This is a genomic window from Agromyces sp. NPDC055520, from assembly GCF_053619715.1.
Map to the genome: position 1 here is coordinate 1 of NZ_JBSHJY010000017.1, position 57013 is coordinate 57013.

The window sequence follows — 57013 nt, forward strand, 5'->3', positions numbered from 1 at the left end:
CATGTCGCAGCGACAACTCAGGCGAAGAGCGCCTCGACCGGTCCGCGGGCGAAGTAGATGAGGAACCCGGCCGCGACGATCCAGAGCAGCGGGCTGATCTCACGGGCCTTGCCCGACAGCGAGCGCACGACGACCCAGGCGATGAAGCCCGCGCCGATGCCGTTGGCGATCGAGTAGGTGAGCGGCATGACGGTGACCGCGAGGAACACCGGCAGCAGCACCGAGAAGTCGGAGAAGTCGATGTGCTTGATCTGCGCCATCATGAGCGCACCGACGATCACGAGGGCGGCCGAGGCGACCTCGGTCGGCACGATCGAGACGAGCGGCGTGAAGAACATCGCGACGAGGAAGAGCAGGCCCGTGACGATGTTCGCGAGGCCCGTGCGTGCGCCCTCGCCGATGCCGGCGCCCGATTCGATGAAGACCGTGTTCGACGACGCCGAGGCGTAACCGCCCGCGACGGCGCCGACGCCCTCGACGATGAGCGCCGACTTCAGCCGCGGGAAGTCGCCCTTCGCGTCGGAGAGGTTCGCCTCTTTCGAGAGGCCCGTCATCGTGCCCATCGCATCGAAGAAGTTCGTGAAGACGAGGGTGAAGACGAGCATGACGGCGGCGAGCACGCCGATGCGCTCGAAGCTGCCGAACGAGACCTGGCCGACGAGCGAGAGGTCGGGCACGCCAACGATCGAGCCGGTGAGCTCGGGCACCGAGAGGCTCCAGCCGCCCGGATTGAACTCGTCGCCGGCGAACATCGGCCCGAGGTTCCAGATCGCCTCGACGACGACCGCGAGCACGGTGCCCGAGACGAGGCCGATGAGGATTCCGCCCTTCACCTTGCGCGCGACGAGGATGCCCGTCAGCAGCAGGGTGAAGATGAACACGATGGTCGGCACGGTCGCGACCGAACCGGCGACGCCGAGACCGACGGGCGGCGACGACGCACCCGTCGCGGTCACGAATCCGGCGTTCACGAAGCCGATGAAGGCGATGAAGAGGCCGATGCCGACGGTGATGGCGAGCTTCAGCTGAATCGGCACGGCGTCGAAGATGAGACGGCGCAGGCCTGTCGCGGCGAGCAGCACGATGATGAGGCCGTTGACGACCACGAGGCCCATCGCCTCGGGCCAGGTGACCTGGCCGACGACCGAGACCGCGAGGAACGAGTTGATGCCGAGGCCCGCGGCGAAGCCGAAGGGCAGGCGCGCGACGAGGCCGAAGAGGATCGTCATGACGCCGGCGGTCAGGCCCGTGACCGCCGAGACCTGGGCGAACCCGAGCTGGTCGCCGTCGACGTCGACGCCCGACGACAGGATGATCGGGTTGAGGATCACGATGTAGGCCATCGTCACGAAGGTGACGATGCCGCCGCGCACCTCGTTCGAGACGGTCGAGCCGCGCTTCGTGATCTCGAAGAAGCGATCGACGGGATGCCGCGGCCGCTCGCTCTGCGGGGCCGCCTCGGGCGTCGCGTCGGAAGCAGGTTCGGGCGCGGTGTCGGGGGTCGTTTCAGTGGTCATCCGGGAACCTTCGATGAGGGACGCGTCTGCGACGCGACGGGTGGACTGAAGCTGCTCAGGTGAACAGCTTGATGATGTGCTCGCCCACGATCAGGTAGAGACCGAAGATCACGGCCAGGCCGCTGACGACGAAGCACGTCACCGCCGCGAAGAACGCGAGGCGCTTCTGCCTCTCGCTCAACGGGCTCTTCTTGGCCGCCTTGGCCGCCCGCTTCTCAGCCTGGCGGATCTCGGCGGGCGTCACCACGGTGATCGCGTCGGTGAACTCGGCGGGCGTCACGATGGGCGAGCGGCCCGAGAGCGTGAGCAGCCTGACGCCGAGCGAGTATGCGGAGACGACGACGACGGTGCCGATCATCGCGGTGACGAAGACGAGGAGGAACGCGCCCATGTCGATCACGAGGCCACCTTCTTCTTCGGCTTCGGATTGCGCTTGATCTTCACCGCACGGCCCGAGTGGGCGACCTCGCTCACCACGTTGTGGTGGGAGACCTCGTTGCGGCGCGACCAGAGGAAGATGCCGGCGATGACGCCGACGCCGACGACCGTGTCGATGATGATGCCGACGACGCCGAGGTGGGCCACGACCGCGGCGAGGGCGCCGACGCCGCCGGCCGCGGGCAGCGTGAGCAGCCAGCCGACGCCGATGCGGCCGGCGGTGCGCCAGCGCACCTTCGAGCCGCGGCGCCCGATGCCCGAGCCGATGACCGAGCCCGAGGCGACCTGCGTCGTCGAGAGCGCGAAGCCGACGTGACTCGAGGCGAGGATGGTCGCGGCGGTCGCGGTCTCAGCCGCGAAGCCCTGCGCCGGCTTCACGTCGGTGAGGCCGGTGCCGAGGGTCTTGATGATGCGCCAGCCGCCCATGTACGTGCCGAGGGCGATCGCGATGGCGCACGTGACGATGACCCAGAGCTGCACCTCGGCGCCGGCGGGCTGGAGGCCCGCCGCGACGAGGGTGAGCGTGATGACGCCCATCGTCTTCTGCGCGTCGTTGGTGCCGTGGGCGAGGGCGACGAGCGAGGAGGAGAAGATCTGCGCGTGACGGAACCGGTCGCGTCCGTCGGGCTTGCCGTCGTAACGACGGGTGATCGCGTAGGCGAGCTTGGTCGCGGTGTAGGCGATGAGCCCGGCCGTGAGCGGTGCGAGGAGCGCCGGCAGGATGACCTTGGACAGCACGACCGAGAAGTCGATCGCACCGACGCCGAAGCCGACGAGCGCCGCGCCGATCAGGCCGCCGAACAGCGCGTGGCTCGACGACGACGGCAGGCCGAGCAGCCACGTGATCATGTTCCACACGATCGCGCCGATGAGGCCCGCGAAGATGAGCTCGGGCGTGATGAGCACGCCGCCGTCGCCCTCTTTGATGATGCCGCCCGAGATGGTCTTGGCCACCTCGGTCGAGAGGAACGCGCCGACGAGGTTGAGGATCGCGGCGAGGCCGACGGCGACCTTGGGCTTCAGCGCACCCGTGGCGATGGGCGTGGCCATCGCGTTGGCGGTGTCGTGGAACCCGTTGGTGAAGTCGAAGAACAGCGCCAGTGCGATGACCAGCACGACGATGAGGGTGAGATCCACCGGCGCCTTTCGTACGTGAATACAGCCTCTGAGAGCACCCACGCCCCGGGAGGGATTTCACCAGATGTTCAGGGGGAGTGCGTTGCGGAAACGAGTCGGCCGTGCACCCATCGATACTACGTGACGGAACCCGCCTCCTCCACCACCGTAGCGAGGTCGACGCCGAACACGAAGGTGCGCCGCACCGAGCCTCCGGCGAGCACTTCGGGCAGCCAGCGACTCGCGTCGTCCCACATCTCGTCGAGCGGGATCTCGCGCACGTCGAACCACTCGGGGTCGAGCTCGTCCGACGGCACGGGCTCGCCCGCCCACCGGCGGCACACGAAGACGTTCGACTCCTGACTCCAGGCCGGCTTGTGCGGAAAGAGATAGCTCAGGATGCCGCGTGGCTCGAGGTCGTCGGCGGCCACGACGAGGCCCGACTCCTCGAAGATCTCGCGCACCGCGGCATCCGTCGCCGACTCGCCCGGTTCGAGCTTGCCGCCGGGCGCCACGAAGTAGCCCGTGCCGAGGCCGTGCTTCTTGCGCCCCAGGAGCACCTCGACGCGCCCTCCGTGCTCGCGCAGGAGGTAGCAGACGCACACCTGGGGCAGCGGCATCCAGCGGCCTCGCTTCCGGTCCCTGAGCTCGTCGAAGGGTCAGCCGAAGAGGATCTTCGCCTCGTCGTACCGCGACTGCGGCACCCGGTTGAGGCTGCCGACCGCCTCGGCGATCGAGACGGTGTGGATGTCGGTGCCCCGGAGCGTGACCATCGAACCCCACGCCTCGTCGTAGGCGGCGTCGACGGCGGCCATGCCGAGTCGGGTCGCGAGCACGCGGTCGTACGCCGAGGGCGCGCCGCCGCGCTGGATGTGGCCGAGCACGGTGGCGCGCGACTCGATGCCGGTGCGCTCCTCGATCATGGGGGCGAGCTGCTCCGAGATGCCGCCGAGTCGCGGGCGGTTGAAGGCGTCGAGGCCCTTGTGCGAGTGCGCCTCGTTCATGCCCGGCAGCGTGAAGCCCTCGGCGACGACGACGAGCGGTGCGCGCCCGCGGTCGCGCACCGACTCGACCCACTCGCAGATCTGCTCGATCGACTGCGGCTGCTCGGGGATGAGGATCGCGTGCGCGCCGCCGGCCATGCCGGAGTGCAGGGCGATCCAGCCGACGTGGCGGCCCATGACCTCGAGCACCATGCAGCGGCCGTGCGAGTCGGCCGTCGTGCGCAGGCGGTCGATCGCCTCGGTGGCGATCTCGACGGCGGTGTCGAAGCCGAAGGAGTAGTCGGTCGCGGCGAGGTCGTTGTCGATCGTCTTCGGCACGCCGATGACATTGATGCCGCCCTCGTCGTGCAGGCGTCGGGCGGCGGTCAGGGTGCCCTCGCCGCCGATCGCGATGATCGCGTCGATGCCCTGCTCGTCGAGCATGCGCTGGATGTTCTCGGGGCCGCCGCCCTCGCCCTCGAAGGGGTTGGTGCGGCTCGAGCCGAGGATCGTGCCGCCCTGCTTGGCGAGGCCGCGCACGTCGTGGCGCGTGATCGGTACGATGTCGGCCTCGACGACGCCCTTCCATCCCCAGCGGAACCCGACGAACTCGGTGTCGTGCGAGATGACGCCCTTCAGCACGGCTCCGCGGATGACCGAGTTGAGGCCGGGGCAGTCGCCGCCCGATGTCAGGATGCCGATCTTCATGCTCGTGGGACTCCTTGTTGCTCGCTGAGACGCAGTGCTCTGGGTTTCGTCGCCGGAGCCGCTTCATCGGGGCGCGACACCGGGAAGTCTAGCGAACCTCGACTTCCCGTTCGGACGCCGGCGGGCGGCGCCGCGCCCCGCCTACAGCGCGCCGTCGAGCGCCTGCCGCAGCAGGTGCTGCAGCGCGTCCATCTGCACGGAGTCGGCCGAGCCGGGCTCGACATCGCTGCCGTCGAGCGCACGCGCGGCGAGCCCCTGCTTCGAGTCGATGAGCTCGGCGATGCGCGCGTCGATCGTGTGCGCGGCGATGATGCGCCACGCGGTGACGGGCTCGTCTTGACCGATGCGGTGCACGCGGTCGATCGCCTGCGTCTGCTCGGCGGCCGTCCAGCTGAGCTCGGCGAGCACGACGTTCGATGCGGCCTGCAGGTTCACGCCGACGCCCGCCGCGGTGAGCGAGCAGACGGCGACGGCGACCTCGGGATCGTTGTTGAACGCGTCGATCGCGGCCTGGCGTGCCAGCGCGGTCTGGTCGCCGCGGAGCGATACGGTGCGCAGCTCTCGCGCGGCGAAGGCGGCCTCGGCCTGGTCCATCACGTCGATGTGCTTCGCGAAGAACACGACCTTGCCGACCGAGCGGGCGAGCTGGGCGGCGTAGTCGGCGGCGAGGCCTGCCTTCGCCTGACCGATTCGGCGCACCATCGTGAAGACGTTCTCGCCCGACTTCGTCGCCTTCGACTCTTCGAGTTCGGCGCTCGCGACGGCCCGGATGAACTGGTCGCGCTGGTCTTCGTCGAGGTCGCCCACGCGCAGGTGGCGCGCTTCGACGAGTGCCCGGAAGCGCCCGGCGAGTCGGTTGCCGAGCTCGCGCTCGGCGGCGCGCACCGAACGGCCGATTTCGTCGTCGAGCTCGACGGGCAGGTCGGCGATGCGCTTGGCCGGCAGGTCGGCCGCGACATCCACTTTGCGGCGGCGCACGATGCCGAGGTCGATCACGGCGCGTCGTGCGGCACTGTAGAAGCCGGGCTCAGCGGGCGTGAGCCCCGTCTCTTCGAGCTTGCCGAGCAGTTCGGGCGAGGGCTTGTCGCCCTCGATCCAGCCGAGGAACTTCCAGATCGCACGGAAGTCGTCGACGTCGTTGATGAGCGGCGTGCCCGTGAGGGCGAGCAGCAGGGGGTCACCGCCCGGCGCGGCACGACGGATGCGGTCGGCCAGGGCGAGCACGTTCTTCGAGCGCTGCGACGCCAGGTTCTTGATGAAGTGCGCCTCGTCGACGACCATGCCCTTGAAGCCGAGGGTCGACAGCCACGCCATGTGCCGGTCGAGCACGTCGTAGTTGACGACGACGACGTCGGCGAAGGCATCGAGGGTGTCGCCGTCGCCGTGGATGACGGTCGCGCGGCGATGCGGGGTCCACCGCTCGACCTCGCGCGCCCAGTTCATCTTCACGACGTTCGGCACCACCGCGAGCAGCGGGTAGGCACCCGAGACGGATGCTGCGAGCACCGACTGCGCCGTCTTGCCGAGGCCCGGCTCGTCGGCGAGCAGGAACGTGCGGTGGCCTTGGCGGGCGCTCTCGATGAAGCGCGCCTGGTGCTTCATGAGTTCGAGGCCGCGCGGCGAGAGCCGGTCGACCTTCGGCGCCTCGGGCAGCTCCATCGAGGCGGCCTGACCGCCCGAGCCCACCTCGAACGACTTGAACAGCGGACCGAGCAGCTCCCAGTTGGCGAGCCGGCGCACGGGCACGACGGGTGCGGACTGCTTCGAGAAATCGGGCGGCAGGAACGGGTTCGCGAGCTGCCGCGAGCGGACCGACGCCGGGATCACCTGGTTCTCGCTGAGCACCGGTGCAGCTGCGACCACGGGTTCACGGGTGATGATGAGCTCGTCGGGCGAGAGCTCGGCACCCGACTCGAGCAGCCAGTCGCGGCGGAACCGCTGCGCGACCGTCGAGATCGAGGCGTCGGGCTCGAGCAGCGCGATGAGACTCGTGTCGCGGGCCGCGGTCTTCGCGAGGATCTGGGCAATGCCGTCGAGTCGCTTGAGCAGCTCGGCGCGCGCGGCATCCGTCACCTCGGCGTCGGCCTTGACCCGTGCGCGCTCTTCGCGCATGAGCAGGGCGATCACCTGGAACTTCGTGCGATTCGTCGGGCCGAGCTTGCCCTTCTGCGCCTTCTGCTCCACCTCGCGCACCTTGCGCGCGAGAATGGGGATGATCGGTGCGTCGTCGTCGCGCGACCGCGTCCGCGTCCGCTGCCTCGTCTGGGCCAATGGTCCTCCAGTGTCTGGGCCGAATCCGGCACCCCCCTCGGCATCGAAGATGCTCGAGGCCGCTCGGCGGCACCGAACCGGTCGGTGACCGCGATACGCGAATCCCGAACCGAGCAGCGCGCGAACTCGGGTACGTCGACACCCACTCGTCGACACCCAGCTCGCGCGGTCGGACGTAGAACGGATTCGCCGTGCGCAGGGCCAGTCTAGCGCCAACCCCGTGCAAGTTCGGCGCGACAGGCCTACCCTTGCCTCATGGACGGTCTCGCAGGTGCGGGCGACGGCGTCTCGCCCGATGACGACTTCACGGTGTCGCAAGACACGGAGTTCGACGAACCGGGCGACGCGGCCGACGACGACGAGCGGGCGATCGACGACAGCCTCGACGACGAGCTACCCGGCGTCGACGCCGAACGTCATGTCGACCTCGCCGACGAACGCGACGCTCCGGCCGCGGAGTGACGACCGCGCGGTGACGACCGTGCGGTGACGACGCGGTGTCGACCGCGCCGTGCCGACCGCGCGTTGAACCGCGCGGTGCGCGCGGTTCGACGCGGCGGATCAGACCCCGCCGCCTCCTCCCCCGCCGCCTCCGCCGCCCGAGGATCCGCCGCCGCTCGAGCCGCCCGACGAAGAACTGCCGCTCGATCCCGACCACGAGGCGCTCGAGGCCGAGGAGAACGACGAGATGCCGGCAGCGAACAGGCCGGCGTTGAACCCGTCGCGCCCGGAGTACCAGTACGGTTCGGTGCCGAGCTGTTCGTGCAGCGCCGAGAGCACCTTGCCCCACTCGCGCTCGAGGCCGAACAGCACGGCATACGGCAGCAGCCGCTCGTTGAGCTTCAACACCGTGACCGGGTCGAGGGCGACGGCCGAGACCGCGGGCGCCGCGGCATCCGTCGTCGAAGGCACCGCGGTCGGCACCGCGGGTCGCTGCACCCGGAGCGCGCCGCTCGGACTCTGCAGCACTCGCAGCCGATCGGCCTCGGCGAGACGGATGTACAGGCGCAGCCCCTCGAGGTGGTCGCGGATCGCACGGCCCTGCTCGGTGAGCGGGCGCACGCCGACGACGACGACGAGCGTCAAGACGGCCGCGATGATCGCGACCATGAAGCACACGGCCGGCCAGACACCGCCCATCTGATCGTCGAGGGCGACGATGCCGAGCACGAGCGAGATCGCCGCGGCGATCACGGCGGCGACGGCCAGCAGCACGCGGAGTCCGGTGCCGGGGCTCCAGCGCAGCCCCTGCGACATGACCTCCTTCGCCACTCCCGAGCGCAGTGCCAGGAGCTGCCGACCGAGGCGCACGTCTTGCGCGAGCTCTCGCCGCTCACCCGGGTGCGGGCGGTCGAAGAGCGCTGCGACGACGGACCGGGCGTCGGCGTCGCCGGGGCCGCCGGCACCGACGAACTCGACGGCGTACTTCTTCGCGCCCGATTCGACGATGCGAAGCTCGCCCGCGACCGCGCGCTCGAGGATCGTCGCCGTGACGCCCTTCTCGGGTGCGCCGACGAGCTCGGCCGCGACCAGCGTCGACACTCCCGCGGGCGGCTCGTACTCGGCGATGATCGTGCCGCGCCCCGGATGATTGCGCCAGCGGGTGCTGCGCAGGAACACGGCCGCCGCGGCGACGAGCGCGGCGAGCCCGGCGGCGATGGCGCCCGCGATCGCCGCGGGCGACGAACCGAACGCCTCGTCGCGCGGCACGAAGGTGCCTTCGGCGAACGCCACGGCGAGGGTGAGGTTCTCGTAGGGGCCGAGGTCGAGTGCCTCGGCCGTGATGACGGTCGGCTGCTGCTGCCCCTGCTCGAGCGAGTCGCACGGGGTGTTCGAACCGCCGTAGCCCCGATAGCAGGCCGCCTCGCCCGTGAGCGCGCCCGCGACGTCGTCGCTCAGGTGCAGCTCGGCGCTCACCCTGCCGAAGGGCTGCGCCCACCCAGTGCCGTTCACGTCCCAGTAGAACTCGTCGACGTTCGCGTCGTCGGGCTGCAGCGTGACGTTGTGCTGGCGGTAGCCGATGACGTAGCTCTGCTCGCCGTGCACGTAGTCGTCGGCGCGGATCGTGATGAAGACGAACTCCTCGTCGTCGTCATCGTCGCTCTCTTCGACCTCGAACGGGCGAGGCGTGCCGGCGGCGTCGGTCACCGTGATCTGCTCGATGTCGGTGGGATGCCCGCGGTACGAGCTCGGGATCGCACGACGGATGCCGCGGTTCTGATCGAACTCGGGGAACCGGGCGACGATCGTCTCGGTCGTGTCGAGCACCGAGTGGCCGCCCTCGTCGCGCGAGAGCTCGTAGACGGCGTCGAACGAGTCGAAGGTGAAGTCGTCGACGCCGGTCTCGCCGACGGCCGCGGCCGGCAATGCGCCGGCGAGCGCGAGGGCTGCGGCGAGCACACCGGCGACGACGGATGCGGTTCGGGATGGGCGCATGCCCCTACGCTAGCGGGCCTCGGCGCTCGGGCACGGGTTCTCGGGCGCTCTCGAGCGCCCACCCGTCACGCGCGACGCAGGCGCAGGCTGTTGAGCACCACGAACACGCTCGAGAACGCCATCGCGGCCCCCGCGATCATCGGATTCAGGAACCCCGCCGCCGCGAGCGGGATCGCCGCCACGTTGTAGGCGAACGCCCAGAACAGGTTGCCCTTGATCGTGCCGAGCGTCGCCCGGGCGAGCGAGATCGCATCGGCGATCGCGCCCGGCTCGTCGCGCGTGAGCGCGAGGTCGCTCGCCGACGCCGCGGCATCGGTTCCGCCGCCCATCGCGATGCCGAGATCGGCAGCGGCGAGGGCCGCCGCGTCGTTCACGCCGTCGCCGACCATCGCGACGCGGTGGCCGCCCGCTTGCTCGCGACGCACGATCTCGAGCTTTCCCTCGGGGCTGACCCCCGCGTGCACCTCGTCGATGCCGAGGACCGCGGCGACCCGGGCCGCCGGCCGCTCGGCGTCGCCCGTCACGAGCGCCGGGCGCAGCCCGAGGCCGCGGAGGCGGTCGACCGCCTCGCGGGCGCCGTCGCGCACGCGGTCGCCGACTTCGATGAGCGCCTGCACCTCGCCCGCCCGGCCGACCGCCACGAGCGTGTCGTCGGATGCCGCGGCGCGGGCCTCGAGGGCGGGCGACCACGCGTACCCGAGCCCGACCACGAAGGCCGGCCTGCCCACCGCGATGTCGACGCCGTCGACCGTGCCCGTCACCCCGAGGCCCGCATGGGCCCGGAACCCGGTCACGTGTGCGGCGCGCCACGCCGAGCCCGAGGCATCCGCCCCCTCGACGATCGCGCGGGCGATCGGGTGCTCGGAGCCGTGCTCGAGTGCCGCGGCGAGGTCGAGCGCGACCGCGCCGGCCGACCCTGCGGGTCCGTCGGCGGTGGTCACGCCCGTGAGGCTCATGCGGCCGGTCGTCAGTGTGCCGGTCTTGTCGAGCAGGATCGTGTCGACGTCGCCGGCGCGATCGAGCGCCTCGGGGCCGGTGATGAGGATGCCGCGTTCGGCGCCGCGCCCGGTGCCGACGAGGATCGCGACCGGCGTGGCGAGGCCGAGGGCGCACGGGCAGGCGATGACGAGCACCGCGACCGCGGCCGTGATCGCCTGGTCGACGGGGCTGCCGGTCGCGATCCACACGATCGCCGTCACGAGGGCGATGGCGATCACGATGGGCACGAACACCGCCGAGATGCGGTCGGCGAGGCGCTGCGCCTTGGACTTGCCGAGCTGCGCGTCTTCCACGAGACGGGCGATCTGGGCGAGCCTCGTGTCGGCGCCGACGCGCTCGGCCGCGACGACGAGGCTGCCGCCGTGCACGATCGTCGCGGCCGTGACCGTGCTGCCGGCGGCGACGTCGACGGGGGCGGGCTCGCCGGTCAGCATGCTCTCGTCGACACCGGCCTCGCCGCGCACGACGACGCCGTCGGCCGCCACCCGCTCGCCCGGCCGTACGACGAACAGGTCGCCGGGGCGCAGCGCCGCGATCGGCACGCGTTCTTCGCGTTCGCCGACCGCGCCGCCGTGGTCGGCGCGCAGCACCGACACCTCGCGCGGCGCGAGTTCGAGCAGGGTGCGCAGCGACTGACCCGCGCGCCGCTTCGACCGCGCCTCGAGCACGCGACCGAGCAGCAGGATCGTGATGACACCCGCCGCGACCTCGAGGTAGATGTCGCCGCCGGGCGTGCCGCGCACGCCGAAGCTCCACTCGTGGGTCATGCCCGGCATGCCGGCGTGCCCGAAGAAGAGCGACCACAGCGACCACGCGAAGGCGGTGAGCGTGCCGAGCGAGACGAGGGTGTCCATCGTGAGGGCGCCGTGACGCAGGTTCACCGCGGCCGCGCGGTGGAACGGCCAGCCGCCCCACACCACGACCGGCGCGGCGAGCACGAGCGAGAACCACTGCCAGTTGGTGAACTGCAGCGCGGGCACCATGGCCAGCACGACGACCGGCACGGTCAGCACGGCCGAGACCACGAAACGCATGAACAGCGGGTCGGATGCCGCGGCGCCCGCGCCCCCCGAGGTCGGGCGAGCCTCCTCCCCCGCCTCCCCCGAACCGCTCGGCTCGCTCGCCCCGCCCGACACCGCGGCGGAACTGCGATCCGACACCCCGTGGACCGGCAGCTGAAGCGCGGCGTGGCGGGTCGCAGATCCGCTGACGGGCGCGGGTGCGGGCGGCGACGCGAGGGGCGCGGGCGGCGCCGGAGGCACGTGGGCGGTGTAGCCGGCCTGACGCACGGCCTCGACGAGATCGTCGATCGAGGTCGACGCCGGGAACCGCACGCGCGCCTTCTCGGTCGCGAGATTCACCTCGGCCTCGACGCCGTCGAGGCGCCCGAGGCGCTTCTCGACCCGTGAGACGCAACTCGCGCACGTCATGCCCTCGATGCCGAGGTCGATCGTGCGGGTGTCGTCCTGCAGGGTCATGCGTGTCTCCTTGGTCGAATTCCGATCCCAACAGTACCCCCTAGGGGTATCTGGTGCAAACGGGGTATCCTGTTCACGTGATCGAGGACATCAAGAAGCGCGCACTGCACCGCACGAAGATCATCGAGGGCCAATTGCGCGGCATCGAGAAGATGATCGAGAACGACGACTACTGCGTCGACATCATCACGCTCTCGCTCGCCGTGCAGAAGTCGCTCGGCTCGCTCAACAAGCTTCTCGTCGAGAACCACCTGCGCACGCACGTGACCGAGATGTACGACGCCGGAGGCGAGCAGCGCGAGGCAGCCGTGGCCGAACTCGTGCGCATCTTCGAGCTCTCGAACAACAGGGGGTAGGCGAGCGGATGCCGCGCATCGAGCCGGTCACGGGCGACATCACCGTGCAGCAGGTCGAGTCCGAGCGGGAACCCGACCCGCAGACCGCGCTCATCACGTGCCGGGCGCGGTCACCGCGAGCCAGTCGTCGAGCTCGCTCGGCTCGTCGGTGATGATGCCGTCGACGCCGAGCGCGCTCACCTCCTCCCAGTGCTCGTGGCTGTTGAGCGTGTAGCAGAGCACGGCGACGCCGATCTCGTGCAGCGCGACGAGGGCGTCGGGCTGCGCGGTGACCGAGGTCACGGTGGTGCCGAACCCGATGACTCCGAGCCGCTCGGCCATCGGCACCGGGTTCGCCGGGAGCTCCCTGATCAGCAGGATGCGGGGAATCGTCGGCGCGACCCGCTGCAGAGCGAATAGGGTCTCCAGGCTGAAGCTCTGCAGCACCACCCGACCCCGCAGGCCGTGCTGCTCGATGAGTCCGGTCACGGCGCGGATGCCGTCGTCGCCCCAGTCGGCCTTCAGCTCGATCAGCGCCCGCGCGTCGCGGCGTTCGGCGAGCGCCTCGAGAAACTCGTCGAGCGTCGGGATCGGAGTGCCGGCGAACTCCGCGCCGTACCAGGCGCCGGCATCGATCCGGCCGACGGTGTCGGCGTCGAGTTCGCCGATCGACCACGGGTCGCCGGTGATGCGTTCGAGCGTGGTGTCGTGGAAGAGCACGGGCACGCCGTCGCTCGTGAGCTGCACGTCGGTCTCGACGAACGCGAGCTCGTCCATCGCCAGTTCCAGCGAGGGCATCGTGTTCTCGGGGGCCGCGGCGCGATCGCCGCGATGCCCGACCGTGAACGCCGGTTCCCCGGGCTCGCGCAGGGCGCCGAAGACGTCGATCGCGTAGACGGTCGGCGGCACCTGCGCGAAGAGGAGGAGGCCGGAGAGCACCGCGACGGCGAGGCTCGCCAGGCCGATTCGCGCTGCTCGGGGTGGCGGGGTGAGGGGGTGGTACACGGGTTCGGGCCTTTCCACCGCTCGCGCGCCGTTGCGCGATCGGTGCAGGTCACTCTAGCAACACCGTTACCGTTTCGTTACCTCCCGAATGCGGGTCGTACGTGGCGCTCACACGATCGGGAGGTGCGGATACTCCGCCGATCGACCCTGGAACTCGAGGATGGCGGGGTTGCGGATGCGGCCGCCCGCGATCTCTGTCGCTCGATCGATCGTCTCCGACGCCGCCCAGGAGTCAGGACCCTCCATCACCGTTCGCAGGAACGGCATGAGCGCCTCGCTGATCTCCCACGTGGACGAATTCCACAGGTATGACGGGCTGTGATCGACGGCGTAGTAGTTCGTCGACTCCCCCACGGTGAACATGGGGTCCGAGAACGACGTGGGGCGGGCCCACTCGAACCCCATGCCGGCGTCGACCGACACGTCGACGATGAGGCTGCCCGGCCGGAAGATGCCGAGGTCCGCGGTGCGCAGGTAGGTGAGCGGCGAGTTCGGATCCTGCAGCGTGCAGTTCACCACGATGTCGCGCTCGGCGAGGAACGGGGCGAGCGCGACCGGCCCGTCGTCGGTGTTGACCGTGCTCTCGAACGGCGCCTCGGGGTTGTGCTCGAACTGGATGATGTCCACCGAGGGGATCGGCGACCCCACGGCCGCGGTCTCGCGATTCGTGAGCACCCGCACATCGTGGATGCCGTGTGCGTTCAACGCCGTCACGGCCCCCCTCGCGGTCGCCCCGAACCCGATGACGACCGCGCTCAGACGCCGTCCGTAGTCACCGGTCGACCCGCACAGCTGCAGCGCGTGGAGCACCGAGCAGTACCCGGCGAGTTCGTTGTTCTTGTGGAACACGTGCAGACCGAAGCCGCCGCTCTCGGTCCAGTGATTCATGGCCTCCCACGCGATGAGCGTGAGCCGCTTGTCGATGGCGAACTGGGTCATCTCCCGGTCCTGCACGCAATGCGGCCAGCCCCAGAGCACCTGGCCGTCGCGCAGGTCCTCGAGATCCGCGGCCTGCGGCTTCGGCAGCAGCACGATGTCGCACTGGGCGATGATCTCTCCGCGGGTGCCGAAGGCGCCGACGAACGGGGCCAGGGCCGCGTCGGACATGCCGAAGCGCTCACCGTAGCCGTGCTCGAGCATCATGCGCTCGCGAAGGTCGCCATCGATGCGTTCCAGGTGCGATGGATGCAGCGGCAACCGTCGCTCGTCGGGCTTCCGCGAGTGCGCGAGCACTCCGAGCCGCAGCAGTTGAGAGGTCGAGTCGGCCATGGCGGATGTCCTGTCTCCCGCCGGTGCACAGCACTCGACGGATTCGCTCAGAGGAATCCGCGATGAACTGGTCGCCGTCGAATCACCGGCCGCACGTGCGGCGGCCTGCTTCCGAGGCTACGCCATGCCGACGTGATCGGCGCGGCCGAGCCCGCCGGGCACGCTCACGCCCGCTCGTTGCCCCGACGGTAGTTGCCGCTCGCCCGCGCCAGCAGGTGCTGCACCTGCGTCTCGTCGGCGCGCTGCAGCGAGGCCACGAGACGTGCGGCATCGCGCCCGCCGACGGTCATCACCGCCCGACCGCCGCGCGAGACGATCACGCCGCCCTGCTTCGTGATGCGGTACTCGAAGGGGTCGGTCGCGAGTCGGCCCTGCTCGTCCGATGCACCGCCCCGTCCGGACACCTCGCTCCTATCGCAGGCTCTTCGTGTGCCAGACCGTCTTGGTCTCGGTGAACGCCGCGATGCGGCCGAGCGCGGGCGCCGCGGCATCCGCACCGGATTCAGGGCGCAGCACCCGCTTCAACGTGTCGGCCGCGTCGACCTCGAGCGAGATCCAGTCGAGGCCGCCGGCGCCCACGAGGTCGATCGCGTTGACGTCGGCGTGGCTCGCGAGCCACGGCGCGATCTCGGCGGGCGAGCCGGTGAGCACGTTGACGACGCCCTTGGGCACATCGCTCGTCGCGAGCACCTCGGCGAGGCTGATCGCCGACAGCGGGAACCGCTGGCTCGCGACCGCGACGACCGCGTTGCCGGCCACGAGCGCCGGTGCGACGGCAGAGACGAAGCCGAGCAGCGAGGTGTCCTGCGGCACGATGATCGCGACGACGCCGGTCGGTTCGGGCACCGAGATGTTGAAGTACGGGCCCGCGACCGGGTTCGCGTTGCCGGTGACCTGGGCGAACTTGTCCGCCCAGCCCGCGTACCAGACCCAGCGGTCGATGGCCTCGTCGACCTGAGCGGATGCCGCGGCGCGCGTGACCCCCTCGGCCTCCTCGATCTCGGCGACGAACTGCGCACGGCGCCCCTCGAGCAGCTCCGCGATGCGGTAGAGCACCTGACCGCGGTTGTACGCGGTGGCGCCCGACCAGCCCGCGACCGACGAGCGCGCGGCGACGACCGCATCGCGGGCGTCTTTGCGGGAGGCCAGCGCGGCGTTCGCGAGGAACGAGCCGTCGGCGGCGAGCACCTCGTAGGTGCGGCCCGACTCGCTGCGCGGGAACGCTCCCCCGATGTAGAGCTTGTAGGTCTTCGGCACGGCGAGGCGGCTCATCGCTTCGATCCCTTCGTGGCGGTCTTGGGCGTTCGAACCTTCGGTGATCGAGTAGGCCGCGAAGCAGCCGTATCGAGATCACCCTTCGCAGTGTCTGAGGTCTCGATACGGCGCTGCGCGCCCCCTCGACCACCGGTGATCGACGCCTGCCCGATCGGGGCGGGTGCGAGGTAGGCGGCGAGGCCGTGGCGGCCGCCCTCGCGGCCGTAGCCCGACTCCTTGTAGCCGCCGAACGGCGACGAGGGGTCGAATCGATTGAAGGTGTTCGCCCAGATCACGCCGGCGCGCAGCTGGTCCGCGACCGCGAGGATGCGGCTGCCCTTGTCGGTCCAGATGCCCGCCGAGAGTCCGTAGGGCGTGTTGTTGGCCTTCGCGATCGCCTCGGCCGGGGTGCGGAACGTGAGCACCGACAGCACCGGTCCGAAGATCTCCTCGCGGGCGATGCGGCTCGAGGTCTGCACGCCCGTGAAGATCGTCGGCGCGAACCAGAAGCCGTTCTCGGGGATGTCGCAGGGCGCGGTCCAGCGCTCGGCGCCCTCGGCCACGCCGATGTCGGAGAGGGTGCGGATGCGCTCGAGCTGTTCCTTCGAGTTGATCGCACCGATGTCGGTGTTCTTGTCGAGCGGGTCGCCGAGGCGCAGCGTCGAGAGGCGCAGCTTCAGTCGCTCGACGACCTCGTCGTGGATGTTCTCCTGCACGAGCAGTCGTGAACCGGCGCAGCAGACGTGTCCCTGGTTGAAGAAGATGCCGTTGACGATGCCCTCGATGGCCTGGTCGATGGGCGCGTCGTCGAAGACGATGTTCGCGGCCTTGCCGCCGAGCTCGAGCGTCACCTTCTTGTCGGTGCCGGCGACCTGCTTGGCGATCGCGCGGCCGACGCCGGTCGATCCGGTGAAGGCGACCTTGTCGACGCCCTCGTGCGAGACGAGCGCGGCGCCGGTGTCGCCCGCGCCCGTGATGATGTTCACGACGCCGGCGGGCAGCTCGGCCTGCTGCAGGATCTCGGCGAAGATGAGGGCTGTGAGCGGTGTCGTCTCGGCGGGCTTCAGCACCACCGTGTTGCCTGCGGCGAGCGCCGGGGCGATCTTCCACGCGAGCATGAGCAGCGGGAAGTTCCACGGGATGACCTGCGCGGCGACGCCGAGCGAACGGGGATTCGCACCGAGGCCCGCGTGATCGAGCTTGTCGGCCCAGCCCGCGTAGTAGAAGAACCAGGCGGCGACGAGGGGCACATCGACGTCGCGCGACTCCTTGATGGGCTTGCCGTTGTCGAGCGACTCGGCGACGGCGAGCTCGCGCGCCCGCTCCTGCACGAGTCGGGCGATGCGGAAGAGGTACTTGCCGCGGTCGCGCCCGCTCATCTTCGACCAGGTGCGGTCGTAGGCGCGGCGGGCGGCCGCCACTGCGGCGTCGACGTCGTCGGCGTTCGCATTGGCGATCATCGCGATGCGCTCTTCGGTCGCCGGGCTGATGGTCTGGAAGGGCTCGCCGCGGCCGTCGACGAACTCGCCGTCGATGAAGAGGCCGTAGCTGTCGCGGAGCGAGAGGATCGCGCGCGACTCGGGGGCTGGTGCGTAGTCGAGGAAGCTCATGGTGCGGAACCTTTCGGTTCGAGGATCATTCGGATGTGGGTGGTTCGGTGATCGAGTAGGCCCACCAGGGCCGCATCGCCAGGACGGTATCGAACAGTCAGTCGATCGTCACGTAGTCGGCGCCCGAGTAGTGCCCGGTCGCGATCTTCTGCCGCTGCAGCAGCACGTCGTTCAAGAGGCTCGAGGCGCCGAAGCGGAAGAGGTGGGGCTGCAGCCAGTCTTCGCCGACGGTCTCGGCGACCGTCACGAGGTACTTGATGGCGTCTTTCGACGCGCGGATGCCGCCGGCCGGCTTCACGCCGATGCGCTGGCCCGTCGCGAGGTGCCAGTCGCGCACGACCTCGAGCATGAGCAGCGTGACGGGCAGCGTCGCCGCGGGCGCCACCTTGCCGGTGGAGGTCTTGATGAAGTCGCCGCCCGCGAGGATCGAGAGCCACGATGCGCGGCGCACGTTGTCGTAGGTGACGAGTTCGCCGGTCTCGAGGATCACCTTGAGGCTCGCGCTCGTGCCGTCGGGCCGGGCGCAGGCCGCCTTCACAGCCGCGATCTGGTCGAAGACGAGGCCGTAGCGCCCTGCGAGGAACGCGCCGCGGTCGATGACCATGTCGATCTCGTCGGCCCCCGCTGCGACGGCCTCGGCGGTGTCGGCGAGCTTGATGTCGAGCGAGGCGCGCCCGCTCGGGAACGCCGTGGCCACGGCGGCGACCGCGATCAGGCCGTCGTCGGGGTCGCCGTGGGCGCCGCCGAGCGCCTCGACCGCGTAGGGCACCATGTCGCCGTACACGCAGACCGCCGCGACGCGGGGCGTGGTGGCGTCGGACGGGTCGGGACTGACGGCCTTCGCCACGAGCGATCGCACCTTGCCGGGGGTGTCGGCGCCCTCGAGGGTCGTGAGGTCGATGAGCGAGATGATGCGGTCGAGCGCCCACTTCTTGGAGCTCGTCTTGATCGAACGGGTGCCGAGCGCCGCGGCGCGTTGCTCGAGGCCGACGGCATCGACGCCGGCGATGCCGTGCAGGTATCGGCGCAGGGTCGCATCATCGGGCTCGCCGCCGAGCACGGCGACGGCCCGCTCGCGGGCGGTGACGAGTGAGGTGCCTGACATGAGAGAAGACCTGGCTTTCGTGAGTGGTGCGGTGACGACGGGAGCTGGTGCTCGGCGTCAGCCGTCGAGCAGGTGGATGGCGGTGGCCTCGTCGGTGACGAGCACCGAGCAGAGCCGGCTGCGCACGACCGCATCGGCGACGGCGTGCTTGCCCGGCCCCGAGACGACGGCGATCGCGAGCTGGGCACGGCGCAGCTCGTCGAGCGTGAGCCCCACGGTGCGGGCGTCGAGCGCCGGGTCGACGATGTTGCCGTCGGAGTCGATGTAGCGACCCACGACGTCGCCGACGGCGCCCTTCTGCACGAGCAGGTCGACGTCGGGCGCCGAGAGGTACCCGCTCTCGACGTGCACCGAGGAGTGGTCGGCCGCGCCGGCGCTGAACAGGTAGGCGTCGGCAGAGCGCGCGAGTTCGATGACGCCGGCGACGACCCGGTCGGACTCGATCGCCTCCTTCGTCTCGAGCCGTTCGAGGATCGCGGGGCTGGGCAGCAGCGTGGCACTGCCACCGCCCTTCTGGGCGATGCCGACGGCGGTCGCCGCCGCAGTGCCTGGCCGGCGGTTGAGGCTCACGCCGCCGTTGATCTGCACGACGTTGACGCCCGTGGCCCAGCCCTGGCGCAGGTGCTGCGAGATCTCGAAGAGGGTGCGCCCCCAGCTGACGCCGAGCGTGCGCGGCACGGGCCGCAGCGCGGTGAGGTAGTCGGCGGCGGCCTGCGCGGTGCGCGCCTGCAGCTCTTCGGGCGAGGTCACGCCGGCCGTCGAGACGACGATCGCGTCGTCGAGGCCGCGCTCGTCGCGCAGGCGCCGCTCGATCGGCAGGCGCCTGGCCCGCGGATGCAGGATCTCGATGCGGATGAACCCGCGCTGCTTCGCCTGTGCGAGGAGCCGGCCGACCTTCCACCGGGTCAGGCGCAGTGCCTGCCCGATCTCGTCTTGGGTCTTGTTCTCCTCGTAGTAGAGCTCGGCAGCCCTGATCGAGAGCAATTCGTCGATCTCGTCCATGCGCCTCCCCGGTCACCCTCCAGCGTAGGCAGCCGAGTGCGCATCGGCAACACTCGCAGGTCGACGTGCTCAGATGAGCAGAAGGCCGACGGATGCCGCGCGCGCAAGCACCCGTCAGGCGCCTCGCTCGTCTTCGAGGTAGCGCGCACGTGCGACGACCCCACCGCCGACTGCGGCGGGCACCGCCGAGGCGAGCAGGAAGACCAGCGGCCAGGTCCATCCGCCCGTCCACTGGTGCAGCAGCCCGACGACGAGCGGACCGATCGCGACGATCAGGTACCCGCCCGACTGCACGAAACCCGAAAGCGCGACCGCGCCCGCATGCGTTCGCGTGCGCAGGTTGATGAGCACGAGTGCGAGCGGGAAGAGCAGCGGGCCGATGCCGGCCAGGGCCACCCAGAGCCAGGTCGCCCAGGTGGGCACGAGCAGCAGGCCGAGGTAGCCCGCCACGAGGGTCGCCACCGCGACGGCGACGAGCAGCCCGACCTTGCCGTAGCGCGCGGCGATGAGCGGCACGAGGAGCCCGGCCGGCAGACCCATGGCCGCGTAGAGCGAGAGCAGCGCGCCGGCCTGGGCGGGTGAGACGCCCGCGATGTCGCGCAGGATCGTCGGCAGCCAGGCGAACGCCGCGTACGCGTTGAACCCCGACACGGCGAAGACGATCGTGAGCGACCAGGCGAGCGGGGAGCGGAGCGAATACCGGAGCAGCCCGGGATCGGCCTCTTCGGGCAGCACCTCGGGGGCGCGGCGCTTCGGGTGCAGCAGCATCGCGATCCACGGCACGAGCGAGACCGCCGCGACGAAGGCCCACTCGCCGAGCGAGACCCGCCAGCCCGCGGCATCCGCCACCGGCACGGCGACGAGCGGCGGCACGAACGTGCTGATCGACATCGCGGTCACGTAGATCGTCGTGAGAAGGCCGATGCGGTCGGGGAAGTAGCGCTTCACGAGCGGCGGCAGCAGCACGTTGCCGACGCCGATCGCCGCGAACGTCACGGCCGAGGCGGCGACGAGCCACAGCGCCGAACCGGCGAGGCCGCGACCGGCGAGGCCGAGCGAGAGCACCACGAGCGCGATGACGAGCGTCAGCTCGAGCCCCAGCCGCTTCGCGACCATGGGCGTCAGGATGCCGAACAGCGCGTAGCAGAGTGGCGGCAGCATGCCGAGGAAGCCCACGATCACGGGTGCGAGCGGCACCTCGACCTCGAGCTGGTGCAGGATCGGCGAGAGCGATGCCACCGCGGTGCGGAGGTTGAACGCCACGAGCACGATGCCCACGAGGGCCAGGGTGCGACCCGCCCAGAGCGGTCGGGGCGGGAGCGAGGTCATCCCCTCGAGTCTAGAGGCGGGCGGGCGCCGCTCAGCCGGCGAGGATGACGCGCGAACGCTCGACGTCGTCGCGAATGGTGTCGACGAGCGCCTCGATGCTCGTGAACGCCACCATGCCGCGGATGCGCTCGACGAATTCGACGTCGACGAGGTGGTCGTAGAGGTCGAGTTCGCGGTCGAGCACGTAGGCCTCGACCTGCTTCTTGGCGACGCCCTCGAAGGTCGGGTTGTCGCCGACCGAGATCGCCGCCGGGTAGCGGGTGCCGGCGTCGGTCAGCCAGCCCGCGTACACGCCGTCGGCGGGGATGAGGCCCTCCGACTCGGGCGAGAGGTTCGCCGTTGGAAACCCCAGCTCGCGGCCGCGGGCGGCGCCGTGCACGACGATGCCCGTGACCGTCGGCGTGTGGCCGAGCAGTTCGGTCGCCCGGCGCACGTCGCCCTCGGCGAGCAGCTCGCGGATCCAGGTCGACGAGACCCGTCGCTCGCCCTCGGGCCGCACATCGTCGATGACGTCGACCGTGAACCCGAACTTGGCGCCGAGTTCGATGAGCAGGGGCACGTCGCCCGCACCCCGCGCGCCGTAGCGGAAGTCGCTGCCGACCAGCACGGCCTTGGCGTCGAGCGCGTCGACCAGCACGCGCTCGACGAATTCGGTCGCCGGCACCGAGGCGAGGGCACGGTCGAAGGGCAGCAGCAGTGTGGCGTCGACCCCCGTCGTGGCGAGCAGCTCGAGCTTCTGACGCACGCTCACGAGCGACTCGGGGCACTTGTCGGGTGCGAGCAGCGCGAGCGGGTTGCGGTCGAAGGTGACGACGACGGTCGCGAGACCGCGCTCCTCGGCGATGCCGCGGGCACGCTCGATGACCGCGCGGTGGCCCTGGTGCACGCCGTCGAACTTGCCGATCGTCACGACCGAGGGTCCGATGCCGGCCGGCACGCCGGCGAGCCCTTTGAAGGTCTTCACGAGACATCCGCTCTCGAAGCCGGGGCACCGCTCGGGCGGTGCCTGGCGAGCCACCACATGCCGAGCACCGGCAGCACGAGCGGAATGAACAGGTACCCGGCACCGAATCGAGACCACACCGTGTCGTGCGGGAACAACTCGGGGAAGGCGATGCTGAGGGCGCCGATCACGATGACACCGGTGAACTCGAACACGATCGTCGCCCACGCGATGCGGTACCAGACGACGCCGGGGCGCACGAGCGCGATGGTCGCGACGATGTACACGACCGCGGCGAGGGCCGAGAGGGTGTAGGCGAGCGGCGCCTCGTCGAGCTTCGAGGCGATCTGCACGAACGATCGGCCGGTCGCCGCGAGCGCGAGCACCCCGTAGACGGCGACGAGCACACGGCCGATGCCGCTCATCCTTCGGCCCGGTCGCGCCTCGGGTCGGGCGCTGCGCACATCACTCATGTCGATCGATTCTCTCATTTCGGCGCTCACGCGGACTGCAGGGTCCAGATCTGGAACATCCGGTAGACCATGACGCCGACGGCGAGCGCGGCGACGCCGAGAATCACCGTCGACCAGCGGTTGCGTTCGACGAGCGCCCAGAAGGCGGCGGCCGGCGGCAGGATGAGCGCGCCGACGAGGTAGGTGCCGAACTCGAGCACGCTGCCGGATGGTTCGTTGCCGACCGCCGGCGCTGCGAACGCGACCACCACCTGCACGAGCAGCAGCACCTCGACGAGCGCGAGCGCACCGATCGTGAGGTCGCCCGGCACCCGGCCCGCGAGTCCCATGCCGATGCACAGCAGGCCGGCGACGACGGCGACGGCGAGCTGCACCCACGTGAACCACTCGATCATGCGTCGGCCTCCTTCGGTTCGGCGGGCGCCGGCGGCTCGGCCGGCGACGGCGGCTCGGCGGGCGGAAAGCCCGTGACGACCTTCAGCTGTCGGCCGCGCGGTTCGACGATGGCGACCAGGTGGTCGAGCGGGTCGACCGCGGCGAGTACCGAGGGCAACGGTTCGCCGCCGTCGAGAGCGGATGCCTCGAGGCCGGCCACTGCCGTGACGTCGACGCGCTTGCCGTGGCCGAGGTCGACGGCCTGCTGGGCCGTGAGGGTCACGACGGGCAGCGCCCGCCGCGCGGCATCCGCTGGGCTCATGATCGCCGACGCGACGTCGAATCCCTCGAGTTCGCCCGCTTCGTCGACGGTGAACCGGCCGATGCGGGTACGACGCAGCGCCGTGAGGTGACCTCCGGTGCCGAGCGCGGCGCCGAGGTCGCGGGCGAGCGCGCGGATGTAGGTGCCCGACGAGCACTCGACGCGCACGTCGAGGTCGACGTATCCGTCACCGGCGCGGAAGGCGAGCACCTCGAACGCCGAGACCGTCACCCGACGAGGCGCGAGTTCGACGGTCTCGCCGTCGCGCACGCGCTGGTAGGCGCGCTTGCCCGCGACCTTGACGGCGCTGACCGCGCTCGGCACCTGTTCGATCTCGCCCGTGAGCGGCGCGATCGCGGCCATGACGGCGGCTTCGGTGACGTCAGCGACGACGGATGCGGGAGCCGCCTCGAGCGCTTCGCCCTCCGCATCGTCGGTCGTCGTGTTCCATCCGAGGCGGATGGTGGCGAAATACTCCTTGTCGAGACCGACGAGGTAGTGCAGGAGGCGCGTCGCGCCGTTCACGCCCAGGACGAGGAGGCCCGTGGCCATCGGGTCGAGCGTGCCGGCGTGGCCGACCTTGCGGGTGCCGGCGAGGCGGCGCATGCGCGAGACCACGTCGTGGCTCGTGATTCCCTGCGGCTTGTCGACGAGGAGGATGCCGCTGTTCACGCCGTACAGGCTAACAGCCGTGCGCGGCATGTCGGCGCCGCACGCCTACGCTGGAGCAGTGAGGATCGGCATCATCGGCGCTGGCGCGCTCGGCGGCACCTTCGCGGCACTGCTCTCGAAGGCCGGGCACGAGGTGGAGGTCACGGCGCGCGGCTCGGGCCTCGCGGCGATCCGCGATTCGGGCATCACCTTGAGCGGCGCCTACGGCGAGGTGCAGGCCCGAGTGGCCGCCGGCGAGCGGCTCACGACACCGCCCGAGCTCGTGCTCGTCTGCACGAAGGCGCAGGACGCGGCATCCGCCATCGTCGGCAATGCCGAGCTCATCGGCGACGTGCCCGTGGTCGTCGTGCAGAACGGCCTCGACGGCGTCGCGACCGCCGCACGGCTGCTCCCCCGCGCCTCGTGCATGGGGCTGCTCTCGATCATCGCCGCCAACTACACCGAGCCCGGCGTGGTGCGCGTCACGACGCCCGCGACGAGCTATCTCGGCCGCGGCGACGGCCCGGCCGATGCCGAGTGCGCGCGCATCGCCGCTGTGCTCTCGGACGCGGTGCCGGTCGTCGCGATCCCCGGATTCCGGGGTGCGCAGTGGACCAAGCTCGTCGTGAACATGCTGAACGCCGTGCCCGCGATCGTCGGTCGCAGCGTGCAAGACGTCGTCGACGACCGACGGCTGCGACGCGTCGTCACGGCCTCGATGCGCGAGACCGTGCGCATCGCCGTCGCGCAGGGCGTGCGGTTCGGCTCCCTGCAGGGGCTCGGCGACCGCCGCCTTCGGCTCTTCGCGCGTCTGCCGCTCGCGATCGGGCAGCTGCTGCCGTGGTCGATGCGCGTGCGAATGGGCGGCGTGCCGAACCTCGGTTCCACGCAGCAGAGCGTTCGCCGCGGCCAGCCGACCGAGGTCGACTTCCTCAACGGCGCGGTCGTGCGCGAGGCATCCGCCGTCGGCCTCGACGCGCCCGTGAACCGGGCGCTCACCGCGCTCGTGCACGAAGTCGAGGAGCGGGGCTCTTCGCTGCCGGTCGAGCGCGTGCTCGCCGATGTTCCGGCCTGATCCTGGGCTCGACGAGCCGATGCGATCGAGCGGATGCCGCGGCATCCGTGGCTCGAAGGGATTGACGAAGGGGGCCCGGCGAACCGGGCCCCCTCAGTCTGCTTCCGCGAGCGCTACGCGCGCTTGCGGCGAATGCGAGCCACCACGAGGAACGCGGCACCGGCGAGCACGATGATGCCCGCGACGATCGCGATCGTCGTACCAGCGAAACCGGTGCTGGCAAGCCCCGAGCCGTTCGGCGGGGTGGCCGTGCCACCCTCACCGCCACCCGGAGGCGTGACCTTCGGGCCCGTAGCGCACTCGGGTGTTGCCTTCGGGTACGAGATCGTCACCGGAACCTCGGGGTTGACGACGAGCTTCGCCGTGATCGCACCGCGGGTCCACGCGAAGTTGCCATCGGTCTCGACCCACTTGCCGTCGACGAGCGCCCAGCCGGGCCATCCGTTGGCCTTGCCGTCGGCGTCGACCGATGCACCGGGCCACAGCTTCTTGCCCTTGAGCGTGCCGTCCGCCTTGAGGTCACCGAGCTCGATCGTCTCCGTGTTGGAGCCGGCCGTCATGACGAGCGATACCGCGCGGTTCTTCACCGTGTTCTCGGGGTCGGTCAGCTTGACGTCGAAGTTGATCCACGGCGAGTCGGCGTCGCAGGTGCCGGTCGCGACCGAGCCATCGAGCGTCGGCTCGCCCGGCTCCACCGGGCAGGGAGCGTCATTGAGCGTCCAGTCTCCGATGGTCTCGACCGGGTTGCCCGATGTGAACGCGTAGCCCGCTGCCGACTTGGCGGTGAGCTTCAGCTTGCCGTACGCGACGGTCTCATTCCATTCGACGCCCTCCAGCGTCGTGTCGTACGTGGCCTTGTAACCGCCGATGCCGCACTCATCGAAGAACGTCGCCTTCGGCACGGGGATCTTCTTCGGTTCCGGCTTCACGCAGTCCTCGTACTGGAGGAGGCTCTGGTCGCCCTGTGCGGCGTACGACTCGCCCTTGTACGTGAACGCCGGAATGATGTCCTCGCCCCACTGGTGCTCGAGGTGGCCGTTCACGACGGCCGCGAGTGCGATCGTGATGCGGTTGTACGGGTTCTTCACATCGCTCTCGGTCGCGTGGCAGATCGTGAGCTTCTTGACCGACGGCGAGTCGCCGCAGTCGCCCTTCAGGTTCTCGACCCGGCCGTCGGAACCAAGGCCGAAGCCATCGTTCCACGTCGTGTACGCGTAGACCCACGGACCGGTCTTCGCCGTGCCCGCCAACTCCACGGTGCCGAGCACGATCGTCTCGTTGCCCGTTGAAGAGACCGGACCCCGATCCATGCCGTCCGCGTTCTTCGGAGTCTTCTCGAAGGTTGTGGTGCCGACGCGCCACATCGATGCGCCGGTCTTGCCGCTCGCGTTCGAGAGCTTCAGCGTGTAGGTCACGTCGTAGTTGCCGGTCTCGGCATTGCAGACGGCAGTCGCCTTGAGGTCACCGGTGTGCGCGCTCGCGGGCGCAGCGACGCCGACGAGGGCGAATCCCGCGCCGAGCGCGAGTGAGGTGAGGATCGCCGCGATGCGGCGGAGCGGGCGGCGCGATGACCATCGCACGTGAGTGCGGGCATCGCCGTCGTGCGCCAGAGCGGCGCCGGGCTTGCTCATTCGGGGTGTCTCCATCGGTCGGCCCGGCAGGACGTCGAATCCGAGGTGACGGCGGCGCTCAGCGCGCACAACAAGGTCGACGAGCGCGTGGCACTCGTCGACGGGCGTCGGGTGTTTCGGGTGGTGAATCGGGTTCGCGTTGGCCGGGGGCTTGGCTATGTCCCCCATTATGTCCTCCGAAACGGGGACATGTAACCCGTTTTCTCCGCGAATGCGAAGTCCCACCCGAATTGGGGACGAAACGGGCCGCGAACGGGGTCGAATCGCCCGCTCACCGCGCCATTCGCAGCGACTGACGCGTCAGTCGCGCCCGTCAGCGCTCGTCGACGGCGCCGCGACGAGGATGCGCCGGGTCACGATTGTCGATCACGATGGATGCCGCGTGGCGCGGGTCGCTCTCGGCGTAGGCGATCTCGTCGGCCGGGTCGACGGGGTCGCCGTCGAGGGCGATCCGCACGTCCCAGAGATCGGCGAGCCGCGGGCGCAGCACGAAACGCCCGTCGAGCACCAGGATGGCGTCCTCGGGCCCCGTGATCCACTTCGGCTCGACCCAGGCGTCGCGCGTCGGGTCCCACACCCGGGTCACGAACGCCGTCGAGCCGCCGAGGCGGAACGGCTCGACGAGCACGCGGCGAAGCGCCGACTCGTCGAAGCCGTAGCGGTAGTACCGATCGGGTGTGTCGGCCCCGAACGCCGCCTGCGCGTCGCGGGAGCGATGGAATCCCTCCATGCTCGCGCGGAACACGGCGTGGTCGTGCTCTTCGAGCACAGCGGCGAGATCATCGGCGAACTCGGTCTTGCCGCTCTGCAGCGGCCCGTCGATCGCGACGATCGTGCGCCCGCGGCCATGGTACCGCAGCACTTCGTCGGCGATGGAACGCAGGAAGGTGACGCGTGGCGTCGTGACGAGCCGCATGCGATCGAGCCTAACCCCGCGGCATCCTCACCGCCGTAGGCTGTTCTGATGCCCCGCCCCCTGCCGAACGATGCGATCGCGATCGCGGTCGTCGAATGGTTCGCGGATGCCGCGCGGCCGCTGCCGTGGCGAGCGGCCGACGTCTCGCCGTGGGCTGTGCTGGTCAGCGAGTTCATGCTGCAGCAGACGCAGGTCGCGAGGGTCGTACCCCGATGGGAGGCCTGGATCGAACGCTGGCCGACGCCCGCAGCCCTCACGGCCGAGCCGCCGTCCGAGGCGGTACGCGCGTGGGATCGCCTCGGGTACCCGCGCCGGGCGTTGTGGCTGCACCGGGCTGCGAGTGAGATCGTCGAACGCCACGGCGGCGAGGTGCCCGCCGACCTCGACGCCCTGCTCGCACTGCAGGGCGTCGGCCCGTACACGGCGCGTGCGATCGCCGCGTTCGCCTTCGGGGTTCGAGTACCCGTCGTCGACACGAACACCCGCCGCGTCATCGCCCGTGCCGTGGCCGGGCAGGCCGAACCCGGGCCGCCGTCGACGACGCGCGACCTCGCGGCGATGCAGCGGCTGCTCCCCCGCGACGCCGACACGGCACGCCGATTCAACGCCGGGGCGATGGAGCTCGGTGCGACGGTCTGCACGGCACGAGCGCCGCAGTGCGGCGCATGCCCGATCGCCGACTCGTGCGCGTGGCGGGCCGCCGGCTACCCCGCATACACGGGCCCTCGGAAGGCGGGACAGGCTCGCTTCGAAGGTTCCGACCGTCAGGTGCGCGGTCTCGTCATGCGGGAGCTGCGGGCGGCGCACCGCCCGGTCTCCCGGGTCGAGCTCGAGCCCGTCTGGGCCGATGCCGCGCAGCTCGAGCGCGCGCTGACGAGCCTCGTCGCAGACGGACTCGCCGTCTGCGACGCCGACGGCTATCGCCTGCCCGAGGGCTGATCAGCGCGCGGCATCCGCTCCGTCGACGCTGTCGTCGCCGGCCGCGACACCGAAGTCGTCGTCTTCTTCGACCTCGCGCGGCTTGACGTACGGGTCGGCGTCGCCGGCGTACTCGGCCGTCGCGGCGAGCGACGCCGTCTCGGCATCACGAGACTGCGCCTCGCGAAGCAGAGCGCTGATGTGCTCGGCGTTCTCGGGGATCGCGTCGGCGATGAACTCGAGCGTCGGGGTCAGTCGCGCCGTGATGTTGCGACCCACCTCGCTGCGGAGCATGCCGGTCGCGGCCTTCAACGCCTTGGCCGAGTCTTCGCGCTCTTCCTCGGTGCCGTATACCGTGTAGAAGATGCTCGCGTGCTGCAGGTCGCCCGTGACGCGAACGTCGGTGATGGTGACGAAGCCGAGACGCGGGTCGCGCAGCCCCTTGTCGAGCCGCTTGGCCACGATCTCTTTGATGCGATCGGCCATCTTCCTGGCCCGTGCCGGATCCGCCATGTCCTTACCCTTCTCTCACCCCGCTCCGACCTGCGCCGGAGGGGTCCCGCTCTCGTGCCGAGCGAATCGGGGAAGGGGTCCCGTTCTCTTCGTTCAGGAAGAGAGCGGGACCCCGACCCTCGAGCAACTAGGCGCGGGGCTTCTCCCGCATCTCGATGGTCTCGATCTCGTCGCCGACCTGGATGTCGTTGAACTTGCCGAGGCCGATGCCCGCCTCGAAGTCCGTGCGGACCTCGGTGACGTCGTCTTTGAAGCGGCGCAGCGACTCGATCGCGAGGCTGTCGCCGACGACGACGCCATCGCGGATGACGCGAGCCTTGGCGTTTCGCGTGATCGTTCCCGACCGCACGATGACACCGGCGATGTTGCCGAACTTCGAGGAGCGGAACACCTCGCGGATCTCGGCGACGCCCGACTGGACCTCTTCGTACTCGGGCTTGAGCATGCCCTTGAGCGAGTCCTCGATCTCGTCGATGGCGTTGTAGATCACCGAGTAGAAGCGGATGTCGACGCCCTCGCGAGCTGCACGTTCGCGCGCCTTCGTGTCGGGGCGCACGTTGAAGCCCACGATGATCGCGTTGTCGATCGTCGCGAGGTTCACGTCGCTCTCGGTGATGGCACCGACGCCGCGGTGGAGGATGCGCAGCTGCACGCTGTCGTCGACCTCGATCTTGAGCAGCGACTCCTCGAGCGCCTCGACGGCACCCGACACGTCACCCTTGATGATGAGGTTGAGCGACTCGACCTTGCCCTCTTCGAGCGCACGGGTGAAGTCCTCGAGCGAGATGCGCTTGCGCGCCTTGGCCAGCTGGGCGTTGCGCTCGGCGGCCTCTCGCTTCTCGGCGATCTGACGTGCCGTGCGGTCCTCCTCGGTGACGAGGAAGGTGTCGCCGGCGCGCGGGACGCTCGAGAGGCCCTGCACCTGAACCGGACGCGACGGGGTCGCGGCGAGCACGGGGTCGCCGTTCTCGTCGACCATCGCACGCACGCGGCCGTAGGCCGTGCCCGCGACGATCGCGTCGCCGACCTTGAGCGTGCCCGACTGGATGAGCACGGTCGCAACCGCACCGCGACCCTTGTCGAGCTTCGCCTCGATGGCGACGCCACGAGCGTCTTTATTGGGGTTCGCACGCAGGTCGAGACCGGCGTCGGCGGTGAGGAGCACCGCGTCGAGCAGTTCCTGGATGCCGACACCCTCACGGGCCGACACGTCGACGAACATCACGTCGCCGCCGTACTCTTCGGCCACGAGGCCGAATTCGGTGAGCTGCTGGCGCACCTTCGCCGGGTTGGCCTCGGGCTTGTCGATCTTGTTCACCGCGACCACGATCGGCACGTTCGCCGACTGGGCGTGGTTGAGCGCCTCGACCGTCTGCGGCATGATGCCGTCGTCGGCCGCGACCACGAGGATCGCGATGTCGGTGACCTGCGCACCACGGGCTCGCATGGCGGTGAACGCCTCGTGACCCGGGGTGTCGATGAAGGTGATGGCGCGGTCGATGCCCTCGTGCTGGGTGTGCACCTGGTACGCACCGATGTGCTGCGTGATGCCGCCCGCCTCGCCGGCGACGACGTTCGCATTGCGGATCGCGTCGAGGAGTCGGGTCTTACCGTGGTCGACGTGACCCATGACGGTCACGACCGGCGGACGCTGTTCGAGGACGTCGTCGCCCTCTTCCTCGAGTTCGGCATCGAGGTCGATGTCGAAGCCCTCGAGCAGCTCGCGGTCTTCGTCTTCGGGCGAGACCACCTGGATCTTGTACCCCAGCTCGGCGCCGAGCACCTCGAAGGTCGCCTCGTCGAGCGACTCGGTCGCCGTCGCCATCTCACCGAGGTGGAACAGCACGGTCACGAGCGAACCGGGGTTCGCGTCGATCTTGTCGGCGAAGTCGGAGATCGAGGAGCCGCGACGCAGTCGGATGACGGTGTTGCCGTCGCCGCGGGGAACGCTCACGCCGCCGAGCGACGGGGCTTCCCGCATCTCGAATTCGGCGCGCTTCGTGCGCTTCGACTTGCGCGACTTGCTCTTGCCGCCGCCACGGCCGAAGGCACCGGCGGTGCCGCCGCCGGGGCCACGGCCACGGCCGCCGCCGCCCGCGGGACGCGGGCCGCCGAAGCCGGTGCCGGGCGCGCCGCCGGGACGCTGGAAGCCGCCGCCGGCACCGCCGGGACGAGCGCCTGCGCCCGCGCCGCCGGGGCGCTGGAAGCCGCCGCCGGGGCGACCGCCTGCACCGGCCGGACGCGGAGCGCCGGGGCGCGGCGAACCGGGGCGCGGCGCCTGCGGGCGCGGGATGTTGCCGGGACTCGGGCGCTGGCCCATGCCCTGCGCACTCGAGAAGGGATTGTTGCCCGGGCGCGGCTGGGCGGGGCGCGAGCCCATGCCCTGCGAGCTCGAGAAGGGGTTGTTGCCGGGGCGGGGCGTGCCCGCGCCGGGGCGCGGTGCACCCGGGCGGGGCGCAGCGGCTGCACCGGGCTTCGGGGCGCCGCCGGGCTTGACGGCGTCACCGTCGGTCGACGAAGACGCCGGGGCATCCGTCGACTTCTCTGCCGCAGCCTGCGCTGCGCGCTCTTCGGCCTGAGCCTGACGCTCGGCGACCGTCAGCGGCGCCTCGGCGACCGGGGCGGCCTCTGCGACCTCGGCCGGCGCGGGAGCCGGCGCCTCGGGGGCGGCCGGTGCCTTCGGGGCCGGCTTCGGGCCGGGCTTGACAGCGGGCTTCGCACCGGCTGCGGGCGCAGCGGGGGCCGAAGCGGCGGGCGCTGCAGCCGCGGCCGCACCTGCGGCCTCGAGCGCCGCCTTCAGGCGACGTGCGACGGGGGGCTCGATGGACGACGAGGGTCCCTTGACGTACTCGCCCATCTCCTTGAGCTTCTCAAGGGCGATCTTGCTGTCGACACCGAGTTCGGATGCGATCTCGTGTACGCGTGGTTTGGCAGCCACTTCTCTCCTGTTCCGGGTCTGCGCCCGGACAGGGGCAGACCATCAATGACGGACGGGTCTCATTTCGAGCCGCTCATGAGTCTTTACTCATTAGTGATCACGCCGTTCAGCCTGTTCTCTACGTTGCTGGTGTCTACCTCGCCGCGAATGCGGAGCGCACGCCCGAAGGCACGTCGCCGCACTGCGAGCCGGTAGCACTCGAGTGACGGATGCAGCCACGCACCCCTGCCCGGAAGCACGCCCGCATCATCTGCGATGACGTGGGAATTCTGGGTGACGAGCCTCAGAAGTGAGGCCCGTGGGGCACGCGAACGGCATCCGATGCACGTTCTGACGGGTTCCATCTTACACTCTGCGCTGTGTCGCCGCCGACGGCGGGCGATCGGCGGGGTTCGGCGGCCGCTCGGCGACCGTTGGTCGGGGTGGGCGTCGGCGGGCCGGCCTCAGTCGGACTCGAGCACCGAATCGGGCTGGATGTCGATCTTCGCGCCCGTGAGCTTGGCGGCGAGGCGGGCGTTCTGCCCCTCTTTGCCGATCGCGAGCGAGAGCTGGTAGTCGGGCACGAGCGCGCGCACGGCACGCGTCGCCTCGTCGATCACGAACGCGCTCGTGACCTTCGCGGGGCTCAGTGCGCTCGCGACGAAGGTCGCGAGGTCGTCGTTCCAGTCGACGATGTCGATCTTCTCGGCACCGAGTTCGGCGGTGACGGCGCGCACGCGCTGGCCGAGCTCGCCGATGGCGGCGCCCTTGGCGTTGACGCCGGGCTGGGTCGCGCGCACCGCGATCTTCGTGCGGTGGCCGGCCTCGCGGGCGAGCGAGACGATCTCGACGACACCCGAGGCGATCTCGGGCACCTCGAGGGCGAAGAGCTTGCGCACGAGGGCGGGGTGGGTGCGGGAAACGGTGATCGACGGCCCCTTGAGTCCCTTGGCGACGCTCGTCACGTACACGCGGATGCGCTGGCCGTGCAGGTACTCTTCGCCGGGAACCTGCTCTTCGGGCGGCAGGATCGCCTCGACCGTGCCGAGGTCGATGTGCACCATGCGCGGGTTCGGACCCTGCTGGATGATGCCGGCGACGATGTCGCCCTCGCGGCCGCGGAACTCGCCGAGCACGGCGTCGTCGGCGATGTCGCGCAGTCGCTGGTTGATGACCTGCTTCGCGGCGAACGCGGCGATGCGGCCGAAGTCGCTCGGGCTGTCTTCGGACTCGCCGATGACGTTGCCCTCTTCATCGAGCTCGGGAACGAACACCGAGACGTGGCCGGTCTTGCGGTCGAGGTGCGCACGTGCGCCGTCGGGGTTCGCGTGTCCGTGCTGGTCGGGATGCGTGTGCTTCAGGTAGGCCATGAGAATGGCCTGCTCGATGATCTCGACCAACTCGTCGAACGGGATCTCTTTCTCGCGCTCCATCATCCGCAGCACGCTGAGGTCGATATCCATGAACCCGGCCTCCTCTATTCAGCTCTCACGCCGCTTCCCCTCGGAGCGGACACGTCTCTACGGTACCGGATGTCGGGCCCCTCGGGCAGCCACGACCCGGGCGCCCGTGAGCGGCGGTGGGCACCGGCGAACGCCCCGAACGCCGGTGTGGGCGTTCAGTCGGCGGGCGTGGGCGGGCTGTTCACCCAGACGAGTTCGGCCTCGCCGGCCCCGTCGTTGGCGACGCGGTGCGGGGTGCTGCTCGCGAAGACGATGCTGTCGCCCGTCGCGAGCACGTGCACCTCGTCGGCGAGCTCGACGCGCACGCTCCCTCGCAGCACGAGCAGCACCTCTTCGGAATCGCCGTGCCGGTACGGTGCAGGGCCCGTCGAGCCGCCCGGTTCCATCGTCACGGCGTACATCTCGACGTGCCCGAACGGCGGCTCGGTGAGGAACCACTTCGTCATGCCGTCGCTCGCGGCGAGCGTGCGGCGGGCGTCGCGGCGCACGACCCGCGCGGCCGACACGGGGCCGGGCTCGACGAGGTCGGCGAGTCCGACGCCGAGCGCATCGGCCAGGCGGCGCAGGGTCGAGATGCTCGCGTTGGTGCGCCCCGTCTCGAGCTGGCTGAGGAACCCCGAGGTGACACCGGCCTGGTCGCCGAGCGCGCGCTGCGAGAGACGGCGCGCCGTGCGGTAGCGACGCACCTGCTCGCCCACGTCGTTGCCGGTCATCCCCCGCCTCCATTCCTCGCATCCGTTCCATCCTGGCTCACGGTCCAGACAGCGGCACGCGGATGCCGCGTGGCCCGAGTTCGAGGCGAGCGACAAGTTGGGGGTTGACGCGGCCACGAGACATCCTGCTCAATATCACTTAGCAACATGTTAAGCAGCACTGATCCCAACCGCTACGGATTGCGAGGCTCTCATCATGACAGGTTCCAGAGGCACCACCCCGCTCAGCGCACGGCTCGGCCGGATCCTCCGCGCCCACGCCGAAGCCGACCGCACCGGAGTGCCGGTCGACGACGTGCTCGGGCGCGAGCCGGCCCGCACCGTCACCCGGCGCGACGCGCTCATCGCCGGCGGCGCGATCGGCGCGGGCGCCGCACTCGCCATGGCGACCCCCGCCCACGCGGCAGCGGCCAAGCCCGGCCCGGCGCCGAAGGTCGTGATCGTCGGCGCCGGCCTCGCCGGTGTGCGCGCCGCCCACTGGCTCTGGCGCGTGAAGGGCATCGCGTCGACGATCTACGAGGGCAGTGCCCGAGCCGGCGGCCGGTGCTACAGCCTGCGCGGCCACTTCGACGACGGCATCGTCGTCGAGCACGGCGGCGCACTCATCAACACCGACCACAACGCCACCCGCAACCTCACCGCCAACCTGGGGCTGAGCCTCGACGTCGTGCACGGCGGCAGCTACCAGGGCTGGGACGACAAGTACTGGATCGACGGCGCCGATTACCCCTACGACGACGCGAACGACGACTGGGGCGCCGTCTACCAGGCGTTCAAGTCGGCGCTCGCAAGCGCGCCGTACTGCCAGACCTACGACAATCACACGGCGGCGGGTGTCGCCCTCGACCAGATGAACGTCGACCAGTGGCTCGCCGCGAACGTGCCCGGCGGGCTCTCGAGCCGCTTCGCCAAGCTCATGCAGTCGAACGTCATGAGCGAGTACGGCCTCGAGCCGCACGAGCAGTCGGCACTGAGCCTCATCTACCTGCTCGGCTGGAACTCGCAGAACAGCCTGTCGCCGGTCAACGGCGCCGACGAGAAGTACTCCGTCAACGGCGGCAACGATCTGCTCATCACCCGCATGATCGAGGAGCTGCCGGCGAACACCGTGCGCTACGGCTACAAGCTCACCGCCGTCAAGACGAACGCCGACGGCACCGTGCGCCTCAGCTTCCAGGTGGGCAACTCGACGGTCGATCAGACGGCCGACCGCGCCATCCTCGCCCTGCCGTTCACGACCCTGCGCGACTGCGACCTCACGCAGTCGGGCTTCTCGGCGCTGAAGCTGCAGGCGATCGACGAGGTCGGGCTCGGTGCGAATGCCAAGGTGCACGTCCAGGTGAGCCACCGCCCCTGGGTCGAGCAGGGCTACGGCGGCGCGGCCTACACGAACAAGAGCGGGTTCCAGTGCGGCTGGGACGACACCGCCGACCACCCGCTGCCGACGGGCGTGTTCAACTTCTTCCCCTCGGGCGACCAGGTGAAGGCGTGGACGGGCAATGCCTTCGGCCCTGCGAGCGCGTCGCAGGTCAACGGGCTGCTCGCGCAGGTCGAGCCGATCTTCCCGGGCATGACCGCCGCGTACACCGGCAAGTCGTACCGAGACTTCTGGTGGGCGAACCCCTGGTCGAAGGGCGCCTACACCGTGCTGCGGCCCGGCCAGTACACCTCGCTGTTCGGCGCCGGATCGGTGCCCGAGGGCAACGTGCACTTCGCCGGCGAGCACACGAGCGTCGAGTACTACGGGTTCTTGAACGGCGCCGTGGTCTCGGGCGAGCGGGCCGCGAAAGCGGTCGCGGCGTAGCGACGGCGTCCGAGGGTGACGGATGCCGCGGCATCCGTCACCCTCGTCGAGCGCTGCGCGTTCCCGCTGCACGCGCCAGAGCTACACGCGCCAGACCTGCACGACCGAGGGCCGCGGCGCGGCCACCAGGCCGGCGTCGGGGCGGTGCGACGGCACGTAGTCCGGGAAGTACGAGGTCGGCGCGGCCACCGTGCCGTCCTCGCCCGGGTGCTGCACGGCCACGAAGACCATGCCCTCCTGGTCGTGGATGACCGGACCGCAGGTCTCGCCGTCGCGCGGCACCGAGAGGAACTGCTGCACGCGGCCGCGGTCGGGCCCCTCGAGCGGCACCTTGAAGAGTCCGTCGTTGAATCCGATCTTGCTGGGCGCGCCGTCGGTCGAGATCCAGAGGTTGCCCTCGGAGTCGAACGCGACGTTGTCGGGGCAGGAGATCGGCGACACGAGCTCCTTCGGGAACCCTGCGAAGTACGTGTTCTGGTCGACGGCAGGGTCGCCGCAGAGCAGCAGGATGCTCCAGCCGAACACGGCACCCGACTGGCCCGCGGTCTCGGTCAGCTCGATGATGTGCCCGTTGCGGTTGCCCGTGACCGGGTTCGCCTCGTCGACCGAAGCGAGCTTGCGCGACGAGTTGTTCGTGAGGGCGACGTACACCTTGCCGGTCTTCGGGTTGGGCTCGACGTCCTCCGGGCGGTCCATCTTCGTCGCGCCGACGGTGTCGGCCGCGAGGCGCGTGAAGACGAGCACCTCCGCGGTGCTCATACCGGGGATGACGCTCTCGCCGCCCTGCGTGAGCGGGATCCACTGCCCGGTGCCGTCGAAGAGACCGTCGGCCGGGAGCGCTCCGGTGCCGGTGATCTCGGCGGCCGGGGAGTTGCCGGTGAACTTCGCCACGTACAGGTCGCCCTCGCTCAGCAGCCCGAGGTTGTTCCGACGAGCGACGGGGGTGTTCTTCGGGTCGAAGGTGCCCTTGGAGACGAACTTGTAGAGGTAGTCGTTCGTCTGGTCGTCGCCCATGTAGGCGACCGCCCGGCCGTCCTCGGCGATGATGACGTTGGCGCCCTCGTGCTTGAACCGGCCCATCGCGGTGTGCTTGCGCGGGGTCGACGTCGGGTCCTCGGGGTCGATCTCGACGATCCAGCCGAAGCGGTTGGGCTCGTTCACGAAGCCGGCGTCGTGCGCGTCGAAGCGAGGGTCGATGCGCTCGAACGTGTAGGTCGAACTCGCGCTCGGCGTCGCGCGGTAGCGCTTCTGCCCCGCGGTGTCGGCGGCCCACGCGAAGTAGCCGTCGAAGTTCTCCTCGCCCGAGAGCACGGTGCCCCATGGCGTGGTGCCGCCGGCGCAGTTGCCGAGCGTGCCCTTGACCCACCGGCCCTCGCCGTCTTCGGCGGTCGTCACGAGCTCGGTGCCGGCGGCGGGGCCGGTCAGCTCGAACACGGTGTCGGCGGTGATGCGGCGGTTGCGACGACCGTCGACGAGGTAACGCCACGGCTGGCCGAGCTTGCTGCGGCGAAGCTCGACGACCGAGAAGCCGTGGGCCGCCTTGGAGATGGCGGCGCGGCGGTCGAGCTCGGCGGCATCGCTCGTCGGCGTGAACATGATGCCGGGGTTCACGTACTCGTGGTTGTTCACGAGCACGCCCGTGCGGCCGCTCCGGTCGGCGATGATGTCGAGGTAGTCGCAGTTGTAGCCGAATTGGCCCGCCTGGGCCTCGGGCGTCTGATTCTCGAAGTCGAGCGCGGGCACGCCGGAGAAGAGCGGGTCGCCCCAGCGGATGATCGGCGCCCAGGTGTAACCCTCGGGCACGTTGAAGTCGTCGACGATCTTCGGCACCGGTGCGATGGCGTCGAACGGCAGGCCGCCGAGGGCCCCCGATGCCCCGCCCCCGGGCGCGGCGAACGCCGTTCCGGTCGGCGTCGCGGCAGCCAGCGCGATGCCCACGGCGCCCGCGGCACCGAGCCCGAGCAGCGCCCGACGCGACAGTGCGGCCGAGGCGATCTCGCGGAAGGCGGGGTTCGAGGTGGTGTTGCACTCGGGCCCGAGGCAGGCGTTGGCGCACTTGAAGTGGCAGGTCACCGGCGAGCGCTTGCCCCGCACATGATCGGCCATCGGGAACAGCTGGATGTCGGTGATCGTCACGATCGGTCCTCACGCTCGGGGTCGGGATGCCACTCAGCAGCGTGATGGGGGAATCCGAATCAGCATCGGACGATCGTTGAACGCGCAGTGAACCCGCGATGAACGATGCTGCACGCGCGCCTCGGCGCGCCGCGGTGCCGCGAACCGGGAATGCTCGCGATACTGAGGCGCATGGATGCCGTGAACGAATGGGTGCTCGCAGCAGGCGAAGTGTTCTGGACCTGGATCGTACTGCCCGTGGTCGTGATCCTCGGCGTGTACTTCACGGCGCGATCGGGGGTCGTGCAGTTCCGGCTCATCCCCGAGATGTTCCGCACGCTGACCGACAAGACCCCGCGCGACGCCTCGGGCGAACCGCAGTCGGTGTCGGCCTTCCAGGCGTTCACGATCTCCGCGGCATCCCGGGTCGGCGTCGGCAACATCGCCGGCGTCGGCACGGCGATCGCGATCGGCGGCCCGGGCGCGATCTTCTGGATGTGGCTCATGGCCTTCGTCGGCGGAGCCTCGAGCTTCGTCGAGTCGACGCTCGGCCAATTGTTCAAGGTGCGCGATCAGGACGGCTTCCGCGGCGGCCCGGCGTACTACATGGAGCGCGGCCTCCGCGCGCGTTGGATGGGCGTGCTCTTCGCGATCGTGCTCATCGTCTGCTTCCCGTTCGCGTTCTCGTCGCTCCAGGCCAACACGATCAGCGCGACGGTCGCCACGACCATCAGCCCCGAGGGCGCGCCCGACTGGGTCGCGTGGGTCGTGGGTCTCGTGCTCGCCGCCCTCACCGCTCTCGTCGTGTTCGGCGGCGTGCGACGCATCGCCTCGGTGACGCAGGCGGTCGTGCCCCTCATGGCCCTGCTCTACCTGCTCCTCGGTCTCGTCATCGTCGCCATGAACATCTCGAAGCTCCCCGAGGTCTTCACCTCGATCTTCACCGAGGCGTTCGGCTTCAACGAGGTCGTCGGCGCCACGCTCGGCATGATCGTGCTGACGGGCGTGAAACGCGGCATGTTCTCGAACGAGGCGGGCCTCGGCTCGGCCCCGAACGCCGGCGCGAGCGCGGCCGTGACGCACCCGGTGAAGCAGGGGCTCGTGCAGACGCTCGGCGTCTACTTCGACACCTTCCTCATCTGCTCGATCACGGCGTTCATCATCCTGGTCTCCAGCCCCGACCTCGAGAACGCCGCCCGGGGCATCGGGCTGACCCAGAACGCGATCGTGTCGAACCTCGGCGCCTGGTCGAGCATCGTGCTGAGCGTGATCATCTTCCTGCTCGCCTTCAGCTCGATCCTCGGCAACTACTACTACGGCGAGTCGAACATCGAGTTCATCACCGCGCGGCGTTCGGCGCTGACCGGTTACCGGGTGCTCGTCGTCGTCGCGATCTTCGTCGGATCGGTGGCATCCTCCGACCTCATCTGGAACACCGCCGACGGCATCATGGGGATCATGGCGCTCATCAACCTCGTGGCGATCGCACTGCTGTCGGGCATCGCGTTCCGCCTGCTGCGCGACTACACGCAGCAACGGCGGGCGGGGCGCAATCCCGTCTTCACACGCGACCTGATGCCCGACGTCGGCGGCATCGAATGCTGGGAGGACGAGCTCACCGTCACCGGTCCGCTCGACCTCGCGACCCTGCGACACGAGGCCGAGAAGCACCGCGACCACCTGCACGGGGGCTGAGCGCCTCCAGCCCGGCCCGGCACCGCTCAGGCGAGTGCCGCGACGACCTCGCCGATCGGCACTTGCGTGCGCTCGCCGCTCGCGCGATCCCAGACCTCGACGATGCCGTCGGCCACGCCGCGGCCGACGATCACGATCTTCGGCACGCCGATGAGCTCGGCGTCGCCGAACTTCACGCCGGGCGACACCTTCGGGCGGTCGTCGAAGAGCACGTCGAGACCGGATGCCTCGAGCTCGGCCACGATCGTCTCCGACGCGTCGAACACGGCCGGGTCCTTGCCGGTGGCGACGACGTGCACGTCGAACGGGGCGACGGACGCCGGCCAGACGAGGCCCTTGTCGTCGTTGTTGTCTTCGGCGATGATCGCGAGGATGCGGGTCACGCCGATGCCGTACGAGCCCATCGTGACGGTGACGAGCTTGCCGTTCTCGTCGAGCACCTTGAGGCCGAGCGCCTCGGCGTACTTGCGGCCGAGCTGGAAGACGTGGCCGATCTCCATGCCGCGGGCGAGTTCGACGGGGCCCGAGCCGTCGGGCGCGGGGTCGCCGGGCAGCACATTCGACGCCTCGACGGTGCCGTCGGCGACGAAGTCGCGGCCGGCGACGAGGCCGAAGACGTGCTTCTGGTCGACGTTCGCGCCGGTGATCCACTCGGTGCCGTCGACGACCCGCGGGTCGACGAGGAAGCGGATGCCGGTGGCGGACTCCTCGCCGAGCACGGCGCCGCCCTCGGACCACGGGCCGATGTAGCCCTTCACGAGGCCCGGGTGCGCCGCGAAGTCGGCCTCGGTCGCAGGCTCGACCTCGCCCGGGGCGAACGCCACCTCGACGCGCTTCATCTCGACGTCGCGGTCGCCGGGCAGGCCGATGACGACGAGTTCGCGGGTGCCGTCGGGCGCCACGACCGCGAGCACGACGTTCTTCAGTGTGTCGGCCGACGTCCATGCTCGCCCGTCGGGCCGCGGGTACTCGGCGTTCGCGAGATCGACGAGCGTCGCGATGGTGGGCGTGTTCGGCGAGTCGAGCACGACGGGGGCTGGCAGCCCGTCGAACGGGATCGCCTCGGGCACGATCGTCTCGAACGCCTCGACGTTGGCCGCGTATCCGCCGGCCGAACGCACGAAGGTGTCTTCGCCGACGGGCGTCGGGTGCAGGAACTCCTCGCTCTTCGAGCCGCCCATCGCCCCGGCGTCCGCCTTGACGATGACGTACTCGAGGCCGAGCTTGGTGAAGATGCGCTCATAGGCGTCGCGCTGCGCCTGGTAGCTCGCGTCGAGCCCCTCGTCGGAGATGTCGAACGAGTACGCGTCCTTCATCGTGAACTCGCGGCCGCGAAGGAGGCCCGCACGAGGCCGGGCTTCGTCGCGGTACTTGTCTTGAATCTGGTAGATCGACAGCGGCAGGTCTTTGTACGAGTTGTAGAGGTCTTTCACGAGCAGCGTGAAGACCTCTTCGTGCGTCGGCGCGAGCAGGTAGTCGGCGCCCCTGCGGTCCTGCAGGCGGAAGAGGTTGTCGCCGTACTCCGTCCAGCGGTTGGTCACCTCGTAGGGCTCCCGCGGCAGCAGCGCCGGGAAGTGCACCTCGTGCGCGCCCGCATTCGTCATCTCATCGCGGATGATCGCCTCGATCTTCGCCTTCACGCGCAGGCCCAGCGGCAGCCAGGCGAACACGCCTGGCGCCTGGCGCCGGATGTAGCCGGCGCGCACGAGCAGGCGATGGCTCGCGACCTCGGCGTCGGCGGGGTCTTCGCGGAGCGTACGGAGGAAGTAGTTCGTCAGGCGAGTGGGCACCCGACGATTCTAACGAGCGCGATGGATGCCTCCTGCCGTACCCTGCTCGCATGGGTCACGATGCTCGGTTCCCAGCGGAACTTCCCTTCTCGGCACGGGTGTCGTCCGACGCCTGGCGTCGTGAGGCCGACGCCTGGATCGGCGAGACCGTGGCGGTGCTCGGCGGTCGGGTGCTCGCCGTCACGCAGCCGAGGGTGCGTCCGTGGTCGACCCAGCTGGTGGCGGAGACCGAGCTGCCCGACGGGCCGGGTCAGTTCTGGTTCAAGGCGAACTGCCGTGCGCAGTCGTTCGAGCCGGCCCTGCAGTCGTCGATCGCGACGTTGCTGCCCGGCTCGGTCATGGCACCCGTCGCGATCGACCCCGAACGCGGCTGGATGATCACGGCCGACCACGGCGTCACGCTCGGCGACGCTCGCGGCGAGGCCGGCGCCTCTGCCGACGACTGGCTCGTGGCCGTCGAGGAGTGGACCGGCGTGCAGCGTGCGGTCGCCGCCCGCGCCGCCGAGTTCATCGCGCTCGGGGTGCCCGACTGTTCGCCGGCCACGGTGCCCCAGCGCTTCGAGCTCATGCTCGAACGCGTGCTCGGCCTGCCGGCCGGGCACCCGTCGGCGCCCGACGCGGACACGGCAGCGGCCCTGCGCGCCGCCCGCCCCGGTGTGGCCGACGCCGTCGCCACGCTCGTCGCGAGCGGCCTGCCCGCGACGCTGCAGCACGGCGACCTGCACCCCTGGAACGTCTTCGCGGCGGCGCCCGGCGAGGGCGGCCGACTGCGCGCCTTCGACTTCGGCGACGCCCAGTGGGCACACCCCGCCGAGGCGGTGCTCATCCCGATCGCCATCATGGAGCACGCCGGTCTCGATCCGGCACCGGTCGTCGACGCCTTCCACCGGGCGTGGGCCGGCGACACCGACGCCGACGCCGACTGGGCCGCGGTTCTCGCGGCCGCCGAGATCAGCCAGGCGGTCAACCGCTCGCTCACCTGGTGGGACTGCCTCGCCGAGGCGAACGACGACGAGACGGCCGAGTGGGGCGAGGCGATGCTGCGGCACCTCTCGCGCGTGCTCGACCCGTCGGACCGGCCGGCATGACCCGGTGGCCGGCAGGCCGAGACATCCGGCCCCTCGACGGCTCGTAGGCTGGGGCGCATGCCGACCCGTCGAACGCATGTCACCGAGTCCGTCGCGCAGAGCGAGCTCGCCGTCGCCCTCGCACAGCTGCGCGCCGAGTTGGAGCTGCCCGAGACCTTCGCACCCGAGGTGCTCGCCGAAGCCGAGGAGTCGAGCATCGCCGATCACGGCACCGACCTGCGCGATCTCGCGTTCGTGACGATCGACCCGCCGGGGTCGCGCGATCTCGATCAGGCGCTGCACATCGAACGGCGCGTCGGCGGGTACCTGGTGCACTATGCGATCGCGGATGTCCCGGGATGGGTGCTGCCCGACGGCGCGGTCGATCTCGAGGCTCGGCGCAGGGGCCAGACCCTCTACGCCGCCGACGGGCGCGTGCCGCTGCACCCGCCGGTGCTGAGCGAAGACCGCGCGTCGCTCTTGCCCGGCGTCGATCGCAGCGCATTCGTGTGGGCGTTCGAGCTCGACGAGCACGCCGTCGTCACAACGACCGGCCTCACCCGGGCGACCGTGCGCTCACGCGAACAGCTCACGTACGACGAGGCGCAGGCGCGCATCGACGCCGGCGACGCCTCCTTGACGCTGCTGCGCGAAGTGGGGCTGCTGCGCATCGAACTCGAGCGCGCCCGCGGCGGCGCGAGCCTCAACTCCCCCGATGAGGAGATCGTGCGCACCGAGGGCGGCGGCTACTCGCTCGAACGCCGGCATCCGCTGCCGGTCGAGGAGTGGAACGCCCAGTTGTCGCTCATGACGGGCATGGCCGCCGCGCAGCTCATGCTCACGGCCCGAGTCGGAGTGCTCCGCACGATGCCGAAGCCGAGCGACGAGGCCGTCGCGACCTTTCGCGAGCAGGCCAGCGCACTCGGCCGCCCGTGGCCCGAGGCGATCTCCTACGGCGAGTACCTGCGCGGCCTCGACCGCGACGACCCCGTCTGCCTCGCGGTGATGCAGGCGGCCTCGGGGCTCTTCCGCGGCGCAGGCTACCTCGCCCTCGACGGCACCACGCCGACCGAGACGCCGATCCAGTCGGCGCTCGCGGCGCCCTATGCGCATGTCACCGCTCCCCTGCGCCGGCTCGTCGACCGCTGGGGGCTCGTCGTGTGCGAGGCCGTCAGCGCCGGGCGCGAGGTGCCCGAGTGGGCACGCGCCTCGCTCGGCGAGCTGCCGTCGCTCATGGGCGCGTCGACGCAGCGCGCGAACCGGCTCGACGCGGCGTCCATCGCCCGCGTCGAGGCGGCACTGCTGAGCACGCGGGTCGGCGAACGGTTCACGGCGACCGTGCTCGAGGTGCGCGGCGACCGGGCGGTGCTCCAGCTCGCCGAGCCCGCGGTCACCGCGACGTGCCAGGCGCCCGCCGACGCCCGCGCGGGAACGCGGCTCGAGGTCGAGCTGCTGGCGGCCGACATCGCCACCGGCACGGTCGAATTCCGGGCCGCCGCCGCAGCAGCAACCGGCTGACGGCTGACGGCCGCCAGGTCGGGGTCGGCGTTCGTTCGGGTCGGCGCTCGTTCGGGTCGGCGTTCGTTCGCCGAGCGGTCAGACGCCCTCGACGTCTTCCTCGTCGTCGAGGGCGAACGTCTCGAGGTCGCCCTCGGCCTCGGTCGCGGCATCGGCGTCACCGTATTCGATGTCGTCGTCGAGGTCGTCGTCGATGTCGTCGTCGACGTCGTCGTCGACGCCCTCGTGCAGTGTGCCCATGCCGTCGGGATAGCCCGCCGTGTCGGGGTACTCGAACTCGCTGTCGTCACCGCTCATCGCGGCCTCCTCTCGCGATCGGATGCCCCGGGGCATCCGCTGCCGCCCACGATACGCTCGGGCGGCGCTCGCGACTACGGGGTCAGCACCTCGGGCGTGCCGACCGGCGCGTCGACGCCCATCTCGTCGGCGATGCGATTGGCCTCGGCGATGAGGGTCGCGACGATCTCCGACTCGGGCACGGTCTTGATGACCTCGCCCTTCACGAAGATCTGGCCCTTGCCGTTGCCCGACGCCACCCCGAGGTCGGCCTCGCGGGCCTCGCCCGGACCGTTGACGACGCAGCCCATGACGGCGACGCGGAGCGGCACGGTCATGCCCTCGAGCCCGTCAGTGACGTCATTCGCGAGCTTGTACACGTCGACTTGTGCGCGCCCGCACGACGGGCACGAGACGATCTCGAGCTTGCGCTCGCGCAGGTTCAGCGACTGCAGGATCTGGAGCCCCACCTTGATCTCTTCGACGGGAGGAGCGGAGAGCGAGACGCGGATGGTGTCGCCGATGCCCTCGCCGAGGAGGATGCCGAACGCGGTGGCCGACTTGATGGTGCCCTGGAAGGCGGGGCCGGCCTCGGTGACGCCGAGGTGCAGCGGCCAGTCGCCGCGCTCGGCGAGCAGTCGGTAGGCCTTGACCATGACGATCGGGTCGTTGTGCTTGACCGAGATCTTGAAGTCGTGGAAGTCGTGCTCCTCGAAGAGGCTCGCCTCCCAGACCGCCGACTCGACGAGCGCCTCGGGCGTCGCCTTGCCGTACTTCTCGAGCAGGCGCGGGTCGAGCGAGCCGGCGTTGACGCCGATGCGCAACGACACACCGGCCGCCTTCGCCGCCGCCGCGATCTCGCCGACCTTGTCGTCGAACTTGCGGATGTTGCCGGGGTTGACGCGCACGGCCGCGCAGCCCGCATCGATGGCCTGGAACACGTAGTTCGGTTGGAAGTGGATGTCGGCGATGACCGGGATCTGGCTCTTCTTGGCGATGATCGGCAGCGCTTCGGCATCGTCGCGACTCGGCACGGCGACGCGGACGATGTCGCAGCCCGACGCCGTGAGCTCGGCGATCTGCTGCAGCGTCGCGTTGATGTTCGTCGTGGGCGTCGTCGTCATCGACTGCACGCTCACCTGGGCGCTGCCGCCGACGAGCACCTTGCCCACCTTGATCTGGCGGGACTTGCGTCGCGGGGCCAGTACCTCAGGGACTTTGGGCATTCCGAGATTCACAGCAGGCACGAGTCGAGTCTACTTCGGCATGGAGGGTCGCAGCCCAGCATGGGGTGGATGCCTCAGGCGCAGCCGTCGGCTTCCATCTCTGGTGCGCCGATCCACTTGACGGACTGCCCGTCGTCGGACGGGGTGACGACGACGTTCACCCGATCGGGACGGTCGGTCGGCATGTCGATGGCCTCGGCCTCGATCGAGGTACCGATGCAGGTCCAAATGTCGTCGTCGAACGATTCATCGGCCTCAGCGTCGCTCCACGGGTCGCCGGCCTGGCGGCCGTTCGCGGCCGACAAGACGATCGGACCGACTCCGGGTCCGTCGAAGTAGACGGCGAACCTCGGCCAGACCACCCAGTCGAGGTTCTCCGACTCGCGGCGTTCCTCGTCATAGAGGCGCTCATCCAGCACGAACGGATCCCAGTGGTGATAAACGCCGTCCGGCCGATGGTTGCCGCCGTCATAGGGCTCCTCGACCGGAGGAGCGCCGAACACCTCCGTGAGGACCGCGACGGCCTCCTCGGGGCTCGACATGTACGGCAGGGTCGTGACGGCCACCCCACCGGAGCGCAGCTCGAGCGCTTGCGGCCGGGCGACGAGACCGTCGACGGTCGTGACGGGATCCACCGTCGGCGTCGGGGACGGTGTCTCGACCACGGCCGACGGGCTCGGAGGTTCGGACGTGGCGACCGCACCCGTCGCCCCGGGTGTGCAACCGGCCAGCAGAATCGCCGCCAGCGCCGCCCCGATGAGGACCCGAGCTCCCCGCACCAACCTCATCGTTCCTCCGACCGTTCCCTGAACACTGGACGTCAGTCTGTCGTCTCGCGAGGTGCCGCGGGAGCACCGGGACGGAACGATTCGGTAACGCCCCGCCGGTGATCTGATCAGTCCGTGATGAGCGGCGGCTCGGTCGCGGCGACGACCTCGTCGATGCTCACGCCGGGGGCGCACTCGACGAGGCGCAGCCCCTCGGGCGTCACGTCGATGACGGCGAGATCGGTGATGATGCGGTGCACGACGCCGCGACCGGTGAGCGGCAGCGAGCATTCGTTCACGATCTTCGCGCTGCCGTCTTTCGCGACGTGCTCCATGAGCACGATCACCTTGCGGGCGCCGTGCACGAGGTCCATGGCGCCGCCGGGGCCCTTGACCATCTTGCCGGGGATCATCCAGTTGGCGAGATCGCCCGTCGCGGAGACCTGCATGGCGCCGAGGATGGCGGCGTCGATCTTGCCGCCGCGGATCATGCCGAAGCTCGCCGCCGAGTCGAAGTACGCGGCGCCGGGCAGCACCGTCACCGTCTCCTTGCCGGCGTTGATGAGGTCGGGGTCGACCGCGTCATCGCTCGGGTAGGGGCCGACGCCGAGGATGCCGTTCTCGGACTGCAGGAGGATCGTGACCCCGTCGGGCACGTAGTTCGGCACGAGCGTGGGCAGGCCGATGCCGAGGTTCACGTAGGAGCCGTCGGCGAGTTCGCGGGCGGCTCTCGCGGCCATCTCGAGGCGGGTCAGTGCCATCTCAGTTCCCCTCTCGCACGGTGCGACGTTCGATGCGCTTCTCGATGTCGTGGCCGACGACCACGATGCGGTCGACGTAGATGCCCGGCAGGTGCACGGCATCGGGGTCGATCTCGCCGGCCTCGACGACCTCCTCCACCTGCGCGATGCAGACGCGCCCGGCCATCGCAGCGAGCGGCGAGAAGTTTCGCGCCGACTTGTCGAAGACGAGATTGCCGTAACGGTCGCCCTTCAGCGCGTGCACGAGCGAGAAATCGGTCGTGATCGCCTCTTCGAGCACGAACTCGCGGGCCACCCCTGCGACGTCGAACGTCTGCACGGGCTTCACCGGGCTCGCGACGGCGATCGTGCCGTCGGGGTGGTATCGCCGGGGCAGCCCGCCCTCGGCGACCTGCGTGCCCACGCCGGTCTGGGTGAAGAACGCGGCGATGCCGCTGCCGCCGGCCCGCAGCTTCTCGGCGAGCGTGCCCTGCGGGGTGAGCTCGAGCTCGAGCTCGCCCGAGAGGTACTGCCGCTCGAACTCCTTGTTCTCGCCGACGTACGACGAGGTCATCTTGGCGATGCGCTGCTTCGCGAGCAGCACGCCGAGGCCCCAGTCGTCGACGCCGCAGTTGTTCGAGACGACCGAGAGCCCGTCGACCCCCGCGTCGAGCAGGGCGTCGATCAACACCATCGGGATGCCGCAGAGCCCGAATCCGCCCACGGCGAGACTGGCTCCTGACGGGATGTCGGAGACCGCCTCGTGAGCGGACTCGACCACCTTGTCGAGTGTCATGTGCGCGACCTCCATGTCGACATGCTGCGAACCGGTGGATTCTCCGGTGAATACTCACTAACTGAATCGTAGAATGGTTCCATCGCGCAAGAGCCGCGCATTGACGAAGGAGTCCTGAACATGTCCCTACCCGACGTCGTCATCATCGCCGGGGCGCGCACGCCGTTCGCCCGCATCAACGGCAACCTCGCGGGCCAGACGGCGGTCGAGCTCGGCACCGTCGCGATCCGCGGCGCGCTCGAGAAGGCCGGGGTCTCCCCCGACGACATCGACGCGGTCATCATGGGTCAGGTGCTCCAGGCGGGCGCCGGCCAGAATCCCGCGAAGCAGTCGGCCGTCGCCGCCGGCATCCCGTGGCGGGTTCCCGCCACCACCGTCAACAAGGTCTGCCTGTCGGGCCTCGTCGCGATCACGGATGCCGCGAGGCTCATCCGTCTCGGCGAGGCATCCGTCGTCGTGGCCGGCGGTCAGGAGTCCATGACGAACGCACCGCACCTCCTGCCCGGTTCGCGCCGGGGACAGGCCTACGGCTCGTGGGAGATGCTCGACCACGCCGCCCACGACGGGTTGACCGACGCCTTCGACCGCGAGTCGATGGGCGCCTCGACCGAGCGCTTCAACGGCAGGTACGAAATCACGCGCACCGCGCAAGACGAGATCGCCGCGGCATCCCACGTGCGCGCCGGCGCCGCACAGGCCGACGGCCTCTTCGCCGACGAGATCGTGCCGGTCGAGATCCCGCAGCGCAAGGGTGACCCCGTGGTCGTCGCCGAAGACCAGGGCGTGCGGCCCGACTCGACGGTCGAGGTGCTCGCGAAGCTGCGGCCGGCGTTCAGCGCCGAGGGCACGATCACGGCGGGCAACTCCTCGCCGCTGTCCGATGGCGCCGCCGCCGTCGTCGTCGCGAGCCGCGAGTGGGCCGAAGCCCGCGGGCTGCCGTGGCTCGCGATCGTCGGTGCGGCCGGGCAGGTCGCCGGCCCCGACAACTCGCTGCACGCCCAGCCCGCCAACGCGATCGCCGCCGCACTCGAGAAGTCGGGCGGCACCGCGGCAGAGCTCGACCTCATCGAGATCAACGAGGCCTTCGCCGCGGTCTCGCTCGAGTCGGCGCGCGAACTCGGTGTCGGCGCCGACGTCGTCAATGTGCATGGCGGTGCGATCGCGCTCGGCCACCCCATCGGCGCCTCCGGCGCCAGACTCGCACTGCACGCCGCCCTCGAGCTCTCGCGTCGAGGCGAGGGCCACGCGGCCGTCGCGCTCTGCGGCGGCGGCGGCCAGGGCGAGGCGCTGCTGCTCTCGCGCTGACGCGCCTCGCGGCCCGTCGCGCCCGGCGACGCGCGACCCCGCGTGCAACGATGTCGGAATGACGGAGGCATCCACCCACCCGCCGCTCGACCACCGCCTTCGGCGCATGTCGGGTCGCGACCCCGACGAGCCGCACCGCACCTCGACGCCGCTCGAGCTGCTCTTCGACCTCACCTTCGTCGTGGCGTTCAGCCAGGCGGGCACGCAGGCCGCGCACCTGCTCGAGATCGGGCACTTCGGGCCGGCGATCATCGGCTTCTCGATCGCGATCTTCGCGATCTGCCTCGCCTGGATCAACTACTCGTGGCTCTCGTCGGCCTACGACAACGACGACATCTACTTCCGTGTCGCGACCATGGTGCAGATGCTCGGCGTGCTCGTGCTCGCGCTCGGCATTCCCTCGGTATTCCACTCCATCGACGAGGGCGAACACCTCGACAGCAACGTGATGATCGCCGGGTACGTGATCATGCGCATCGCGGCCGTCGCACTGTGGCTGCGGGTCGCGCGCCACGACCCGGCGCGCCGACGCACCGCGATCGCCTTCGCGACGGTCATCGGCGTCATCCAGGTCGGCTGGGTGACGACGATCTTCATCAACCCGCCGCTGAACGTCATGCTCGGCCTCTTCGCGCTGCTCGGCGCCCTCGAACTGCTCGGCCCGTACCTGATCGAGCGCCGCGTCGGCGAGACGCCATGGCACGCGCACCACATCGCCGAGCGCTACGGCCTGCTCGTCATCATCACGCTCGGCGAGGTGGTGCTCGGCACCATCCTCGCGATCTCGGCCGTCGTCGAGCAGCAGGGGTGGAGCCTCGAGGCCGCGCTCGTCGCCTTCGGCGGCACGGCGCTCGCGTTCGGCATGTGGTGGGTCTACTTCACGATGCCGTCGGCGAAGGTGCTGCACCGGTTCCGCGAACGCGGATTCGTGTGGGGCTACGGACACTTCGTGATCTTCGGTTCGATCGCAGCGACCGGGGCGGGGCTGCACGTCGCGGCCTTCGTGATCGAGGGCACCGCCGAGATCGGCGATGTCGCGGCGCTGCTGACGGTCGTCGTTCCCGTCGCCCTGTTCCTCATCGCGCTCTTCACGATCTACGCGCTGCTGCTGCACGACTTCGACCGCTTCCACATCCTGCTGTTCGTGCTCAGCCTGGCGGCACTCGTCGGAGCGGTGCTCGCCGTCGTCGCGGGCGCGAGCATGGGGGTCGGCATCGTACTCGCGGCGTGCGCGCCGCTCGTCGTGATCGTCGGGTTCGAGACGGTCGGCCATCGCCACCAGGCCGCGGCGCTCGCGCGGGCACTCGACCGGTAGCGGGGGCCGGCACCGCGGCGACGGTACGACGGTGCGGTCGGCGCGGCCACCGGCACCAGGGCGCGGTCGAGGCGACCCACGGCACGACGGCGACAGCACGAGCGGGGCGGATGCCGCGGCATCCGCCCCGCTGTTCGCCCGTCGACCGCGGCTACGACGCGTTCGGCCGGTTCGCGCGCAGCACTTCGAGGCGCGCGCGGTACTCGGTTTCGTCGATGTCGCCCTTCGCGAAGCGCTCGGCGAGCGTGGACTCGGCGCTTGCGCCGGACCCGCGCATCCACGGCGGGCCGTACGAGCCGTCGGGCATGCCGGGGCCGCCGTAGCCGCCGTTCGCCCAGAACCGGCGACGGCTGCGCGTGACGAGGAAGATGATCAGGCCGATGACGAGGAACCAGAAGATCGGGATGAGGAAGAAGACCCATCCGAACCCGGCCGCCCAGGGGCCGGCGTGAGTGACCACCGCGGTGGTGGCGAGGGTGGCGAGCATGGCGTTTCCCTTGATCGTGCGGCCTGCGGTTCAGGCCGTCGATTCGAGTCTCGCGAGCCGGTCGCATTCGCGAATCCGCTCCGGGGAGTCACTTCGACTGCTCCCCCGGGAGCAGTACGGTCGCCGCGGCTACTGCCAGCCCGGCGCGACGAGCCCCGACTCGTAGGCGACGACGACGAGGTGCACCCGGTCGCGCGCCGCGAGTTTCGCCATGATGCGCGAGACGTGCGTCTTCGCCGTGAGCGGGCTCAGCACGAGCTCGGCGGCGATCTCGTCGTTCGTGAGGCCGAGGCCCACGAGGCGCAGCACCTCGCGCTCGCGATCGGTGAGCGCCGCGAGCCGCGTCGCGTCGGGTGCGTCGCGCAGCCCCGCCGACATGCGTTCGAGCAGCCGCTTCGTGACGCCCGGCGAGAGCAGCGCCTCGCCGCTCGCGACGACCCGCACGGCGCGGATGAGGTCGACGGGCTCGGTGTCCTTCACGAGGAACCCGCTCGCGCCGGCCCGCACCGCCCGCGCGACGTACTCGTCGAGTTCGAAGGTCGTGACGATCACGACGTGCACGCCCGCGAGCGCCGGGTCGGCGGCGATCTGCTCGGTCGCCCAGAGCCCGTCGCCGTCGGGCATGCGGATGTCCATGAGCACGACGTCGACGGGCTCCCGCCGCACGAGCGCCAGGAGTTCGGCGCCCGTCGACGCCTCCCCCACGACCTCGACGTCGTCTTCGGCGGCGAGCAGCGCACGGAACCCCGCCCGCACGAGCACCTGGTCGTCGGCGAGCGCGACGCGGATCATGCCGCGCCTCCCCACGGCAGGCGCGCGGTGACGCGCGTGCCGCCGAGCGGCGATCCGGTGATCTCGACCGATCCTCCGAGGAGCACCGCGCGCTCGCGCATGCCGAGGATGCCGCTGCCGCTGCCGCTGCCGCCGGCATCGGCGCCGGCATCGCCGCCGGCATCGACATGGTCGTCGGTCTCCACGGCAGTGCCTGCTCCGGCGCCCGCGCGCGCACCGCCACCCGCGCGCGTACCGACCCCGTCGTCGTCGATCGTCAGCACGAACTCGTCGCCCGACCGTTCGACCGTCACGACGGCCTCGCTCGCGTGGGCATGCCGCACGACGTTCGTGAGCGCCTCCTGTGCGATGCGGTAGCCCGCGAACTGCACGGCCCGGCGCGGCGACTCGGTCAGTCGGTCGACGAGCCGCGCGTCGAGCTCGGGCGAGCGGATGCCGCGGACGAGCCTCGGCAGTTCGGCGAGCTCGGCCTGCGGCACGAGCGGTGCGTCGCCCTCGCGGATGACGCCGAGGACGCTGCGCACCTCGTCGAGCGCGGTCTTGGAGGTCTCTTTGATGGCTCCGAGGGCCGTGCGGGCCTGCTCGGGGTCGCGGTCCATGAGGTGCAGGCCGACGCTCGCCTGCACGTTGATCTGCGAGAGGGCGTGCCCGATGACGTCGTGTAGTTCGCGGGCGATGCGCACGCGTTCGCGCTCCTCGGCGCTCTGCCGCCGCCGCATCGCCTCTTCTCGGAAGGCCGAGGCCCGTGCCCGGCGCACTCGCACGAACCAGCCGATGCCGAAGCACGCGGCGAGCGCGAGCGTCGTGAACGCGATGCGGAACGGATGCCACGTCGTGCCGACGAACGAGGCCAGCACGATCGCCGCCACCCACGCCACCACGACCGAGGAGACGGCCCAGATCACGGCGCCGCGTGCCACGGCGAGCGCGATCGCGAAGCCCACGGCGATGTAGGGCGGACCGGCATCGGGCGCGAGCGCGAGGTCGGCGAGCGCGGCCGCGCACACCACCGCGACGGTCGGCCCCGGCCAGCGCCTGGCGCCGAGCAGCGCGAGCCCACCGGCCGCGGCGAGCGCGACCTGCAGGGCGCCGGACGGCCATCCGGCTTCGGTCCAGATCGCGATGCCGAGCGCTGCGGGCACCTGAACGAGCAGGCTGATGACGACGGGCGCGAGCAGCACGAACCCCGGCGGCGGCCGGAATCGTTCGGGTCGGCCGTCACCAGGCTGTTGCCATGGCGGCCCGCTCCAGTTCTGCGACGGCATGCCCAGATCGTATCGCCGCGGCGGCGCACCCGAATCGGCCCGGCGGCGACTCACCCGCTACTCCCTGCGGAGTACGAGCCGGTGCCTCCCGTGGCGGGCCTGCTCAGCCGCACGCTCAGAAGAACTGCACCGGCTTGACGATGTCGGCATAGATGAGCAGCGCGCTCATCGCACCGAAGACCACGACGACCGCGAGCGTCACCGGCATGAGCTTCGCGAGGTCGACCGGCCCCGGGTCGGGCCGGCGGAAGAGCTTCGCGAACCCGCGACGGATCCCCTCCCACAGCGCGCCCGCGATGTGCCCGCCGTCGAGCGGCAGCAGTGGAATCAGGTTGAAGACGAAGAGCGCGATGTTCAGCGACCCGAGGATGCCGATCATGGTCGCGGCCTTCGACGCGATCGGGATCTCGTCGATCGTCGCGATCTCGCCGGCGAGGCGCCCGACGCCGACGACCGACATGGGGCCGTTCGGGTCGCGCTCTTCGGGCCCGAAGGCGGCGTTCGCGACATCGACGATGCGTTGGGGCAGGTTCAGGATGATTCCGGCGACGCCGGCCACCTGATCGCCGACGGCCGGCAGCACGGCCGTCACCGGTTGCCGGACGACCTCGGTCGCCGGCCCGATGCCGACGAACCCGGCCGGTTCGGTGAGCGGCGTGCCCGAGGCATCCTTCACGACCTCGCCCTGCTCGTCGATGACGTACCGCTCGCTCAGCATCGGCGTGACCTCGAGCTCGACGATCTCGCCGCCGCGCTCGACGACGAAGGCGACGGGCTCCCCCGGGTGCGCGCGGATGATCGCGGTCGACTCGTTCCACGAGTCGATCGGCTCGCCCGCGACCGAGACGATGCGGTCGCCCGGTTCGATGCCCGCTGCGGCACCGGGGGCCGCGGGATCGCCGGGTTCGCACGACTGCCCCTGGCTCGTCGCAGGAAGTGCGCACGCCGAGACCGAACCGATCGTCGTCGAGTACTGCGCGACGCCGAAGCCCATGAGCAGGATGCCGAAGAGCACGACCGCGAGCAGCAGATTCATGAACGGGCCGCCGAACATGACGATGATGCGCTTCCACACCGGCAGCAGGTAGAACGCGCGGTGCTCGTCGCCCGCGGTGATCGACTCGGCGCTCGAGTCGCGGGCGTCTTGCACGAGCCCGCGGAAGAAGCCCGTGCTGTCGGCGTGCACGCGCTCGCCCTTCGCGGGCGGGAACATGCCGATCATCGAGATGTAACCGCCGAGCGGGATGGCCTTGACGCCGTACTCGGTCTCGCCCTTCTTGCGCGACCAGATGGTCGGCCCGAAGCCGATCATGTACTGCGTGACCTTGACGCCGAACAGCTTCGCGGGCACGAGGTGCCCGATCTCGTGCAGGCCGATCGACACGGCGAGGCCGATCACGATGATGACGACGCCGACGATGAAGGCGAGCACGGAATCCACGGACGCAAGCGTAGTGCCGTCGCCTTCGAGTGTGCTGGCGTTCGGCTGTGAGAGACCGGGTCGGCCGAAATGCCGACTTGACCCTCATGCTCGCCGACTGGGAAGCTCGCGAAACGCCCACTCATCGACTGTGAGGACTCAGGCATCACTCCACGCAGCCGACAACACTCCGAAGCGCAGGAGGAGCACAGCGCGCACGAGCAGCGCTCGCAACTCCCGAGCGACCTCGACTCGGAATTCGGATGGTTCCGTCGTGCGCGTCGCGGTGATCGGATCGCCGGCGGAATCTTGCTCCTGATCGCGGTCGGTGCTGCGCTGGGGCTCTTCTTGACGCTGGGCTGAAATCGGCGCTGGGCTGAAATCGGCGCTGGGCTCAGAGCTGCCCGATCACCGGGCCGCCCGGGCGATCTGCTGCTGCGCTGCTCGCCGGGTGACCCGCTCGACCTCCGCGAGCGATTCGACCGAGAGGGAATCCGCGGATGCCTCGTGCGCCTCGACCACGCCCCGCACCGTGTCGACGATGTCGAGGAACCCGATGCGCCCCGCGTGGAACGCCGTGACCGCCTCTTCATTGGCCGCGTTGAAGACGGCGGGGTACTCGCCGCCGGCGCGGCCCACCTGCTTCGCGAGCGCGACGGCGGGGAACGCCTCGCCGTCGAGCGGCTCGAAGGTCCACTCCTGCGCGCGGGTCCAGTCGAGCGGCGTGCCGACGGCGGCCACGCGGTTCGGCCAGTCGAGCCCGAGCGAGATCGGCAGGCGCATGTCGGGCGGCGAAGCCTGCGCGATCGTCGAGCCGTCGACGAACTCGACCATCGAATGCACGATCGACTGCGGGTGCACGACGACGTCGATGCGGTCGTAGCCGACGTCGAAGAGCAGGTGCGCCTCGATGACCTCGAGTCCCTTGTTGACGAGCGTCGCCGAGTTCGTCGTCACGACGAGGCCCATGTCCCACGTGGGGTGCGCGAGCGCCTCGGCGGGAGTGACCGCGGTGAGCTCGTCGCGCCGGCGGCCCCGGAACGGGCCGCCCGAGGCGGTCAGCACGAGCCGGCGCACCTCGTCGTCGGTGCCCGAGCGCAGCGCCTGCGCGATCGCCGAGTGCTCGGAGTCGACGGGCACGATCTGGCCCGGCTTCGCGAGGCGGGTCACGAGATCGCCGCCGACGATGAGCGACTCCTTGTTCGCAAGGGCGAGCGTCGTGCCTCGCTCGAGCGTCGCGAGGGTCGGCCCCAGGCCGACGGAGCCGGTGATGCCGTTCAGCACGACGTCGGCGTCGACGTCGCGCACGAGTTGCTCGGCCTCCGCGATGCCGACGGCCGTGTGCTCGACCGCGAACTCGGCGGCCTGCGCGTCGAGCAGGGCCCGGTTGGACCCGACCGCGAGTCCGACGACGTCGAAGCGGCGTGGGTTCGCCCTGATGACGTCGAGGGCCTGGGTGCCGATCGAACCGGATGAGCCGAGGATGATGACGGAGCGCACATGCCCACTGTATGGGCAGCGTCGCCCGTGCGGGTGGCGTTTCAGGCGAGCACGGCCACCGACGCGGCTCGACTGCCGGGCACCTCGATGTCGTGGAATCGGATGCCGCGCCATCCCGAACCGAACTCGGGCAGGCTCACCTCGATGCGCCCCACCCCGCCGTCGTCGCTCGGCATCGTGAGGGCGAGTCGCGACGGTTCGATGAAGTCGGTGTGGCCGACCGCTCGCAGCAGCGCCGACTTGCGCGCCCACAGCGTCGCCCGGGCGATCGACCGCGCCGCCGGGTCGAAGCGATCGAGCGCGGCGCGCTCGCTCGCATGGAACGCCGCCTCGTCGATCACGGCCCCGGTCTCGAGCGCGGCCGACTCGATGCCGACGCCGAGCGGATGCCGCGTGGCCGCCGCCCCCACGACGACGTCGCCTTCGACCGCGACATCGGCGTACCAGGGCGCGCCCGACGGCGTCAAGGGGTAGGCGATCGAGGGCCGGCCGTGACGCGCGCCGCACTCGACGCAGTCGTGCACGAGCTCGACGTCGTCGGCGGGCACGCCCGTCGCGTGGGCGAGCAGCCCGCGCAGCACGGTGTCGGCGGCGGGGCCGCGGCGACCGCGCATCATCACGACGACGCGCACCCCCGAGGACTCGAGCTCGATGAGCTCACCCTCGGCCGCGACATCCATGCCCCCATCTTCTCGCACCCGCGCCACCGCGGCCGACGCACGTCGATATGCCGCGGCGCGCATGTCTTCGCGCGTAGGGTCGAACGGTGACAGAGATCGAAGGCGCCGCCGTGCCAGCACCAGTCCGGCAGGGCCCGCTCTACCGCATCGTCAGGGGGTTCCTCCGCCCGCTCGTGCGACTCGTCTACCGGCCGACGATCACGGGCGCCGAGCATGTGCCCATGCGGGGGCCCGTCATCCTCGCCTCGAACCACCTCTCGTTCGTCGACAGCATCGTGATCCCGCTCGCCTCGCCGCGACCCGTGCAGTTCCTCGCGAAGTCGAGCTACTTCACCGGCACCGGGTTCTCGGGCTGGGTCTCGCGCACCTTCTTCGGCGCGATCGGCGCCGTCGCGGTCGAACGCGGCGCCGGTTCGCAGGCGCAGGAGGCCCTCGACGCCGGCCGCCGCATCCTCGACGCCGGCAACGCCTTCGCCCTCTATCCCGAGGGCACGCGCTCGCTCGACGGCCGCCTCTACCGCGGTCGCACCGGTGTGGCCTGGCTCGCGCTGACGACGGGCGCGACCGTCGTGCCGGTCGGCCTCATCGGCACCGAGCGGATCCAGCCCGTCGGGGCGAAGCTGCCGCGCGTGCGACCCGTCACCGTGCGTTTCGGCGAGCCGCTCGACCTCAGCCGCCACGGCCAGGCGA

General features: G+C 70.5%; 51 protein-coding genes (1 of these 51 cut by a window edge). 11 read left to right on the top strand and 40 right to left on the bottom strand.

Translation table 11 applies throughout. From position 1 onward, the window contains the following. Positions 1–17: 17 nt before the first annotated feature. The 6 genes from ACWGST_RS09085 to ACWGST_RS09110 all read right to left on the bottom strand — a co-directional run bounded on the left by ACWGST_RS09085 (position 18) and on the right by ACWGST_RS09110 (position 7033). Positions 18–1517, bottom strand: coding sequence for an NCS2 family permease (locus ACWGST_RS09085; RefSeq protein WP_452046332.1), 1500 nt, complete (start codon positions 1515–1517; stop codon positions 18–20). Between the two features lie 55 nt (positions 1518–1572). Further along, the gene (locus ACWGST_RS09090; protein ID WP_452046385.1) at positions 1573–1908 is read right to left on the bottom strand and encodes a peptidase; all 336 of its coding nucleotides are present in this window, start codon (positions 1906–1908) and stop codon (positions 1573–1575) included. 5 nt (positions 1909–1913) lie between these two features. After that, on the bottom strand, positions 1914–3092 hold the full coding sequence (locus tag ACWGST_RS09095) for an anion permease (RefSeq protein WP_452046333.1): 1179 nt from the start codon (positions 3090–3092) through the stop codon (positions 1914–1916). Positions 3093–3208: 116 nt separating this feature from the next. After that, complete coding sequence (locus ACWGST_RS09100) at positions 3209–3691, bottom strand: 8-oxo-dGTP diphosphatase (protein ID WP_452046334.1); 483 nt, start codon at positions 3689–3691, stop codon at positions 3209–3211. Between the two features lie 39 nt (positions 3692–3730). After that, positions 3731–4762, bottom strand: coding sequence for a 6-phosphofructokinase (locus ACWGST_RS09105; RefSeq protein WP_452046335.1), 1032 nt, complete (start codon positions 4760–4762; stop codon positions 3731–3733). A 141-nt stretch (positions 4763–4903) separates the two neighbouring features. Then, on the bottom strand, positions 4904–7033 hold the full coding sequence (locus tag ACWGST_RS09110) for a DEAD/DEAH box helicase (protein WP_452046336.1): 2130 nt from the start codon (positions 7031–7033) through the stop codon (positions 4904–4906). 255 nt (positions 7034–7288) lie between these two features. Here ACWGST_RS09110 and ACWGST_RS09115 point away from each other — a divergent pair, with 255 nt between their 5' ends. After that, complete coding sequence (locus ACWGST_RS09115) at positions 7289–7495, top strand: hypothetical protein (protein WP_452046337.1); 207 nt, start codon at positions 7289–7291, stop codon at positions 7493–7495. 99 nt (positions 7496–7594) lie between these two features. Here ACWGST_RS09115 and ACWGST_RS09120 read toward each other — a convergent pair whose 3' ends face one another. Both ACWGST_RS09120 and ACWGST_RS09125 read right to left on the bottom strand, forming a co-directional pair. Continuing rightward, a complete protein-coding gene (locus ACWGST_RS09120; RefSeq protein WP_452046338.1) occupies positions 7595–9469 on the bottom strand; it encodes a DUF2207 family protein in 1875 nt (624 codons plus the stop codon). 65 nt (positions 9470–9534) lie between these two features. Then, entirely contained in the window at positions 9535–11946 is a 2412-nt protein-coding gene (locus ACWGST_RS09125) for a heavy metal translocating P-type ATPase (RefSeq protein WP_452046339.1), read from the bottom strand. 77 nt (positions 11947–12023) lie between these two features. Here ACWGST_RS09125 and ACWGST_RS09130 point away from each other — a divergent pair, with 77 nt between their 5' ends. Continuing rightward, the gene (locus ACWGST_RS09130) at positions 12024–12302 is read left to right on the top strand and encodes a metal-sensitive transcriptional regulator (protein ID WP_452046340.1); all 279 of its coding nucleotides are present in this window, start codon (positions 12024–12026) and stop codon (positions 12300–12302) included. A gap of 93 nt (positions 12303–12395) precedes the next feature. Here the strand turns inward: ACWGST_RS09130 and ACWGST_RS09135 are convergent, their stop codons facing one another. The 12 genes from ACWGST_RS09135 to truB all read right to left on the bottom strand — a co-directional run bounded on the left by ACWGST_RS09135 (position 12396) and on the right by truB (position 23670). Then, a complete protein-coding gene (locus tag ACWGST_RS09135; protein ID WP_452046341.1) occupies positions 12396–13286 on the bottom strand; it encodes a glycerophosphodiester phosphodiesterase in 891 nt (296 codons plus the stop codon). A gap of 108 nt (positions 13287–13394) precedes the next feature. Beyond that, entirely contained in the window at positions 13395–14555 is a 1161-nt protein-coding gene (locus tag ACWGST_RS09140; protein ID WP_452046342.1) for a N(5)-(carboxyethyl)ornithine synthase, read from the bottom strand. A 164-nt stretch (positions 14556–14719) separates the two neighbouring features. After that, entirely contained in the window at positions 14720–14959 is a 240-nt protein-coding gene (locus ACWGST_RS09145) for a hypothetical protein (protein ID WP_452046343.1), read from the bottom strand. Positions 14960–14966: 7 nt separating this feature from the next. Further along, complete coding sequence (locus tag ACWGST_RS09150; RefSeq protein WP_452046344.1) at positions 14967–15827, bottom strand: aldehyde dehydrogenase family protein; 861 nt, start codon at positions 15825–15827, stop codon at positions 14967–14969. Beyond that, positions 15824–17419, bottom strand: a complete 1596-nt coding sequence (locus ACWGST_RS09155) for an aldehyde dehydrogenase family protein (protein ID WP_452046345.1) — start codon at positions 17417–17419, stop codon at positions 15824–15826. Before ACWGST_RS09155 ends, ACWGST_RS09150 begins: the two co-directional genes overlap by 4 nt. A 97-nt stretch (positions 17420–17516) precedes the next feature. Beyond that, positions 17517–18524, bottom strand: coding sequence for a deoxyribose-phosphate aldolase (deoC, locus tag ACWGST_RS09160; protein WP_452046346.1), 1008 nt, complete (start codon positions 18522–18524; stop codon positions 17517–17519). Positions 18525–18581: 57 nt separating this feature from the next. Then, the gene (locus ACWGST_RS09165; protein ID WP_452046347.1) at positions 18582–19526 is read right to left on the bottom strand and encodes a sugar-binding transcriptional regulator; all 945 of its coding nucleotides are present in this window, start codon (positions 19524–19526) and stop codon (positions 18582–18584) included. A gap of 114 nt (positions 19527–19640) precedes the next feature. Beyond that, positions 19641–20855 carry an MFS transporter gene (locus tag ACWGST_RS09170; protein ID WP_452046348.1) on the bottom strand — a complete coding sequence of 405 codons (1215 nt, stop codon included), beginning with the start codon at positions 20853–20855 and terminating at the stop codon, positions 19641–19643. A 31-nt stretch (positions 20856–20886) separates the two neighbouring features. Continuing rightward, on the bottom strand, positions 20887–21819 hold the full coding sequence (locus tag ACWGST_RS09175; protein WP_452046349.1) for a bifunctional riboflavin kinase/FAD synthetase: 933 nt from the start codon (positions 21817–21819) through the stop codon (positions 20887–20889). After that, positions 21816–22271 (bottom strand): hypothetical protein, encoded by a 456-nt coding sequence (locus ACWGST_RS09180; protein WP_452046350.1) that lies wholly within the window; start codon positions 22269–22271, stop codon positions 21816–21818. Before ACWGST_RS09180 ends, ACWGST_RS09175 begins: the two co-directional genes overlap by 4 nt. Positions 22272–22297: 26 nt before the next feature. Beyond that, positions 22298–22666 (bottom strand): hypothetical protein, encoded by a 369-nt coding sequence (locus ACWGST_RS09185; protein WP_452046351.1) that lies wholly within the window; start codon positions 22664–22666, stop codon positions 22298–22300. Then, the gene (truB, locus tag ACWGST_RS09190) at positions 22663–23670 is read right to left on the bottom strand and encodes a tRNA pseudouridine(55) synthase TruB (protein WP_452046352.1); all 1008 of its coding nucleotides are present in this window, start codon (positions 23668–23670) and stop codon (positions 22663–22665) included. Before truB ends, ACWGST_RS09185 begins: the two co-directional genes overlap by 4 nt. 28 nt (positions 23671–23698) lie before the next feature. Between truB and ACWGST_RS09195 the strand changes: the two genes are divergently transcribed. Continuing rightward, entirely contained in the window at positions 23699–24694 is a 996-nt protein-coding gene (locus ACWGST_RS09195; protein ID WP_452046353.1) for a ketopantoate reductase family protein, read from the top strand. 113 nt (positions 24695–24807) lie between these two features. Here ACWGST_RS09195 and ACWGST_RS09200 read toward each other — a convergent pair whose 3' ends face one another. Further along, positions 24808–26325 (bottom strand): hypothetical protein, encoded by a 1518-nt coding sequence (locus ACWGST_RS09200; protein ID WP_452046354.1) that lies wholly within the window; start codon positions 26323–26325, stop codon positions 24808–24810. A 313-nt stretch (positions 26326–26638) separates the two neighbouring features. Beyond that, positions 26639–27241, bottom strand: a complete 603-nt coding sequence (locus ACWGST_RS09205) for a uridine kinase (protein WP_452046355.1) — start codon at positions 27239–27241, stop codon at positions 26639–26641. Between the two features lie 48 nt (positions 27242–27289). Between ACWGST_RS09205 and ACWGST_RS09210 the strand changes: the two genes are divergently transcribed. Continuing rightward, positions 27290–28180: an A/G-specific adenine glycosylase gene (locus ACWGST_RS09210; RefSeq protein WP_452046356.1), complete on the top strand. Its 891-nt coding sequence runs from the start codon at positions 27290–27292 to the stop codon at positions 28178–28180. Here the strand turns inward: ACWGST_RS09210 and rbfA are convergent, their stop codons facing one another. The 5 genes from rbfA to ACWGST_RS09235 form a co-directional block, all read right to left on the bottom strand. Beyond that, on the bottom strand, positions 28181–28672 hold the full coding sequence (rbfA, locus tag ACWGST_RS09215; RefSeq protein WP_452046357.1) for a 30S ribosome-binding factor RbfA: 492 nt from the start codon (positions 28670–28672) through the stop codon (positions 28181–28183). A gap of 127 nt (positions 28673–28799) precedes the next feature. Continuing rightward, positions 28800–31610 (bottom strand): translation initiation factor IF-2, encoded by a 2811-nt coding sequence (gene infB / locus ACWGST_RS09220; protein ID WP_452046358.1) that lies wholly within the window; start codon positions 31608–31610, stop codon positions 28800–28802. Between the two features lie 83 nt (positions 31611–31693). After that, positions 31694–31954 carry a YlxR family protein gene (locus ACWGST_RS09225; RefSeq protein WP_452046359.1) on the bottom strand — a complete coding sequence of 87 codons (261 nt, stop codon included), beginning with the start codon at positions 31952–31954 and terminating at the stop codon, positions 31694–31696. A gap of 99 nt (positions 31955–32053) precedes the next feature. Further along, entirely contained in the window at positions 32054–33052 is a 999-nt protein-coding gene (gene nusA, locus ACWGST_RS09230; RefSeq protein WP_452046360.1) for a transcription termination factor NusA, read from the bottom strand. Between the two features lie 155 nt (positions 33053–33207). Beyond that, a complete protein-coding gene (locus tag ACWGST_RS09235; RefSeq protein ID WP_452046361.1) occupies positions 33208–33765 on the bottom strand; it encodes a helix-turn-helix domain-containing protein in 558 nt (185 codons plus the stop codon). A gap of 196 nt (positions 33766–33961) precedes the next feature. Here ACWGST_RS09235 and ACWGST_RS09240 point away from each other — a divergent pair, with 196 nt between their 5' ends. Beyond that, positions 33962–35569, top strand: coding sequence for a flavin monoamine oxidase family protein (locus ACWGST_RS09240; protein WP_452046362.1), 1608 nt, complete (start codon positions 33962–33964; stop codon positions 35567–35569). 81 nt (positions 35570–35650) lie between these two features. Here ACWGST_RS09240 and ACWGST_RS09245 read toward each other — a convergent pair whose 3' ends face one another. After that, complete coding sequence (locus tag ACWGST_RS09245; protein WP_452046386.1) at positions 35651–37675, bottom strand: PhoX family protein; 2025 nt, start codon at positions 37673–37675, stop codon at positions 35651–35653. Between the two features lie 201 nt (positions 37676–37876). Here ACWGST_RS09245 and ACWGST_RS09250 point away from each other — a divergent pair, with 201 nt between their 5' ends. Further along, a complete protein-coding gene (locus ACWGST_RS09250; RefSeq protein ID WP_452046363.1) occupies positions 37877–39379 on the top strand; it encodes an alanine/glycine:cation symporter family protein in 1503 nt (500 codons plus the stop codon). A gap of 26 nt (positions 39380–39405) precedes the next feature. On the opposite strand, the gene ACWGST_RS09255 is transcribed toward ACWGST_RS09250, so the two are convergent. Beyond that, the gene (locus ACWGST_RS09255; RefSeq protein ID WP_452046364.1) at positions 39406–41169 is read right to left on the bottom strand and encodes a proline--tRNA ligase; all 1764 of its coding nucleotides are present in this window, start codon (positions 41167–41169) and stop codon (positions 39406–39408) included. Positions 41170–41219: 50 nt separating this feature from the next. On the opposite strand from ACWGST_RS09255, the gene ACWGST_RS09260 reads away from it, so the two are divergent. Both ACWGST_RS09260 and ACWGST_RS09265 read left to right on the top strand, forming a co-directional pair. Further along, the gene (locus ACWGST_RS09260) at positions 41220–42257 is read left to right on the top strand and encodes a phosphotransferase (protein WP_452046365.1); all 1038 of its coding nucleotides are present in this window, start codon (positions 41220–41222) and stop codon (positions 42255–42257) included. 57 nt (positions 42258–42314) lie between these two features. Then, a complete protein-coding gene (locus ACWGST_RS09265; RefSeq protein ID WP_452046366.1) occupies positions 42315–43754 on the top strand; it encodes an RNB domain-containing ribonuclease in 1440 nt (479 codons plus the stop codon). A gap of 78 nt (positions 43755–43832) precedes the next feature. Here ACWGST_RS09265 and ACWGST_RS09270 read toward each other — a convergent pair whose 3' ends face one another. The 5 genes from ACWGST_RS09270 to ACWGST_RS09290 all read right to left on the bottom strand — a co-directional run bounded on the left by ACWGST_RS09270 (position 43833) and on the right by ACWGST_RS09290 (position 47574). Then, complete coding sequence (locus ACWGST_RS09270) at positions 43833–44051, bottom strand: hypothetical protein (protein ID WP_452046367.1); 219 nt, start codon at positions 44049–44051, stop codon at positions 43833–43835. 74 nt (positions 44052–44125) lie between these two features. Continuing rightward, a complete protein-coding gene (ispG, locus tag ACWGST_RS09275) occupies positions 44126–45256 on the bottom strand; it encodes a flavodoxin-dependent (E)-4-hydroxy-3-methylbut-2-enyl-diphosphate synthase (RefSeq protein WP_452046368.1) in 1131 nt (376 codons plus the stop codon). A gap of 74 nt (positions 45257–45330) precedes the next feature. Continuing rightward, a complete protein-coding gene (locus ACWGST_RS09280) occupies positions 45331–45822 on the bottom strand; it encodes a hypothetical protein (protein WP_452046369.1) in 492 nt (163 codons plus the stop codon). A gap of 329 nt (positions 45823–46151) precedes the next feature. Then, positions 46152–46784 carry a CoA transferase subunit B gene (locus tag ACWGST_RS09285; protein ID WP_452046370.1) on the bottom strand — a complete coding sequence of 211 codons (633 nt, stop codon included), beginning with the start codon at positions 46782–46784 and terminating at the stop codon, positions 46152–46154. A gap of 1 nt (position 46785) precedes the next feature. Beyond that, positions 46786–47574, bottom strand: coding sequence for a CoA transferase subunit A (locus tag ACWGST_RS09290; protein WP_452046371.1), 789 nt, complete (start codon positions 47572–47574; stop codon positions 46786–46788). Between the two features lie 105 nt (positions 47575–47679). On the opposite strand from ACWGST_RS09290, the gene ACWGST_RS09295 reads away from it, so the two are divergent. Both ACWGST_RS09295 and ACWGST_RS09300 read left to right on the top strand, forming a co-directional pair. Continuing rightward, positions 47680–48864, top strand: coding sequence for an acetyl-CoA C-acetyltransferase (locus ACWGST_RS09295; RefSeq protein ID WP_452046372.1), 1185 nt, complete (start codon positions 47680–47682; stop codon positions 48862–48864). A 58-nt stretch (positions 48865–48922) separates the two neighbouring features. Then, positions 48923–50179 (top strand): low temperature requirement protein A, encoded by a 1257-nt coding sequence (locus ACWGST_RS09300; RefSeq protein WP_452046373.1) that lies wholly within the window; start codon positions 48923–48925, stop codon positions 50177–50179. Positions 50180–50330: 151 nt separating this feature from the next. Here ACWGST_RS09300 and ACWGST_RS09305 read toward each other — a convergent pair whose 3' ends face one another. The 6 genes from ACWGST_RS09305 to ACWGST_RS09330 all read right to left on the bottom strand — a co-directional run bounded on the left by ACWGST_RS09305 (position 50331) and on the right by ACWGST_RS09330 (position 56323). After that, positions 50331–50666 (bottom strand): SHOCT domain-containing protein, encoded by a 336-nt coding sequence (locus ACWGST_RS09305; protein ID WP_452046374.1) that lies wholly within the window; start codon positions 50664–50666, stop codon positions 50331–50333. Positions 50667–50795: 129 nt separating this feature from the next. Next, on the bottom strand, positions 50796–51458 hold the full coding sequence (locus ACWGST_RS09310; protein ID WP_452046375.1) for a response regulator: 663 nt from the start codon (positions 51456–51458) through the stop codon (positions 50796–50798). Continuing rightward, entirely contained in the window at positions 51455–52723 is a 1269-nt protein-coding gene (locus tag ACWGST_RS09315; protein ID WP_452046376.1) for a sensor histidine kinase, read from the bottom strand. Before ACWGST_RS09315 ends, ACWGST_RS09310 begins: the two co-directional genes overlap by 4 nt. Positions 52724–52838: 115 nt before the next feature. After that, the gene (locus ACWGST_RS09320) at positions 52839–54164 is read right to left on the bottom strand and encodes a M50 family metallopeptidase (RefSeq protein ID WP_452046377.1); all 1326 of its coding nucleotides are present in this window, start codon (positions 54162–54164) and stop codon (positions 52839–52841) included. Between the two features lie 387 nt (positions 54165–54551). Next, the gene (dxr, locus tag ACWGST_RS09325; RefSeq protein WP_452046378.1) at positions 54552–55643 is read right to left on the bottom strand and encodes a 1-deoxy-D-xylulose-5-phosphate reductoisomerase; all 1092 of its coding nucleotides are present in this window, start codon (positions 55641–55643) and stop codon (positions 54552–54554) included. A gap of 41 nt (positions 55644–55684) precedes the next feature. Next, positions 55685–56323 (bottom strand): 4'-phosphopantetheinyl transferase family protein, encoded by a 639-nt coding sequence (locus ACWGST_RS09330; RefSeq protein WP_452046379.1) that lies wholly within the window; start codon positions 56321–56323, stop codon positions 55685–55687. A gap of 86 nt (positions 56324–56409) precedes the next feature. Between ACWGST_RS09330 and ACWGST_RS09335 the strand changes: the two genes are divergently transcribed. Continuing rightward, positions 56410–57013 carry the 5' portion of a lysophospholipid acyltransferase family protein gene (locus tag ACWGST_RS09335; protein ID WP_452046380.1) on the top strand. The gene runs 155 nt beyond the window's last position, so only the first 604 of its 759 coding nucleotides appear in the window; its start codon is at positions 56410–56412; its stop codon lies beyond the right edge, outside the window.

Excerpts from the sequence above, each read along its gene's own strand:
- ACWGST_RS09260 (WP_452046365.1), top strand. The coding sequence starts at position 41,220 with ATGGGTCACGATGCTCGGTTCCCAGCGGAACTTCCCTTCTCGGCACGG.
- ACWGST_RS09165 (WP_452046347.1), bottom strand. The coding sequence starts at position 19,526 with ATGGACGAGATCGACGAATTGCTCTCGATCAGGGCTGCCGAGCTCTAC.
- ACWGST_RS09100 (WP_452046334.1), bottom strand. The coding sequence starts at position 3,691 with ATGCCGCTGCCCCAGGTGTGCGTCTGCTACCTCCTGCGCGAGCACGGA.
- ACWGST_RS09300 (WP_452046373.1), top strand. The coding sequence starts at position 48,923 with ATGACGGAGGCATCCACCCACCCGCCGCTCGACCACCGCCTTCGGCGC.
- rbfA (WP_452046357.1), bottom strand. The coding sequence starts at position 28,672 with ATGGCGGATCCGGCACGGGCCAGGAAGATGGCCGATCGCATCAAAGAG.
- ACWGST_RS09295 (WP_452046372.1), top strand. The coding sequence starts at position 47,680 with ATGTCCCTACCCGACGTCGTCATCATCGCCGGGGCGCGCACGCCGTTC.
- ACWGST_RS09310 (WP_452046375.1), bottom strand. The coding sequence starts at position 51,458 with ATGATCCGCGTCGCGCTCGCCGACGACCAGGTGCTCGTGCGGGCGGGG.
- ACWGST_RS09185 (WP_452046351.1), bottom strand. The coding sequence starts at position 22,666 with ATGATCGAGTGGTTCACGTGGGTGCAGCTCGCCGTCGCCGTCGTCGCC.
- deoC (WP_452046346.1), bottom strand. The coding sequence starts at position 18,524 with ATGTCAGGCACCTCACTCGTCACCGCCCGCGAGCGGGCCGTCGCCGTG.
- ACWGST_RS09090 (WP_452046385.1), bottom strand. The coding sequence starts at position 1,908 with ATGGGCGCGTTCCTCCTCGTCTTCGTCACCGCGATGATCGGCACCGTC.
- ACWGST_RS09235 (WP_452046361.1), bottom strand. The coding sequence starts at position 33,765 with ATGACCGGCAACGACGTGGGCGAGCAGGTGCGTCGCTACCGCACGGCG.
- ACWGST_RS09170 (WP_452046348.1), bottom strand. The coding sequence starts at position 20,855 with ATGACCTCGCTCCCGCCCCGACCGCTCTGGGCGGGTCGCACCCTGGCC.
- ACWGST_RS09180 (WP_452046350.1), bottom strand. The coding sequence starts at position 22,271 with ATGAGTGATGTGCGCAGCGCCCGACCCGAGGCGCGACCGGGCCGAAGG.
- ACWGST_RS09270 (WP_452046367.1), bottom strand. The coding sequence starts at position 44,051 with ATGAGCGGTGACGACAGCGAGTTCGAGTACCCCGACACGGCGGGCTAT.
- ACWGST_RS09210 (WP_452046356.1), top strand. The coding sequence starts at position 27,290 with ATGCCCCGCCCCCTGCCGAACGATGCGATCGCGATCGCGGTCGTCGAA.
- ACWGST_RS09250 (WP_452046363.1), top strand. The coding sequence starts at position 37,877 with ATGGATGCCGTGAACGAATGGGTGCTCGCAGCAGGCGAAGTGTTCTGG.
- ACWGST_RS09290 (WP_452046371.1), bottom strand. The coding sequence starts at position 47,574 with ATGGAGGTCGCGCACATGACACTCGACAAGGTGGTCGAGTCCGCTCAC.
- ACWGST_RS09200 (WP_452046354.1), bottom strand. The coding sequence starts at position 26,325 with ATGAGCAAGCCCGGCGCCGCTCTGGCGCACGACGGCGATGCCCGCACT.
- ACWGST_RS09285 (WP_452046370.1), bottom strand. The coding sequence starts at position 46,784 with ATGGCACTGACCCGCCTCGAGATGGCCGCGAGAGCCGCCCGCGAACTC.
- truB (WP_452046352.1), bottom strand. The coding sequence starts at position 23,670 with ATGCCGCGCACGGCTGTTAGCCTGTACGGCGTGAACAGCGGCATCCTC.
- ACWGST_RS09105 (WP_452046335.1), bottom strand. The coding sequence starts at position 4,762 with ATGAAGATCGGCATCCTGACATCGGGCGGCGACTGCCCCGGCCTCAAC.
- ACWGST_RS09225 (WP_452046359.1), bottom strand. The coding sequence starts at position 31,954 with ATGGAACCCGTCAGAACGTGCATCGGATGCCGTTCGCGTGCCCCACGG.
- ACWGST_RS09330 (WP_452046379.1), bottom strand. The coding sequence starts at position 56,323 with ATGGATGTCGCGGCCGAGGGTGAGCTCATCGAGCTCGAGTCCTCGGGG.
- ACWGST_RS09150 (WP_452046344.1), bottom strand. The coding sequence starts at position 15,827 with ATGAGCCGCCTCGCCGTGCCGAAGACCTACAAGCTCTACATCGGGGGA.
- ACWGST_RS09085 (WP_452046332.1), bottom strand. The coding sequence starts at position 1,517 with ATGACCACTGAAACGACCCCCGACACCGCGCCCGAACCTGCTTCCGAC.
- ACWGST_RS09120 (WP_452046338.1), bottom strand. The coding sequence starts at position 9,469 with ATGCGCCCATCCCGAACCGCATCCGTCGTCGCCGGTGTGCTCGCCGCA.
- ACWGST_RS09115 (WP_452046337.1), top strand. The coding sequence starts at position 7,289 with ATGGACGGTCTCGCAGGTGCGGGCGACGGCGTCTCGCCCGATGACGAC.
- ACWGST_RS09140 (WP_452046342.1), bottom strand. The coding sequence starts at position 14,555 with ATGGCCGACTCGACCTCTCAACTGCTGCGGCTCGGAGTGCTCGCGCAC.
- ACWGST_RS09245 (WP_452046386.1), bottom strand. The coding sequence starts at position 37,675 with ATGGCCGATCATGTGCGGGGCAAGCGCTCGCCGGTGACCTGCCACTTC.
- ACWGST_RS09265 (WP_452046366.1), top strand. The coding sequence starts at position 42,315 with ATGCCGACCCGTCGAACGCATGTCACCGAGTCCGTCGCGCAGAGCGAG.
- ACWGST_RS09240 (WP_452046362.1), top strand. The coding sequence starts at position 33,962 with ATGACAGGTTCCAGAGGCACCACCCCGCTCAGCGCACGGCTCGGCCGG.
- ACWGST_RS09155 (WP_452046345.1), bottom strand. The coding sequence starts at position 17,419 with ATGAGCTTCCTCGACTACGCACCAGCCCCCGAGTCGCGCGCGATCCTC.
- ACWGST_RS09315 (WP_452046376.1), bottom strand. The coding sequence starts at position 52,723 with ATGCCGTCGCAGAACTGGAGCGGGCCGCCATGGCAACAGCCTGGTGAC.
- ACWGST_RS09125 (WP_452046339.1), bottom strand. The coding sequence starts at position 11,946 with ATGACCCTGCAGGACGACACCCGCACGATCGACCTCGGCATCGAGGGC.
- ACWGST_RS09205 (WP_452046355.1), bottom strand. The coding sequence starts at position 27,241 with ATGCGGCTCGTCACGACGCCACGCGTCACCTTCCTGCGTTCCATCGCC.
- ACWGST_RS09305 (WP_452046374.1), bottom strand. The coding sequence starts at position 50,666 with ATGCTCGCCACCCTCGCCACCACCGCGGTGGTCACTCACGCCGGCCCC.
- nusA (WP_452046360.1), bottom strand. The coding sequence starts at position 33,052 with ATGGATATCGACCTCAGCGTGCTGCGGATGATGGAGCGCGAGAAAGAG.
- ispG (WP_452046368.1), bottom strand. The coding sequence starts at position 45,256 with ATGCCCAAAGTCCCTGAGGTACTGGCCCCGCGACGCAAGTCCCGCCAG.